General features: G+C 52.7%; 51 protein-coding genes, 1 tRNA gene and 4 pseudogenes (2 of these 56 only partly in view). 23 read left to right on the top strand and 33 right to left on the bottom strand.

Features of this window, described 5'->3' with window-relative positions:
- A protein-coding gene (locus GFB57_RS12455; protein ID WP_003027442.1) for an anaerobic C4-dicarboxylate transporter crosses the window boundary here: on the top strand, positions 1-1,198 show its 3' portion. It extends 101 nt beyond the left edge of the window; only the last 1,198 of its 1,299 coding nucleotides appear in the window; the start codon falls outside the window, past its left edge; its stop codon occupies positions 1,196-1,198.
- 85 nt (positions 1,199-1,283) lie between these two features.
- Here GFB57_RS12455 and fruA read toward each other — a convergent pair whose 3' ends face one another.
- The 3 genes from fruA to fruB are packed head-to-tail and all read right to left on the bottom strand — an operon-like array spanning position 1,284 to position 5,057.
- Entirely contained in the window at positions 1,284-2,972 is a 1,689-nt protein-coding gene (fruA, locus tag GFB57_RS12450) for a PTS fructose transporter subunit IIBC (protein ID WP_003840084.1), read from the bottom strand.
- A gap of 16 nt (positions 2,973-2,988) precedes the next feature.
- The gene (gene fruK, locus GFB57_RS12445; protein WP_003027446.1) at positions 2,989-3,927 is read right to left on the bottom strand and encodes a 1-phosphofructokinase; all 939 of its coding nucleotides are present in this window, start codon (positions 3,925-3,927) and stop codon (positions 2,989-2,991) included.
- Complete coding sequence (gene fruB / locus GFB57_RS12440; protein WP_003027448.1) at positions 3,927-5,057, bottom strand: fused PTS fructose transporter subunit IIA/HPr protein; 1,131 nt, start codon at positions 5,055-5,057, stop codon at positions 3,927-3,929. The genes fruK and fruB overlap by 1 nt, the downstream gene beginning before the upstream one ends.
- 367 nt (positions 5,058-5,424) lie before the next feature.
- On the opposite strand from fruB, the gene setB reads away from it, so the two are divergent.
- Entirely contained in the window at positions 5,425-6,606 is a 1,182-nt protein-coding gene (setB, locus tag GFB57_RS12435) for a sugar efflux transporter SetB (RefSeq protein WP_003027450.1), read from the top strand.
- Here the strand turns inward: setB and GFB57_RS12430 are convergent.
- Positions 6,603-6,857 carry a YkgJ family cysteine cluster protein gene (locus GFB57_RS12430; protein WP_003027451.1) on the bottom strand — a complete coding sequence of 85 codons (255 nt, stop codon included), beginning with the start codon at positions 6,855-6,857 and terminating at the stop codon, positions 6,603-6,605. The two genes, setB and GFB57_RS12430, sit on opposite strands and share 4 nt — an antisense overlap.
- 157 nt (positions 6,858-7,014) lie before the next feature.
- Here GFB57_RS12430 and yeiP point away from each other — a divergent pair, with 157 nt between their 5' ends.
- Complete coding sequence (gene yeiP, locus GFB57_RS12425; RefSeq protein ID WP_003027452.1) at positions 7,015-7,587, top strand: elongation factor P-like protein YeiP; 573 nt, start codon at positions 7,015-7,017, stop codon at positions 7,585-7,587.
- A gap of 715 nt (positions 7,588-8,302) precedes the next feature.
- Here the strand turns inward: yeiP and torD are convergent.
- Genes torD through torC form a run of 3 tightly spaced genes read right to left on the bottom strand, consistent with a single transcriptional unit; the run spans position 8,303 to position 12,566 of the window.
- The gene (gene torD / locus GFB57_RS12420; RefSeq protein WP_003027453.1) at positions 8,303-8,935 is read right to left on the bottom strand and encodes a molecular chaperone TorD; all 633 of its coding nucleotides are present in this window, start codon (positions 8,933-8,935) and stop codon (positions 8,303-8,305) included.
- Complete coding sequence (gene torA / locus GFB57_RS12415) at positions 8,925-11,423, bottom strand: trimethylamine-N-oxide reductase TorA (protein WP_003027454.1); 2,499 nt, start codon at positions 11,421-11,423, stop codon at positions 8,925-8,927. The genes torD and torA overlap by 11 nt, the downstream gene beginning before the upstream one ends.
- Before the next feature lie 9 nt (positions 11,424-11,432).
- Complete coding sequence (gene torC / locus GFB57_RS12410; protein WP_008323439.1) at positions 11,433-12,566, bottom strand: pentaheme c-type cytochrome TorC; 1,134 nt, start codon at positions 12,564-12,566, stop codon at positions 11,433-11,435.
- Positions 12,567-12,730: 164 nt separating this feature from the next.
- On the opposite strand from torC, the gene GFB57_RS12405 reads away from it, so the two are divergent.
- Positions 12,731-14,203: a PLP-dependent aminotransferase family protein gene (locus GFB57_RS12405; RefSeq protein WP_003027458.1), complete on the top strand. Its 1,473-nt coding sequence runs from the start codon at positions 12,731-12,733 to the stop codon at positions 14,201-14,203.
- A gap of 45 nt (positions 14,204-14,248) precedes the next feature.
- Here GFB57_RS12405 and uxuA read toward each other — a convergent pair whose 3' ends face one another.
- A complete protein-coding gene (gene uxuA, locus GFB57_RS12400) occupies positions 14,249-15,439 on the bottom strand; it encodes a mannonate dehydratase (RefSeq protein WP_003027459.1) in 1,191 nt (396 codons plus the stop codon).
- A 202-nt stretch (positions 15,440-15,641) separates the two neighbouring features.
- On the opposite strand from uxuA, the gene GFB57_RS12395 reads away from it, so the two are divergent.
- The 9 genes from GFB57_RS12395 to yejF all read left to right on the top strand — a co-directional run bounded on the left by GFB57_RS12395 (position 15,642) and on the right by yejF (position 27,303).
- Positions 15,642-17,108, top strand: coding sequence for a fructuronate reductase (locus GFB57_RS12395; protein ID WP_003027462.1), 1,467 nt, complete (start codon positions 15,642-15,644; stop codon positions 17,106-17,108).
- Positions 17,109-17,227: 119 nt separating this feature from the next.
- Positions 17,228-18,214 (top strand): GTP-binding protein, encoded by a 987-nt coding sequence (locus GFB57_RS12390; protein WP_003027465.1) that lies wholly within the window; start codon positions 17,228-17,230, stop codon positions 18,212-18,214.
- Positions 18,215-18,248: 34 nt separating this feature from the next.
- Positions 18,249-18,962: a phosphatase PAP2 family protein gene (locus GFB57_RS12385; protein WP_003027471.1), complete on the top strand. Its 714-nt coding sequence runs from the start codon at positions 18,249-18,251 to the stop codon at positions 18,960-18,962.
- Positions 18,963-19,375: 413 nt separating this feature from the next.
- Positions 19,376-19,945: a bifunctional murein DD-endopeptidase/murein LD-carboxypeptidase gene (gene mepS / locus GFB57_RS12380; protein WP_003027474.1), complete on the top strand. Its 570-nt coding sequence runs from the start codon at positions 19,376-19,378 to the stop codon at positions 19,943-19,945.
- A 172-nt stretch (positions 19,946-20,117) separates the two neighbouring features.
- A complete protein-coding gene (locus GFB57_RS12375; RefSeq protein ID WP_003027477.1) occupies positions 20,118-21,677 on the top strand; it encodes a cyclic di-GMP phosphodiesterase in 1,560 nt (519 codons plus the stop codon).
- A gap of 100 nt (positions 21,678-21,777) precedes the next feature.
- Positions 21,778-23,592: an extracellular solute-binding protein gene (locus tag GFB57_RS12370; protein WP_003027480.1), complete on the top strand. Its 1,815-nt coding sequence runs from the start codon at positions 21,778-21,780 to the stop codon at positions 23,590-23,592.
- On the top strand, positions 23,593-24,687 hold the full coding sequence (locus GFB57_RS12365) for a microcin C ABC transporter permease YejB (protein WP_003027484.1): 1,095 nt from the start codon (positions 23,593-23,595) through the stop codon (positions 24,685-24,687).
- Positions 24,687-25,712, top strand: coding sequence for an ABC transporter permease (locus GFB57_RS12360; protein ID WP_003840055.1), 1,026 nt, complete (start codon positions 24,687-24,689; stop codon positions 25,710-25,712). Before GFB57_RS12365 ends, GFB57_RS12360 begins: the two co-directional genes overlap by 1 nt.
- Position 25,713: 1 nt before the next feature.
- The gene (gene yejF / locus GFB57_RS12355) at positions 25,714-27,303 is read left to right on the top strand and encodes a microcin C ABC transporter ATP-binding protein YejF (RefSeq protein WP_003027489.1); all 1,590 of its coding nucleotides are present in this window, start codon (positions 25,714-25,716) and stop codon (positions 27,301-27,303) included.
- A 3-nt stretch (positions 27,304-27,306) separates the two neighbouring features.
- Here the strand turns inward: yejF and GFB57_RS12350 are convergent, their stop codons facing one another.
- From GFB57_RS12350 to rsuA, 3 genes are all read right to left on the bottom strand, one after another.
- Complete coding sequence (locus tag GFB57_RS12350) at positions 27,307-27,651, bottom strand: YejG family protein (protein WP_085951589.1); 345 nt, start codon at positions 27,649-27,651, stop codon at positions 27,307-27,309.
- Positions 27,652-27,984: 333 nt separating this feature from the next.
- Positions 27,985-29,175, bottom strand: a complete 1,191-nt coding sequence (locus tag GFB57_RS12345; RefSeq protein ID WP_003027494.1) for a Bcr/CflA family multidrug efflux MFS transporter — start codon at positions 29,173-29,175, stop codon at positions 27,985-27,987.
- A gap of 15 nt (positions 29,176-29,190) precedes the next feature.
- Positions 29,191-29,898, bottom strand: coding sequence for a 16S rRNA pseudouridine(516) synthase RsuA (rsuA, locus tag GFB57_RS12340; RefSeq protein WP_003027496.1), 708 nt, complete (start codon positions 29,896-29,898; stop codon positions 29,191-29,193).
- A gap of 150 nt (positions 29,899-30,048) precedes the next feature.
- Between rsuA and GFB57_RS12335 the strand changes: the two genes are divergently transcribed.
- Both GFB57_RS12335 and rplY read left to right on the top strand, forming a co-directional pair.
- Positions 30,049-31,809, top strand: coding sequence for a DEAD/DEAH box helicase (locus GFB57_RS12335; RefSeq protein ID WP_003027498.1), 1,761 nt, complete (start codon positions 30,049-30,051; stop codon positions 31,807-31,809).
- Positions 31,810-31,933: 124 nt separating this feature from the next.
- On the top strand, positions 31,934-32,218 hold the full coding sequence (rplY, locus tag GFB57_RS12330; protein ID WP_003027502.1) for a 50S ribosomal protein L25: 285 nt from the start codon (positions 31,934-31,936) through the stop codon (positions 32,216-32,218).
- Positions 32,219-32,338: 120 nt separating this feature from the next.
- Here rplY and yejK read toward each other — a convergent pair whose 3' ends face one another.
- Positions 32,339-33,346: a nucleoid-associated protein YejK gene (gene yejK, locus GFB57_RS12325; RefSeq protein WP_003027504.1), complete on the bottom strand. Its 1,008-nt coding sequence runs from the start codon at positions 33,344-33,346 to the stop codon at positions 32,339-32,341.
- Positions 33,347-33,480: 134 nt separating this feature from the next.
- Here yejK and GFB57_RS12320 point away from each other — a divergent pair, with 134 nt between their 5' ends.
- The 3 genes from GFB57_RS12320 to GFB57_RS12310 all read left to right on the top strand — a co-directional run bounded on the left by GFB57_RS12320 (position 33,481) and on the right by GFB57_RS12310 (position 35,651).
- A complete protein-coding gene (locus tag GFB57_RS12320) occupies positions 33,481-33,708 on the top strand; it encodes a YejL family protein (RefSeq protein ID WP_003027506.1) in 228 nt (75 codons plus the stop codon).
- A gap of 31 nt (positions 33,709-33,739) precedes the next feature.
- Positions 33,740-35,500 carry an LPS biosynthesis-modulating metalloenzyme YejM gene (yejM, locus tag GFB57_RS12315; RefSeq protein WP_003027509.1) on the top strand — a complete coding sequence of 587 codons (1,761 nt, stop codon included), beginning with the start codon at positions 33,740-33,742 and terminating at the stop codon, positions 35,498-35,500.
- A gap of 74 nt (positions 35,501-35,574) precedes the next feature.
- Positions 35,575-35,651: transfer RNA gene (locus GFB57_RS12310), tRNA-Pro, on the top strand.
- 376 nt (positions 35,652-36,027) lie between these two features.
- On the opposite strand, the pseudogene GFB57_RS12305 reads toward GFB57_RS12310, so the two are convergent.
- A pseudogene (locus GFB57_RS12305) lies at positions 36,028-36,181 on the bottom strand (LexA family transcriptional regulator); the annotation flags it as partial.
- A gap of 34 nt (positions 36,182-36,215) precedes the next feature.
- Here GFB57_RS12305 and GFB57_RS12300 point away from each other — a divergent pair.
- Together GFB57_RS12300 and GFB57_RS12295 are read left to right on the top strand one after the other, a co-directional pair.
- A pseudogene (locus tag GFB57_RS12300) lies at positions 36,216-36,296 on the top strand (DinI family protein); the annotation flags it as partial.
- Positions 36,297-36,388: 92 nt separating this feature from the next.
- A complete protein-coding gene (locus tag GFB57_RS12295; RefSeq protein WP_003027513.1) occupies positions 36,389-36,631 on the top strand; it encodes a DinI family protein in 243 nt (80 codons plus the stop codon).
- Between the two features lie 322 nt (positions 36,632-36,953).
- Here the strand turns inward: GFB57_RS12295 and GFB57_RS12290 are convergent.
- Positions 36,954-37,076: pseudogene (locus GFB57_RS12290) on the bottom strand (transposase); the annotation flags it as partial.
- A 208-nt stretch (positions 37,077-37,284) separates the two neighbouring features.
- Between GFB57_RS12290 and narP the strand changes: the two are divergent.
- Complete coding sequence (gene narP, locus GFB57_RS12285) at positions 37,285-37,932, top strand: nitrate/nitrite response regulator protein NarP (RefSeq protein WP_003027518.1); 648 nt, start codon at positions 37,285-37,287, stop codon at positions 37,930-37,932.
- A 101-nt stretch (positions 37,933-38,033) separates the two neighbouring features.
- Here the strand turns inward: narP and GFB57_RS12280 are convergent, their stop codons facing one another.
- From GFB57_RS12280 to napF, 15 genes are all read right to left on the bottom strand, one after another.
- Positions 38,034-39,083, bottom strand: coding sequence for a cytochrome c-type biogenesis protein CcmH (locus GFB57_RS12280; protein WP_003027521.1), 1,050 nt, complete (start codon positions 39,081-39,083; stop codon positions 38,034-38,036).
- Positions 39,080-39,637 carry a thiol:disulfide interchange protein DsbE gene (gene dsbE / locus GFB57_RS12275; protein ID WP_003027524.1) on the bottom strand — a complete coding sequence of 186 codons (558 nt, stop codon included), beginning with the start codon at positions 39,635-39,637 and terminating at the stop codon, positions 39,080-39,082. Before dsbE ends, GFB57_RS12280 begins: the two co-directional genes overlap by 4 nt.
- Positions 39,634-41,589: a heme lyase CcmF/NrfE family subunit gene (locus tag GFB57_RS12270; RefSeq protein ID WP_003027529.1), complete on the bottom strand. Its 1,956-nt coding sequence runs from the start codon at positions 41,587-41,589 to the stop codon at positions 39,634-39,636. The genes dsbE and GFB57_RS12270 overlap by 4 nt, the downstream gene beginning before the upstream one ends.
- The gene (ccmE, locus tag GFB57_RS12265) at positions 41,586-42,065 is read right to left on the bottom strand and encodes a cytochrome c maturation protein CcmE (RefSeq protein WP_003027533.1); all 480 of its coding nucleotides are present in this window, start codon (positions 42,063-42,065) and stop codon (positions 41,586-41,588) included. Before ccmE ends, GFB57_RS12270 begins: the two co-directional genes overlap by 4 nt.
- Positions 42,062-42,274 (bottom strand): heme exporter protein CcmD, encoded by a 213-nt coding sequence (ccmD, locus tag GFB57_RS12260; RefSeq protein ID WP_003027536.1) that lies wholly within the window; start codon positions 42,272-42,274, stop codon positions 42,062-42,064. The genes ccmE and ccmD overlap by 4 nt, the downstream gene beginning before the upstream one ends.
- Positions 42,271-43,008: a heme ABC transporter permease gene (locus tag GFB57_RS12255; protein WP_003027538.1), complete on the bottom strand. Its 738-nt coding sequence runs from the start codon at positions 43,006-43,008 to the stop codon at positions 42,271-42,273. The genes ccmD and GFB57_RS12255 overlap by 4 nt, the downstream gene beginning before the upstream one ends.
- Positions 43,009-43,084: 76 nt before the next feature.
- Positions 43,085-43,744 carry a heme exporter protein CcmB gene (gene ccmB / locus GFB57_RS12250; protein WP_003027542.1) on the bottom strand — a complete coding sequence of 220 codons (660 nt, stop codon included), beginning with the start codon at positions 43,742-43,744 and terminating at the stop codon, positions 43,085-43,087.
- Entirely contained in the window at positions 43,741-44,361 is a 621-nt protein-coding gene (ccmA, locus tag GFB57_RS12245) for a cytochrome c biogenesis heme-transporting ATPase CcmA (RefSeq protein ID WP_003027545.1), read from the bottom strand. The genes ccmB and ccmA overlap by 4 nt, the downstream gene beginning before the upstream one ends.
- A 20-nt stretch (positions 44,362-44,381) precedes the next feature.
- Entirely contained in the window at positions 44,382-44,984 is a 603-nt protein-coding gene (gene napC, locus GFB57_RS12240) for a cytochrome c-type protein NapC (protein WP_290366799.1), read from the bottom strand.
- Between the two features lie 9 nt (positions 44,985-44,993).
- Positions 44,994-45,443, bottom strand: a complete 450-nt coding sequence (gene napB, locus GFB57_RS12235) for a nitrate reductase cytochrome c-type subunit (protein ID WP_003027550.1) — start codon at positions 45,441-45,443, stop codon at positions 44,994-44,996.
- Positions 45,440-46,303, bottom strand: a complete 864-nt coding sequence (napH, locus tag GFB57_RS12230) for a quinol dehydrogenase ferredoxin subunit NapH (protein WP_003027552.1) — start codon at positions 46,301-46,303, stop codon at positions 45,440-45,442. Before napH ends, napB begins: the two co-directional genes overlap by 4 nt.
- Positions 46,290-46,985: a ferredoxin-type protein NapG gene (gene napG / locus GFB57_RS12225; protein WP_290366798.1), complete on the bottom strand. Its 696-nt coding sequence runs from the start codon at positions 46,983-46,985 to the stop codon at positions 46,290-46,292. The genes napH and napG overlap by 14 nt, the downstream gene beginning before the upstream one ends.
- Before the next feature lie 6 nt (positions 46,986-46,991).
- Positions 46,992-49,478: a nitrate reductase catalytic subunit NapA gene (napA, locus tag GFB57_RS12220; protein WP_003027558.1), complete on the bottom strand. Its 2,487-nt coding sequence runs from the start codon at positions 49,476-49,478 to the stop codon at positions 46,992-46,994.
- Positions 49,475-49,738, bottom strand: coding sequence for a chaperone NapD (gene napD / locus GFB57_RS12215; protein WP_003027560.1), 264 nt, complete (start codon positions 49,736-49,738; stop codon positions 49,475-49,477). Before napD ends, napA begins: the two co-directional genes overlap by 4 nt.
- Positions 49,728-50,219, bottom strand: coding sequence for a ferredoxin-type protein NapF (napF, locus tag GFB57_RS12210; protein ID WP_003027564.1), 492 nt, complete (start codon positions 50,217-50,219; stop codon positions 49,728-49,730). The genes napD and napF overlap by 11 nt, the downstream gene beginning before the upstream one ends.
- A gap of 412 nt (positions 50,220-50,631) precedes the next feature.
- Here napF and eco point away from each other — a divergent pair, with 412 nt between their 5' ends.
- A complete protein-coding gene (gene eco / locus GFB57_RS12205; protein ID WP_003027568.1) occupies positions 50,632-51,129 on the top strand; it encodes a serine protease inhibitor ecotin in 498 nt (165 codons plus the stop codon).
- Between the two features lie 92 nt (positions 51,130-51,221).
- On the opposite strand, the gene mqo is transcribed toward eco, so the two are convergent.
- Positions 51,222-52,883 carry a malate dehydrogenase (quinone) gene (mqo, locus tag GFB57_RS12200; RefSeq protein WP_003027571.1) on the bottom strand — a complete coding sequence of 554 codons (1,662 nt, stop codon included), beginning with the start codon at positions 52,881-52,883 and terminating at the stop codon, positions 51,222-51,224.
- A 278-nt stretch (positions 52,884-53,161) separates the two neighbouring features.
- Here mqo and GFB57_RS12195 point away from each other — a divergent pair, with 278 nt between their 5' ends.
- Complete coding sequence (locus tag GFB57_RS12195; RefSeq protein ID WP_003027573.1) at positions 53,162-54,409, top strand: SulP family inorganic anion transporter; 1,248 nt, start codon at positions 53,162-53,164, stop codon at positions 54,407-54,409.
- Here the strand turns inward: GFB57_RS12195 and mgtE are convergent.
- From mgtE to alkB, 3 genes and pseudogenes are all read right to left on the bottom strand, one after another.
- Positions 54,372-55,808 (bottom strand): magnesium transporter, encoded by a 1,437-nt coding sequence (gene mgtE, locus GFB57_RS12190; RefSeq protein WP_290366797.1) that lies wholly within the window; start codon positions 55,806-55,808, stop codon positions 54,372-54,374. The two genes, GFB57_RS12195 and mgtE, sit on opposite strands and share 38 nt — an antisense overlap.
- Positions 55,809-55,913: 105 nt before the next feature.
- Positions 55,914-57,557, bottom strand: a complete 1,644-nt coding sequence (locus GFB57_RS12185) for a multidrug ABC transporter permease/ATP-binding protein (protein ID WP_003027580.1) — start codon at positions 57,555-57,557, stop codon at positions 55,914-55,916.
- 35 nt (positions 57,558-57,592) lie between these two features.
- Positions 57,593-57,671, bottom strand: a pseudogene (gene alkB, locus GFB57_RS12180) (DNA oxidative demethylase AlkB); it runs 612 nt beyond the window's last position.

Raw genomic sequence — 57,671 nt, 5'->3', positions numbered from 1 at the left:
TTTAACATTGGGATTTGATCTACAAATTGGTTCGCCCCCCGTTGACGTTATTCTCATTATTATGACAGTTGTCGTGGCAGCATCGGCGCTACAGGCCGCCGGAGGTATGGATTATCTGGTTCGCGTAGCCGGTAATTTCATGCGGCGTAATCCTAAATATATCAATATTATTGCACCGATTATCACCTGGTCGATGACCATTATGGCCGGAACAGGGTTCATTGTATTTTCTACCCTACCGGTGATTGCCGAAGTCGCCAAAGAGTCCGGTATCCGCCCTTCTCGTACGCTCGCCGGCTCCGTGGTCGCCTCTCAGGTGGCGATATCCGGTTCGCCGATCAGTGCCGCAATGGCGGCGATGCTGACCATTATGGAAGGCAACGGTGTCACCTTTATCCAGGTTATGGCGGTATGTCTGCCAGCTTCGTTTGTTGCCGCGATGGCCGCCGCTTTTATCGCCTCACGTCAGGGATGCGAGCTACAAGATGATGAAGTCTATCTTGAACGCCTGCAAAAAGGGTTGGTGCGTAAATATGAAGGGCAAAACAGCACTGTACCGGGTGCCAAACTCTCAGTCGCCCTGTTCATGTTGGCAACGGTCGTCATCGTTATTCTTGCCGCCTGCCCACAGCTACGCCCCGGATTTGATGCCGGCAACCCAATGAATACCCGGGATATCATCATTATTTGTATGCTATCTGCCGCTTGCCTGATGGTGATGTTATGCAAAACATCAACCGATGCTATTGTCCTGACCTCCACATTTCGAGCAGGGATGAGTTCACTGGCCGTCATTCTCGGGATTGTTACATTGGGAACGACCTTCATTGATGCCCACTTAGCGGAGATTAAGGATATCGCAGGCGATATTCTACAGGCTTATCCGATGCTGTTGGCGCTGGTGCTGTTTGGTACCTGCGCGCTTCTCTACTCGCAAGGCGCCACAACACCGCTGATTATCCCTCTGGCCGTTGCACTCGACGTACCTACATGGGCGATTCTGGCCTCCTATGTGGCGGTAACCGGGGTGTTTGTTCTACCAACATACCCGACTTCGCTGGCGGCAATGGAGTTCGACACCACAGGGACAACACGCGTGGGCAAGTATGTCTTAAACCATCCGTTTATGCTGCCAGGACTGGGTGGGATCATTGCTGGCGTTGCCTTTGGTTTTATCATAGCGCCAATGATTGCCTGAACCGTTTTACATATCTATCTTCAGGCAGCAGTTAATCGATAAAAAAAGGGGCAGAGAAATCTCTGCCCCTGATGTCAGCATTAAATCATGCCGCTTTTGCCACAACCTCATCTTCCGGGCGCTTCAGCACCGCGTAGGAGAGACCGGCTACCAGCGTACCGGCAATAATGGCCAGCAGGTATCCCAGTACCGGCGTAATTGCACCTGGAATTAACAGGACGAAAAGCCCGCCGTGTGGCGCCATCAGCTTCGCACCCACTGCCATTGAGATAGCACCGGTAATCGCACCACCAACGATACAGCAAGGCAGAACGCGCATCGGGTCACGGGCTGCGAATGGAATAGCCCCTTCGGTGATAAAGCACAGGCCCAGTACCAGCGCTGCTTTGCCGCCTTCCTGCTGAGCTTTGTCGAACTTACGGCGCGCAACCAGCGTTGCTAAACCCAGAGCCAGCGGGGGAACCATACCTGCCGCCATGATGGCCGCCATCGGCGCATAAGTTTGCGTACTCAGCAGACCCACACCGAAAGCATACGCCGCCTTGTTAACCGGACCACCCATATCGGTACACATCATGCCGCCAAGAATCGCTCCAAGCAGCACCGCATTCGCCGTACCCATGGTTTGCAGCCAGTGGGTCAGACCTTCCAGAATGCCAGCCACCGGTTTGCCGATCAGGTAAATCATGGCCAGACCAACCACCAGGCTTGAGAACAGCGGAATGATCAGGATCGGTTTCAGCGCTTCCATACTCTGCGGGAGTTTCAACTTCGTGCTGATAAGCTTCGCCACATAACCGGCAAGGAAACCAGCAATAATCCCGCCAATAAAGCCGGAACCGGTGCTCACCGCCAGCATACCGCCGATAAGACCCGGCGTCAGACCAGGACGGTCAGCGATGGAAAACGCGATATAACCTGCCAGAACCGGCACCATCAGCGCAAAAGCTGAACCACCGCCAATCTGCATCAGCGCCGCCGCCAGCGTACCCTGCTCTTTAAACGCTTCGATACCAAAAGCGAACGAGAGTGCAATACACAGACCGCCAGCAACCACCATCGGCAGCATGTAAGAGACGCCCGTCAGCAGGTGACGATATGCCCCCGCGCTCTCTTTCTTACTTTCGGTTGCTGAAGTCTGCGCTTTACCGGTTGGCTGGTACGGGGTTGCTTCTTCCAGCGCTTTGTCCAGCTCCTGCTTGGTTTTCTTCAACGCAAGACCCGTAGAGGTGCGGTACATCGGTTTGCCGGCAAACTTCGCCAGATCAACTTCAATATCAGCTGCCACAATCACCAGATCCGCCTGAGCCACTTCTTCCGGCGTAATGGCATTGCCTGCGCCAACAGAACCTCGAGTTTCGACCTTCACCCACCAGCCACGTTTTTTCGCTTCTGTTTCAATCGCTTCAGCAGCCATAAACGTATGAGCAACGCCGGTCGGACACGCCGTCACTGCCACCACGCGTTTTGGACCACTGCTGGCGACAGGTGCTGTTGCAACCGGGGCACTGTAAGGTTTTGCATGGCCCTTCGCTTCGCTGAGGAACAGTTCAGGGTGCGCAACCGCACGACCAATGTCGCCCAGCCAGACTTTTTTGCCGTTCAGCGAACTGTCGGCAGGAAGCGTATCGCCCAGAACAATTGCCAGTTCGGCATCATTCGGATTATCAATAATTTCCAGATGTGCTTTCTGTGCCGCCGCTCCAAGCAGGGTTTTCGCCATGTAAGCGCGAGCCTGGCCGAGATTAGCGTCAATAATCAGCAGCGTTTTCATTATGCCTCTCCTGCTGTCAGTTAAACGGTTTTAAGTCGACACGCGCCATCATTGCGGCCAACTGAGGACGATCGGTAATGCCTACATTACTTTGGCTTACTGCCAGGGCGGCAACAGCCGTCGCCAGACGCAGGGTATGTTCACTGGACTCACGCATCAGCAGGCCGTAAATCAGACCGCCAACCATTGAATCACCCGCGCCGACGGTGCTGACCACCTCAACTGACGGCGGTTTAGCAATCCATTCACCTGAAGCGTTAACCCACAGCGCACCTTCCGCGCCGAGTGAAATCACCACGTGAGCAATACCCTGCTCGCGCAGCGCATGCGCCGCATCAATCACATCTTTCATTTCCGGCAGTTTGCGGCCTGCCCAGATTTCCAGCTCACGACGGTTTGGTTTCACCAGCCACGGTGCCGCTTTCAGACCCGCCACCAACGCTTCACGACTACTATCAAAGATAATGCAAGGACACTGACTGCGCAGGCGCGTCATCCAGTCGGTGAAGGCTTCCGGGCTCACGCCGGTCGGCAAACTGCCGCTGACGCACACCATGTCGAACTGGCCCAGCCAGCTCAGCGAGTCATTCACAAAGCGTTCCCAGTCAGCCGGGGTGACTTCAAAGCCGGAGAAATTAAAGTCAGATACTTCACCGTCTTTTTCGGTCAGTTTGACGTTGATACGGGTACGCCCTTGTACAACCTGAAAACGGTTGGCAATACCCAGCTCGCTGAACAACTGCTGAAAACCATCCTGGTTGTCTTTACCCAAGAAGCCGCCCACAGTGACATCGATACCTAAATCCTTCAAAACCTTAGCGACGTTAATTCCTTTCCCTGCCGCGTGCAGACCGGTAGTTTTCACCAGGTTCACTTCACCGCGTTCAATTTCCGGGCAAAAACCCACCAGGTCGTAAGCCGGGTTAAGGGTTATAGTCGCAACACGTCTGCTCATTACGCGCCCTCCCCCAGACCTGCCGCGATGGCTTCGCCAATCGCCTTCAGCGCCTGTTCAGCATCTTCACCCTGGGCGGTAAAGCGCAGGTGATGTCCTTTTTTCACACCTAATGCCACAACTTTCATCAGACTGCGTCCATTCGCCGGTTTGCCGGTTCCATCAAGATTTGTCACGGTAATTTCACTGTTAAATTGTTTAATCGTATTCACCAGCATGGTGCCCGGGCGGGCATGTAAACCATGCTCATTGCGCACAATAAATTCGGCGCTCAGTACATCATCAGTTAAGGCTTCATCGCTGGTCAGCAGCGCCAGCACCGTTGCCGCATCGGCTTTCAACAAACGGTCAGCTTTATTATTCAGCAGCAGATCGCCAAGGCGCTTCAGCACGGCAACCGGTTGATCGTCATTCATGGCGACGGTCACCAGCAGGGCTGCCGCTTCACCTTCTACATCGAATGTTGTTGCTGCACGGCTGACCGCAACAGCGCTACGCACGTTGCCTTCAGCACAGTCATTCAGCCAGATCCCCTGACCGAGATTCATCGGCTGCTCATTGATTGCTCTGGCCACAAAGGTGGCGTCAACCGCACCGACTTCTTTCAGTCGTGCCGCGTTGAGTGCCTGCAGCGTCACCAGCGAGTTGGCCACGACATCCAGCGACAGCGTTTCGTTATCAAGCTTCAGCTGTTCGCTTTGCTTTTCGCCCATCAGCAGCGCACGCAGTTCTTCCGCCGTGGTCGCAGATTTCAGCTGTTCAGCGACGGAGTCATCGCTCAGCACGTGTGTCAGCTGACGCAGTAAACCGAGATGTTCATCAGAGCTTGCGGCGATGCCGATTGCCACATAAGCAACCTGCCCTTCGCCCCAGGTCACGCCCTGCGGAAACTGAAAAACCTGCACACCGGTTTTCAGCACCTGATCGCGCGTGTCCGTCGTACCGTGAGGAATCGCAATACCGTTGCCGAGGAACGTGGACGTCTGTTGTTCGCGCGCCAGCATGCCATCGACGTAGCCTTCCGCGACGTTACCCGCCTGCACTAAGGCAGCGGCAACCTGGCGAATAGCCTCTTCTTTATTCCCGGCCTGTTCGCCCGGGTGAATATCCTGAACAGATAACTGGAACATGGTTCTCCTCTCCCGCTGATTTGAAACGATTCAGCTAACATGAGAAAAAGGCGTCATCTGACTCCATCAGTTATGGCGAGATGACGCTGAAACGTTTCAAGAAGTCTTGCTCTTTTTTCTTCAGCACACAAGTAAAGTTGACAAATTACTTGCTGAATTTAGAGATAACGCACATTTTCTCTGCGAGGGAGAAAAAACTGCTGACGGAAAAACGGCGTCAGCTTGTCAGATTCAGCAACGTCAGCAAACAGCATTCTTTGACTGAAATGCTATTTTGATTTTTGATGCCGATTTTGATTTGGCTCCCTGTTTATTTTCTGACAAGCGGCGTAAACTCCGCGTCTCTTCACATCATTGATATCAAAACATGCATAACACCCCCGTAGCCGCCACACCCAAGGCGTTTGATTTAACGTCTTCGGCGTTCCTGCTTGTCGCATTTCTGACGGGTATCGCCGGTGCGTTGCAGACGCCAACGCTTAGCCTTTTTCTGACGGATGAAGTCCATGCCCGTCCCGGCATGGTCGGGTTCTTTTTTACCGGCAGCGCCGTGATCGGCATTTTGGTGAGTCAGTTTCTGGCCGGGCGCTCGGATAAAAAAGGCGATCGCAAAAACCTGATTGTGTTTTGCTGCGTGCTGGGGATGCTGGCCTGCGTGCTGTTCGCCTGGAACCGTAACTATTTTATTCTGCTGTTTATCGGGGTATTCCTCAGCAGCTTTGGATCGACTGCCAACCCGCAAATGTTCGCTCTCGCCCGTGAACACGCCGACCGCACAGGTCGGGAAGCCGTCATGTTCAGCTCAATATTACGTGCGCAGGTTTCGCTGGCCTGGGTAATTGGCCCACCGCTGGCCTACGCGCTGGCCATGGGGTTCAGCTTTACGGTGATGTATCTCAGCGCAGCGGTGGCGTTTGTTGTCTGCGGCGTAATGGTCTGGTTATTTTTACCTTCGATGAGTAAAAACGTGCCGCTCGCAACAGGCGCAGTTGAGGCCCCACGCCGCAATCGACGCGACACGCTGCTGCTGTTTGTTATCTGCACATTAATGTGGGGCACTAATAGTCTCTATATCATTAATATGCCGCTGTTTATCATCAACGAACTGCATCTGCCGGAAAAACTGGCTGGCATCATGATGGGTACCGCAGCCGGACTGGAAATCCCGACCATGTTGATTGCTGGCTATTTTGCAAAGCGTCTGGGCAAACGTCTGTTGATGAGAATTGCTGTCGTCGCCGGGTTCTTCTTTTATGCCGGTATGCTGCTGGCTCACTCTCCGGCGATATTACTTGGCTTACAGCTGCTGAACGCGATTTACATCGGCATCCTCGGCGGAATTGGCATGCTCTATTTCCAGGATCTGATGCCAGGACAGGCAGGCTCAGCAACGACCCTGTATACGAATACCATTCGCGTGGGCTGGATTATTGCCGGATCGCTGGCGGGGATTGCCGCTGAAATCTGGAACTATCACGCGGTGTTCTGGTTTGCGCTGGTGATGATCGTCGCCACCGTTGTGTGCCTGGCGCGCATCAAGGACGCTTAAGGCGCGGTCAGCGCTTCAAGCTCGATGAGATAAACCATGGCCTGGTGCGTCGTCTGTCCGCACATTTCCGCACTGGGCTGTAAACCGCCGCACACTTTTGGTCGTAGCGGCGAAGCAAAAATTTTGCAACGCAGGGATTCATCCAGCTGAACGCATGGCGTATTAGCAGGTTTGCCATCAGGCATGCCAGGGATGGGACTGGAGATTGAAGGCGCGGTGCAGCATGCACCACAATCCGGACGGCATTCCATACAGTACTCTCTTTATCGTAAACCATCGGATTGTGCGGGAAGCGCACAGTACCACCTTTTTGGCACCAGCAAAAGCATGAATTCCGCTTGCCTGAATGCCCCGGCGCGAGTAGTTTTACGCGATATTTTAAACACTCCTCACTACAGGATTTTTTCGATGCCAAGAGCGAACGAAATTAAAAAAGGTATGGTACTGAACTACAACGGCAAGCTGCTGATTGTAAAAGATATCGATATTCAATCACCGTCTGCACGTGGTGCAGCTACGCTGTACAAAATGCGTTTTTCTGATGTGCGTACCGGTCTGAAAGTTGAAGAGCGCTTCAAAGGCGACGATATCGTGGATACCGTCACCCTGAGCCGCCGCGGGGTTGATTTCTCCTACGTCGATGGCAACGAATATATCTTTATGGATAAAGAAGACTATACCCCGTATACCTTCACCAAAGACCAGATTGAAGAAGAGCTGCTGTTCATGCCGGAAGGCGGTATGCCGGATATGCAGGTACTGACCTGGGACGGCCAACTGCTGGCGCTTGAACTGCCGCAGACCGTAGACCTGGAAATCGTTGAAACCTCACCGGGTATTAAAGGTGCTTCAGCGAGTGCGCGCAACAAGCCAGCAACCCTGAGCACCGGTCTGGTGATCCAGGTTCCTGAGTATCTTAGTGCGGGTGAAAAAATCCGTATTCATATCGAAGAGCGTCGCTATATGGGCCGTGCAGATTAATCTCCTGTCGTTACAGGTGAACCAAAGATAATGGCATGTTATCTCTGGCAAAATGTTCCGTTCACTTTAGTGGTATCACTTCTCTGAAACCATACTGCCTGTGAACGTGTTAAGGGTACTATCGCCGTACCCTTAACAATCCCGGCTCCCGGCGGGAAAATTGCCACTTCGTGGTTCCCTCCGCTTATTCCTCCAGGCTACCGGGCCGGGCGCGAGGTAGCGTCCCTGCAAAACGCGCCCTGAACCCGCATCCATGCGGGTTCTCCCGGCCTTACGGAAACACGTCGGCAATTTTCAGCCGGACCAGCCCACACCTGACCACCTGCGTTTTTTGTTTAAACAGCAAAACAGATTTAACTGGAAGCCAGAGCGTTAAAGCGATGACCCCGGTCCGGCTGAAAATCGATGAGGCGTTGACGGCTGACCGGGGCTGCCCGCAGGGATGCGGGCAGAGGGGACGGCCTGCAAGGATGCAGGCTCGGCACCGACCCGACAGGCAGACGGCATAAGACGAATAACTCGCGCAGCGACGATTTTCCCGCCGGGAGCCTGGGATGCAAGGGAGGCGGCGGTGAGCCTCCCTTGCACGTTCACGGGTAACGGCGTTTCAGAGAAATGACTCCACTGAGGTGAACGGAACCCTATGCCGCAATCAAATATTCTCCATAATGCTTTACTGACTGGCATTACAGCGCAGGCTGTCCCTTTGTCATTTTTAGCGCTGACTGCTGAAATAAAAATCATCCATCAGCAGCGACTCCAGATACTGTTCATCCTCTTGCATAAAACGCACTATCAGATTAACCGCCTGAGGATAAAACCCCTCGTTATCCCGCACCAGACAAGCGTCGCGAAATAACGGTGCCCAGCACAGAATATGATGATGCAAAAAGTAATACTGCGCGGAGAATTTCTCCTCTTTAGCAACCATCCTCGCCATTAATGCCAACTGTACGGCAATATGATCGGAGGGTTCATTCTCCCGAGCCGCCAGCCCTTGCTCAACCAGCAGCACATTCATTTGCAGACGTTCTTCTGCCGCCGTCGTGTGTGGATAGTGCCCCGCATAGGGAGAAACACTAGCCGGCGGGGCCAGCAGAAACAACGAGGCAAAATCTGCGGCCAGCTCCAGCTGTCGGGAGTCGCGCCGCAGAACCCGGCCCAGGGTACGCTCAAAACGTTTAACATTGGCAGATAATCCGGGGATCGCCTCGAGTGAGGCAATCCATGCCTGGCTATTGCCATTTTCCAGACTGGCGAGCTGTTTTTCATCCAGCTCACGAAATAACAGTTGCGAAAACCACTGGTACACAGCCGCCCGCTGCTGATGAATTTGATTATGCTGCACTGGTCCCCTCCTCTTTCACAATCTGCGGACCACCGAAAGCCGTCACCTGCGGGGCTTTCTGCTGATAACGCTCGACCTCCACCAGCACGGTATGTGCTGAAGGCCCCTGGGCCAGCTGTGAAGTACCGATATCCGCACTCAGCACGTTCGGGTCGCCATAGGTGCATAGTGTCCCGGCTTTCCCCCCTTCCTGCGGGGAGTACCACGCGCCTTCATGAATACGGACCACGCCAGGGGTAAAATCCGGACTGATTACCACGCCAGCCAGTACCTGACCACGAGCGTTAAAAACGCGGGCGATATCACCGGCTTTTAAGCCACGAGTGGTGGCATCCTGTTCGCTGATATAAAGCGGCTCTCTTCCGGCAACTGCATAGGTGTTGCGAAACGCCTCGCTTGAGCACAACTGGGAATGTAGACGTTTATCCGGATGGCAGGATTGCAAATGCAGCGGGTATTTATCTTTTTTGCCGCTATGGGTACGCTCAAAGGGTTCCATCCACACCGGATGCCCCGGACAATCCTCATAGGCAAAGCCCGCGATGGTTTTGCTGTAGATTTCAATAAGACCTGACGGCGTTCCCAGCGGATTCAGGTCTGGCTGCTCACGAAACTCACCGTGACGTACCCACGGCTGACCCGGCGGATATTCAATATATCCGTCACCCTGCCAGAACGTTGTAAAGTCCGGTAAGGTAACACCGAGCGACGCCCCCATCTTCACACCTTCGTCATAAAGCGCCTGTATCCACTGCATTTCATTCCGGTTTTCACGGTACACCGCTTCCTTATCAAATCGCTTACACAGCCCGGCAAAGATGTCAAAATCATGCCGCGCTTCGTATTGCGGTTTAACAATCTGATGCAGCGCCATCAGCCCTTTATTCGAATGCGTGCCAAACTGCTCAATATCGTTACGTTCAAAACGGGTAGTCACAGGCAGAACGATATCGGCAAAACGGCACGACGCGGTCCATTGGTGATCTAACACCACCACGGTTTCCAGCTTCTTCCATGCCTCAATCATACGGTTCCTGTCCTGCTGGGCGTGGAATGGATTGGCCGCACTGTAGATCGCCATTTTGATGTCAGGATACGTTAACGTCTCACCGTTGAAGGCAATCTTGTTGCCTGCCGCAAGCAGGCAGTCAACGATACGCGAAGTGGGGATATGCTCCGATGCGCCGCGAAAATCCGCTTTGTACTTCGCCTGCGGGGGATTAGTAATACTCCCCAGCCCGGAGAGCACTGGCCCGGTCGATGTTACCGTCCCACCGCCGTTATAGTGCCAGCCAAATCCGACCCCGCCGCCGGGCAAACCAATTTGACCGACCATGCTGGCCAGTACCACCAGCATCCACGGATACTGCTCACCGTGGTGCATGCGTTGTACGCACCAACCGCCCATAAACTGTGTCCGGCCTTTCACCAACAGGCGGGCGAAGTCTCGGATCTGCTCTGCTGTCAGCCCGCAGATTTCTGCCGCCCATTCGGCATTTTTCGGCTGTTTATCACTCTCGCCCAGCAGGTACGGTAAAAACTGTTCAAAGCCGACGGTGTAATCGGTAATAAACGCCGTGTCATACAGTTTTTCTTCGTACAGGGTATGCGCCAGTGCCAGCATTAACGCGACATCGGTTTGTGGCCGCAACGCCAATTGCTCGCAGCCAAGATAGTTTTGAGATTTGCTACGCACTGGATCAACGCTGATAACGCGCATCTTATTCTGCGCTACCGCCTCTTTAATCTGCTGCCAGTAGCCAAACGCATCGTGATCGGGAACCAAAAACTCGATCTGCAAGTTCTTGATCGGATCGCAACCCCACAACACGATGGTATTGCTGTTTTGAATCACCAGCGGGAGTGACGTCTGCTGCTCATAAACTTCCAGTGAACCAATCACATGCGGTAAAATGACCTGGGCCGCTGCCGCAGAATAGTCGCCGACAGTTGTCACATAGCTACCATGCAGGCCAAGTCCCCGGTCCATCGCCCCGCCCGCTTTATGGTATTTGCCTACCATTTGCCAGTCAGCAAGCCCGGTAAATACGCCTGATGAACCATAGGTTTTTTGCACCCGCTCCAGCTCTTCGTAAAACAAATCCAGCGCCTGATCCCAACTGACCCGTACAAAACGGTTATCTCCGCGCTGGCTGCGATCCGACTTCTCACGTTTAAGCAGCCAGTCCAGACGCACCATCGGGTAGCGCACCCGCGACGGGTTGTAGACCACTTCACGCACCGCGTTCAGCATATCGCAGGGATATTTGTCATGTTTGAACGGACGGGTTTCGGTCCACTCACCGTTGACCACTTTGGCTTCAAAAGCGCCATAGTGCGAACCTGATTGAATCCACTGTTCGGGATTTTCCCCCGCCGCCCACACTTTTGATATCAGCGGATTAGGCGCCAGTGCGCTGGCAGCACCCACCGCCAACATACCGCTGAGAAAACGGCGGCGGGACGGATTAAAGTCATGAATATCCATACATTATCCTTACTTTTTGTTGGTGTCAGACACATCGCTGGCGTGGGTCTGGAGGTATTTCAACAACGTACGTTCCTCCACCGGATTAAGCCGGTAATAGGTCGACATGGCTTTCAATCCAGCGATCCAGCCATTAGCGGTATATCGGGTCGTAGGAGGAGTGCTATGACAGGCGCTACAGGTGGATTGCAGCATTTGATCTGAGTACTCCCAGATTGGCGCAAGTGTGCTGATAAAGTCCTGATCGGTGGTCCAGGCGGTGACGCTCACCTGCTGCCATTCCTGATGTGAATCAGGATCGACCTGTGTTTGTAGCACTTTTACGTTCGCCATCAGGGGCTCATCGAGCACGGCGGAGAAAACGCGTTTCCCCATATACTGGGTGATCACCCGTCCACGCCCTTTGCTTTCACGCCAGCCCGTAATTTCGAGCTGGACGTTACTGCCTTCTTTTTTCAGCACCTTGGCCTCGGTGGCGGGAAATAACAGCGCCTTCCCTGCCGGATTTTCTGCCGTTGCCGCCAATGATTTTTCGCTTAATGAGAACAGTGTGGACGCATCCGTTGGCGTATCTCCCTGACGCTGTAGCTGCTTAAAGCGATCGCGAAAACCGCTGCTCATATCGGGTTTGTGATGGGCTATTCCTTTGTGGCAATCGATACAGTTACTGTCTTTTGCTGCCGCCGCGGTCATTTGCGCCGCCGCATTTGCCGATTGCTTGCCATGATCCATTGCCTCATAGCTATGGCAGGATTTACACGCCGCTGAATTATTCGCGCTCATGCGCGCCCACTCCCGTTGGGCCAGCTCCGAGCGTTTGGCAGCAAACTTTTCCGGAGTGTCGATAGAAGGAGAAATAAAGGTGTGATAGAGATCGTTTAAGGCTTCAGTTTTACGAATAAGCGTTGGCACAACGCCCGGTGGAATATGACAATCCTTACACTCAGCCCGCACGCCAGACGCGTTGCGAAAATGCACGCTGGTTTTATATTCCTCTCCAGCCGTGCGCATCGAGTGACACGATAAACAAAATTCGGTGGTACTGGTGTAATGAACGCCTTGCCACGTTCCCCAAATAGCCAAGGCCATTACTAACGCCCCGACGAATGCGCACCACAATGCGTTCTTTCTTATCCACGACATGCTTGCCTCCATTTTTTAATAGCGACACGCTAAGGGATAATAAAAATCTAAAATAGAGACAGCGAAAGCAGATTATAGGAACAGCAGCCACTCTATGAGGTGAGTCAAATAGTAAAGATCAGAAATTCGTAATATAGTGACCATCTGTAAATAAGGAATTTCTTATGCTAACACTGACGCTCAATAGAGAAAGCCGTACTCCGCTGCAACTGCAGATATTTCAATTTTATTTCCAGGCAATTCAGCAGGGTGATTTGCTTTGTGGAGACAAACTCCCCTCTATTCGCGAGCAGGCTCAGGTATTGCACGTTGCTAAAATAACGGTAGTGATGGCCTATGATAAGCTGATGGCGGCTGGGTTAATCAAGAGCCGACACGGCATTGGTTATGAAGTGATATTCACCACGCCTGTACGTATGACCCCAACTCATGTGCCCGTGACCCAAGGCTCTCCACCGGTAAAACCTAAAGCTGCCGGGGTATCTACCGATGTTTACGCCGAGCCTGGACGAGAGTGCTACTGCCGGATGGGCGTCCCCGACCCCAACGCTTTTCCCTGGTCAAGCTGGCGGAAATGGAATAATGCTCCAAGCATACTTAAAGAACAATTATTTACCCGGTATCATTCACCAAATGGATTATTTTCACTACGTGAGCAACTGGTCAGATACCTTAATTTATCCCGCGGAATTAATACCCGAGCAGAGAACATCATCATTACCAACGGGATTCAGGAAGGATTATCACTGCTCAGCCAAATATTTATTATTCATCATGCTGTCAGTCAGCAAAAAAAGTGCCATATTGTGACCGAATCCCCTTGTTATTCTGGCGCATGGCATCTCTTTAATTATTACGGTGCAGACATTACGTCAATTGCCGTAGATAACCACGGGCTGCAAACAGATAATTTACCCGAATATGAAACCCAGCTTTGTTATGTTACTCCAGCTCATCAGTATCCGATGGGAAGTGTGCTTTCGCTGGAGCGCCGTCAGTCATTATTAACGTGGGCGCAACGCGTCGGCGCTTACATCATTGAAGACGATTACGATGCCGTTTTTACCTATGGGGACAATCCCCTTCCCGCGCTGAAAGCCATGGATTATCACAACCGGGTTATCTATATGGGGACATTTTCTAAAACGCTGGGGCCAGGCGCACGGCTTGGCTATCTTATTTGCCCTGATGAACTGCTTCCGGCGGTACAGAATATGAAAGCGCTCAATAACAACGGCAGTCAGTGGTTGTTGCAGCAATTTTTAGCCGAACTGATGCAAAATCAGGTTTTTTATACGCATATCAGCAAGCTGGCCTGCAGCTATGCGACGCGCCTCACTCTGTTACGCGATGGCCTGTCCACTCTGTTTCCCGAAGGGAAAATCGCTGGCGCAACGGCAGGTCTGCACCTCTCGTTACGCATTGCCAGACATACCGAATTCATCGCCAGGTTGCAACAAAGCTGCCTGTTGGCTGGGATCCGTTTCGACACTCTGCCGGATATAGAAAATGGATCAGAAGCCGCTTGGCGCAAAGAAAACAGCGATGCTGTTATGTTTTTTGGATTTGGTGGATTGCAGATACAGCAGATCAATAAAGTGCTGACAGTGCTGGAGCAGGCGCTCGCGCAGCCTTGATGAATAACAGGGATTGCACCTGTAGCGCAATCCCTGTTGTTAGACTTACAGCAGGTCGCGGAACTGCGTTTTTTTCAGCGCCAGCTCAACGCCGCGGACTTCTGCCAGTCCTTTCAGGCGACCAATTGCCGAGTAGCCCGGATTGGTTTTCTTGTGCAGATCGTCAAGCATCTGGTGTCCATGATCCGGACGCATCGGGATAGGACGCAGGTCGCCCGCCTTTTTACGCCGCTGCTCTTCGCTCAAAATGGCAGCCACCACCGATACCATATCCACATCACCCTGCAGGTGCGCACCTTCGTGGAACGTTTTCGGGTTATCTTCACGACAGGTCGAGCGCAGGTGCGTGAAGTGGATACGATCGCCAAAGGTTTCGATCATTTTCACCAGATCGTTATCAGCGCGCACGCCGTAAGAACCGGTACACATGGTGAAACCATTATTAATACTGTCGACGGTTTCTTTCAGCCACTGCATATCTTCGATAGTCGAAACGATACGCGGCAGACCGAGGATCGGGCGCGGCGGATCGTCAGGATGCACGGCCAGACGCACGCCGACTTCTTCTGCCACTGGCACAATCGCCCGCAGGAATACCGCCATATTTTCGCGCAGATCGTCTTTACTGATGCCGTCATATTCAGCAAGGCGCGCACGAAACTGATCCAGCGTATAGCCCTCTTCTGCACCAGGCAGGCCAGCAATGATATTGCGTGTCAGCTTTTCAATTTCTGCATCGCTCATAGCATTGAAGTAGTCCAGCGCCTGGCGTTGTTCTTCGTCGGTATAATCCGCTTCAGCTCCCGGGCGTTGCAGAATGTGCAGCTCGAAAGCTGCAAAGGCAATCTGGTCAAAACGCAGCGCTTTGGAACCATCCGGCAGCTGATATTCGAGGTCGGTACGCGTCCAGTCGAGGATCGGCATGAAGTTATAGCACACGGTATCGATGCCGCAGGTCGCAAGATTACGGATACTCTGCTGATAGTTGGCAATCCACGTTTGATATTGACCTGAACGCGTTTTGATATCTTCGTGGACAGGGATACTTTCCACCACCGACCAGGTCAGCCCTTTTTCAGCCAGAATGGCCTGACGCTGTTGAATTTCTTCCACCGGCCACACTTCACCGTTAGGAATATGGTGCAAGGCGGTTACAACACCCGTTGCGCCAGCCTGACGCACATCATCAAGCGATACCGGATCGTTAGGTCCGTACCAACGCCAGGTTTGTTCCATTGTTTTACCCCACAAGTTGTTATACCAAATTAAATCACCTTAATGACGACTACCATACAGGCATCCGTTAGATGATCAACACATTGCCGATGATTGGTTGATCAAGCTCACATTCCCCGGATAAATGAGGCACACCAATTCAATTTGCTGTCATATAACTTTATACTGCCATTGTTAATTAATGGTTAATCAGGTGTATTTAATGAAAACTATTGCCTCAGCGCCACTGGCGGAAAATGTCATGATGCCGCAGTACGACCGCCAGCAATTAAAAACGCGGATTGTACATTTTGGTTTCGGTGCTTTTCACCGCGCCCATCAGGCGTTACTCACCGACAGGGTGCTGAATGCGCAGGGTGGAGACTGGGGTATTTGTGAGATCAGTCTGTTCAGCGGCGATCGACTGATGAGCCAACTGCGCGAACAGGATCATTTATTTACCGTGCTGGAGAAAGGGGCCAACGGCAACCAACCGATTGTTATCGGCTCCGTCAACGAATGTCTCAACGCCAGGCTGGATTCACTGGCGGCTATTATTGAAAAATTCTGCGAGCCTCAGGTGGCTATTGTCTCGTTAACCATTACGGAAAAAGGCTACTGCATCGATCCGGCTACAGGCTCGTTAGACCTCAGTAATCCACGTATTGCTCACGATCTGCAAACACCGACTGAACCGCACTCTGCCCCCGGAATTATTGTTGAAGCGCTACACCGCCGGCGTGAACGCGGGCTACAGCCGTTTACCGTCCTCTCTTGCGATAATATCCCGGACAATGGTCATGTGGTAAAAAACGCCGTACTGGGAATGGCGGAAAAACGTTCACCAGAACTGGCAACCTGGATTCAGGAGCATGTCAGCTTCCCGGGTACCATGGTGGATCGCATTGTTCCTGCCGCTACCGAAGAGTCACTGGCTGAAATCGCACGCGAGCTGGGCGTTGCCGATCCTTGCGCAATCAGCTGCGAACCGTTTATCCAGTGGGTGATTGAAGATAATTTTGTGTGTGGCCGCCCACAATGGGAAACGGCGGGTGTTCAGATGGTCGAAAACGTCTTGCCGTGGGAACAAATGAAACTGCGGATGCTGAACGGCAGTCATTCGTTTCTGGCTTATCTCGGTTATCTGGCCGGGTTCCAGCACATCAGCGACTGCATGCAGGACAGCGCTTTTCGTGAAGCCGCCTACCGTCTGATGCTCAACGAACAGGCGCCTACGCTGCAAATTATCGACGTTGATTTAGACCAGTATGCCCTTAGCCTGTTGGAGCGTTTTGCCAACCCAGCGTTGAAACATAAAACCTGGCAAATTGCGATGGACGGTAGCCAGAAATTACCCCAGCGCATGTTGGAAGGGATCCGCGTACATTTAGCCCGCCAAAGTGAGTGGCCATTGCTGGCGCTCGGTGTCGCAGGCTGGATGCGTTATGTGAGCGGCGTGGATGACTCAGGCGCCGCAATTGATATTCGTGACCCACTAAGTGAGAAAATTGCCGATCTGGTTAAACAGAGTACTGAATCAGAACGTGTCAGCGCCCTGCTTTCGCTGCGCGAAATTTTCGCTACCGATCTCGTCCAGAATCCGCAGTTTGTCGCGGGCATTCAGCAGGCCTGGCAACGAATTGCCCAATACGGTGCGCATCAGGCTGTCATTGATACGTTAAAAAGTTAACGATTTCTGCCATTAAACAGGACGAAGCGCGTCTTCGTCCTCTCACCCCTTCTCTTTTTCACCGTTTTTCGCCAGGATTGTTAAATGCCATTACGGTAATTTATGATTCTGGAGTAAATGTGACTAAAACCAATCTCATCACCGGTTTTCTCGGCAGTGGCAAAACCACCTCTATTCTTCATTTATTGGCAAACAAAGATCCTGCTGAGAAGTGGGCCGTGCTGGTTAATGAGTTTGGCGAAGTTGGCATTGATGGCGCGCTACTGGCTAACAGCGGCGCACTGCTAAAAGAGATCCCCGGCGGCTGTATGTGCTGCGTTAACGGTCTGCCGATGCAGGTTGGTCTCAATACGCTGCTACGTCAGGGAAAACCTGACCGTCTGCTCATTGAACCCACCGGCCTCGGCCACCCTAAACAGATTCTGGATTTACTCACCGCACCGGTTTACGAACCGTGGATCGATCTGCGTGCGACCCTCTGTATTCTTGACCCGCGGCTGTTACTGGATGAAAAAAGCGTCGCCAATGACAATTTCCGCGATCAGCTGGCCGCCGCAGATATCATTGTTGCCAACAAAACCGACCGTGCCACGACGGAAAGCGAAAACGCCCTACAAAGCTGGTGGCAACACTATGGAGGTAATCGCCAGTTAGTTCATGCCGACCATGGACAAATTGACGGACAGCTACTGGATTTGCCCCGACTAAACCTGGCAGAGCTTCCTGCAAGCGCGGAGCACGCCCATAGTCATGCCGACAAAAAGGGGCTGGCAGCGTTGAGTCTACCCGCACAGCAGCGCTGGCGTCGTAGCCTGAACAGCGGACAGGGCCATCAGGCCTGCGGTTGGATTTTTGACGCCGATACGGTGTTCGATACTATCGGTCTACTGGAATGGTCGCGTCTCGCTCCTGTTGGACGTGTGAAGGGGGTAATGCGTATTAAAGAAGGACTGGTACGCATTAACCGCCAGGGAGACGACTGGCATATAGAGACGCAAAACGTCGCGCCACCAGATAGTCGTATTGAACTCATCGCCGATACCGAGACCGACTGGAATGCGCTACAGAGCGCATTGTTGAGACTTCGTTTAGGCGCTAGCGCGTAAGGTTGCCTTCGTTTTTTAGCAATGGTAAACGACGATGAAAACCCGATACCCTCTAATCCTCCTGCTTAATATTGTGGGCCTGGCACTGTTTCTGTCCTGGTATATTCCAGCCGGGCATGGGTTCTGGTCTTCACTGGATACGGGCGTTTTCCGCTTCTTTAACCATAAACTGGTGGAAAGCCCGCTGTTCTTATGGGTTGTTGCTATAACCAATAACCGGGCATTTGATGGCTGCTCATTGCTGGCAATGGGCGCATTGATGCTGCACTTTTGGCTCAAAGAGACATCGGAAGGTCGCCGACGCATTGTGGCTATCGGTTTGGTTATGCTGCTTACCGCAGTGATATTAAATCAGCTGGGCCAGGCGATTATTCCCGTTAAACGTGCCAGCCCAACCCTGATGCTGGATAATATTTATCGCGTCAGTGAACTGCTGCATATTCCGACCAAAGATGCGTCGAAAGACAGTTTTCCTGGCGATCACGGCATGATGTTGCTTATTTTTTCCGCATTCATGCTGCGTTATTTCGGAAAAGTCGCAGGAATAATCGGCCTTATTATCGCTGTGGTTTTTGCCTTCCCACGCGTAATGATTGGCGCCCACTGGCTCACCGATATCGTGGTTGGTTCCATGACGGTGGTCCTGATTGGCCTTCCCTGGTGGCTAATGACGCCAATAAGCGACCGCTTAGTCACTCTGTTCGTGAATTATCTACCCGGCAAAAACAAACAATTTTTAAACAAATAACGCAGAGTAATTAACATCATCAGGGATACTTCTGATTCCCTGATGATGCCTGTCAATATTTCATCATTCTGATTGTCATTCTCCTGTCATCTTATTCATGTTTAAAATGAGTAAGTTGCGTATTTTTCACCCTGATTGTTCTTAATTTAGACAATGCCGTTTATTCACTTTCTGTATCAATTTTTCTTATAAGAAATCACGTAAAATCACTCGCATTGACCGGAACGATCGGGTAATCTCGAACACGTTTTGCCTCGCAGGATAATTATTCCCTTTCAGAATAAATTTGTGCGTTCTGCCACAGATTTGACCTTAAGGAATTGTCTCATCGTGCGATGGTAATTAGTCTCGTCACGTTTGGCATTTTTTATAACGATATTTATCGTTAAGGACTTCAAGGGAAAACAAACAAAATGGTCAAATCTCAACCGATTTTGAGATATATCTTGCGGGGCATACCCGCGATAGCAGTTGCGGTTCTGCTTTCTGCATGTAGCACAACGAACACCGCCAGGAATATGCATTCTGAGACGCATGCTGTGGGCAATGGAGATAACTCTTCACTGCAAGCCTCTCAGGATGAATTTGAAAATATGGTACGTAATATCGATGTTAAATCACGTATTATGGACCAATATGCTGACTGGAAAGGCGTGCGTTACCGCCTTGGCGGCAGCACCAAAAAAGGTATTGATTGTTCAAGCTTCGTACAACGTACGTTTCGTGAGCAATTTGGTTTAGAGCTTCCTCGCTCAACCTATGAACAACAGGAAACGGGTAAATCCGTTTCGCGCACTAATCTGCGTACAGGCGATCTGGTTCTGTTCCGTGCTGGCTCTACTGGCCGACACGTCGGTATTTATATCGGCAACAACCAGTTCGTACATGCCTCGACCAGCAGTGGCGTTATCATTTCCAGCATGAACGAGCCTTACTGGAAAAAACGTTACAACGAAGCTCGCCGGGTTCTGAGCCGCAGTTAATTTCGTTTGGCAGCTATCCCTTGGCTATCCTGATGAGACATATAAAAAAGCACTGCTACGGCGGTGCTTTTTTTTGCTTTGCCCTTGTGACTAAGAAAAATCTCACAACATGAGTCATTTCAGGTTATATTCATACAGGATAAGTGGTTACTTCAGGTAAACATAAGGAACTATGTTAAGGCGCTCCTCTTCTTCCGATCGGAAACTCCTGCTCACCTGCGTTATAACGGGGATAGTCGTCGCGTTACTCGTCAGCTCACTGCAGTTTTTTATGTCATGGCATCAACGAAACGCAAAGTACGACACGCTAACGTCTAACATACAAAACTATATTGAAAGTTTCTTCGCTGACCTTGAAACCACCACCAACACACTACAACCTCTGGTAAAAGACACCTGCTCGCAAGCTTCAGCTCAACTCACTTCCAGCGCCGCGTTTAGCCTGAATGTGCGGGCCTTTTTGCTGGTAAAAGACGGTATCGCTTTCTGCTCTTCAGCAACCGGTTCAATGAATACGCCTCTTCAGCAATTGGTTCCCGTGCTGGACATGACGAAAGATATCGATATGGATCTCCAGCCCGGTACGCCAATGATGCCGAATAAACCGGCAATACTCATTTGGTATCGCAATCATTCATTACAGAACAGCGGCGTTTTTGCCACCCTGAATGTTAACCTGGCACCCTATCTTCTCTATAACGCCCGGCAAGATGATTTCAACGGTGTGGCACTCATCGTCGGGAAGACGGCTATCACCACGTTTTCCAAACAATTAATCCCCGTGTCTGAACTCCCTGCTCTCCCATCATATAATGCAGCCTTGTCTACATTCCCGTTGGAGGTGCGTTTTTACGCGGATCGGTGGACATATAAAGATGTGGGATACGCCATCATGCTCGGATGCATGGCCGGGATCATGACCGCCCTCCTTCTCTGGTACTACATCTACAGCATCCGTTTACGCCCAGGCAAAGATATCCTCAACGCCATCAAACATAATCAGTTTTATGTGGTGTACCAGCCAGTCGTAGAGATGCAAACGCTCGAGGTGAAAGGCGTCGAGGTCCTGTTACGTTGGAATCACCCAACAACGGGTGAGATCCCACCGGATGCCTTTATTCATTACGCTGAATCACAGAAAATGATTGTGCCGCTAACTCAGCACCTCTTCAAGCTGATAGCCCAGGAGGCGCCGGCGCTGCAAAAAGTGTTACCCGTTGGCGCAAAATTGGGGATCAATATCGCGCCAACGCACTTACACGGCGAGACGTTTAAGGACGACATTCGGCACCTGCACGCTTCGCTTCCCGCAAACTATTTTCAGATAGTACTGGAAATCACTGAACGAGATATGCTCAATCAGCACGAGGCTACAAAGCTATTTGAATGGCTGCATTCCGCAGGTTTTGAGATTGCCATTGATGATTTTGGCACCGGTCATAGTGCGCTTATTTATCTGGAACGCTTTACCGTTGACTACCTGAAAATCGATCGCGGCTTTATTAACGCCATTGGGACGGAAACCCTGACCTCTCCGGTTCTGGACGCCGTGTTGACACTCTCTAAACGTCTTAATATGCTGACGGTGGCTGAAGGGGTAGAAACACCTGAGCAAGCCCATTGGCTGCGCGATCGTGGGGTGCATTTTTTCCAGGGGTACTGGATTAGCCGACCATTAAAGCTTGCTGATTTCGTGCGTTGGATGGCACAGCCCAATAAGCCGACGTGGTGATCGCAGTATGCGATTCATATACTCTCACTCGCCGCTACATCCCTTATCTTTCAGGCATGATGCCCGTCGGGTTGTGGCAGGAAAAGGAAATCGCTTTTACATGATCCCTCGCGTATTGCTGCTGTTTATCGCCCTCATCGGGTTTAGCGCCGAGGCGCAGTCCATCAAAGAAAGCTATGCTTTTGCCGTGCTGGGTGAACCGAAGTACGCGTTTAACTTTAATCACTTCGATTATGTTAATCCCGCAGCCCCTAAAGGTGGTCAAATCACCCTCTCCGCCATTGGCACATTTGACAACTTTAACCGCTATGCAATGCGAGGTAATCCCGGCGCACGTACCGAAACGCTTTACGATACGCTGTTTACGACCTCTGACGATGAACCTGGTAGCTATTACCCGCTCATTGCCGACAGCGCACGCTATGCTGACGACTATTCCTGGGTAGAAATTGCCATTAATCCACGAGCGCGTTTTCACGATGGATCACCCATTACCGCCCGCGACGTCGCATTCACCTTCCACAAATTTATGACTGAAGGCGTGCCGCAGTTTCGTCTGGTCTACAAGGGAACAACGGTAAAAGCCATCGCGCCATTAACCGTACGCATTGAATTAGCCAAACCGGGTAAAGAGGACATGCTCAGCCTGTTTTCATTACCCGTGATGCCAGAGAAGTACTGGAAAGATCATAAGCTCAGCGATCCCTTATCCTCGCCACCGCTCGCCAGCGGCCCTTATCGCATTACCAAATGGAAGATGGGCCAGTATATTGTCTATTCGCGCGTCAAAGATTATTGGGCCGCTAATCTCCCCGTCAATCGTGGACGCTGGAACTTCGATACCATCCGCTACGACTATTATCTGGATGATAACGTCGCCTTTGAAGCGTTTAAGGCCGGTGCGTTTGATCTGCGTCTTGAAAATGATGCCAAAAACTGGGCGACGCGTTATACCGGGAAAAATTTTGCGAATCATTACATCATCAAAGATGAACAAAAAAATGAATCCGCCCAGGATACGCGCTGGCTGGCCTTTAATATTCAGCGTCCGGTGTTCAGTGACCGACGGGTGCGGGAAGCCATCACGCTGGCCTTTGATTTTGAATGGATGAATAAAGCCCTGTTCTATAACGCCTGGAGCCGGACCAACAGCTATTTTCAGAATACCGAATATGCTGCGACAAAATACCCCGATGCAGATGAACTGGTGATTCTCGCGCCCTTGAAAAAAGATCTCCCTCCTGAGGTCTTCAGCCAAATCTATCAGCCGCCAAAATCAAAAGGCGATGGCTACGATCGTGAGAACTTGCTGAAAGCCGATACCTTACTGGAACAAGCCGGATGGGTACTCAAGGGGCAGCAGCGCGTAAACAGCGTCAGCGGTAAACCTCTGAGCTTTGAACTATTGCTCCCGGCGGGCAGCAACAGTCAGTGGGTGTTGCCGTTCCAGCACAACCTGCAACGCTTAGGCATTACCATGAACATCCGCCAGGTTGATAACTCACAAATCACCAACCGCTTACGCAGTCGCGACTATGACATGATGCCAAGGTTGTATCGCGCAATGCCGTGGCCGAGTTCAGACCTGCAAATTCTGTGGGCTTCTCAATATATTGACTCCAGCTATAACGCCCCCGGTGTGCAAAGCCCTGTTATCGATAAGCTGATCGGTCAAATCATTGCCGCGCAAGGTGATAAAGCCAAACTGATCCCACTCGGCCGGGCACTGGACAGAGTTTTAACCTGGAATTACTACATGTTGCCGATGTGGTTTATGGCCGAGGATCGTATCGCCTGGTGGGACAAATTTTCGCATCCGGCTATTCGCCCAATTTATACCATTGGCCTCGACAACTGGTGGTATGACGTCAACAAAGCGGCGAAACTGCCCGCAGCCAGACGGCAGGGAGAATAGATGGGCGCTTATCTGATTCGACGTCTGCTGCTGGTGATCCCAACGCTTTGGGCCATCATCACCATCAACTTTTTTATCGTGCAAATTGCCCCCGGCGGTCCGGTTGAACAGGCCGTCGCCGCCATTGAGTTCGGGCAAAGCGGGGCATTACCTGGCGCGGGTAGCGAAGGCGTTCGCGCCAGCCATGCGCAAACCGGCGTTGGTAACATCAGCGACAGTAATTATCGCGGCGGCCGGGGTCTGGACCCGGAAGTTATCGCGGAAATCACTCGGCGCTACGGGTTCGATAAGCCCATTCATGAGCGTTATTTCAAAATGCTTTGGGACTATATTCGTTTCGATTTCGGCGACAGCCTGTTTCGTAGCACCTCTGTGCTGACGCTTATCAAAGACAGCCTGCCGGTTTCCGTTACGCTGGGCCTATGGAGTACGCTCATCATCTATCTGGTGTCGATACCGCTTGGGATCCGCAAAGCGGTTCACAATGGCAGCCGGTTTGATGTCTGGAGTAGCGCATTTATTATTATTGGCTATGCCATTCCGGCCTTTCTGTTTGCCATTTTGCTGATCGTCTTTTTTGCCGGGGGCAGCTACTACGACCTGTTCCCGCTGCGCGGGCTGGTTTCCGCCAATTTTGACTCCCTGCCCTGGTATCAGAAAGTGACCGACTACCTTTGGCACATTACCCTGCCGGTGCTGGCGACGGTAGTTGGTGGGTTTGCCGCGCTGACTATGCTGACCAAGAACTCATTTCTGGATGAGGTGCGCAAACAGTATGTCGTCACCGCACGCGCTAAAGGGGTCAGCGAGAAAAATATTCTGTGGAAACATGTGTTTCGCAATGCCATGTTGCTGGTGATCGCCGGCTTCCCGGCGACGTTTATCAGCATGTTTTTTACCGGTTCGCTGCTGATTGAAGTGATGTTCTCGCTTAACGGTCTGGGACTACTGGGGTATGAATCCACCGTATCACGCGACTACCCGGTAATGTTTGGCACACTCTATATCTTCACCCTGATCGGTCTGCTGCTGAATATCCTCAGCGACATCAGCTATACGCTGGTCGATCCCCGTATTGATTTTGAGGGACGCTAATGTCGCGATTAAGCCCCGTCAATCAGGCCCGCTGGGCGCGCTTTCGCCACAACCGTCGCGGCTACTGGTCGCTGTGGATTTTTCTGGTGCTGTTCGGTCTTAGTCTGTGTTCAGAGCTGATTGCCAATGATAAGCCGTTACTGGTGCGCTACGACAATAGCTGGTATTTCCCCCTGTTCAAAAACTACAGTGAAAGCGACTTCGGCGGACCGCTGGCGACCCGGGCTGATTATCAGGATCCGTGGCTACAGCAGCGCCTGGAAAACCAGGGCTGGATCCTGTGGGCACCAATACGCTTTGGGGCCACCAGCATTAACTTTGCCACCGATAAGCCCTTCCCTTCCCCGCCTTCTGCACAAAACTGGCTGGGAACAGACGCCAACGGCGGTGATGTACTGGCACGGATCCTCTACGGCACACGTATTTCGGTCTTATTTGGCTTAATGCTCACCCTGTGTTCGAGCGTGATGGGCATTATGGCTGGCGCAATACAGGGCTATTATGGCGGCAAGGTGGACCTGTGGGGGCAACGATTCATTGAAGTTTGGTCCGGTATGCCAACGCTGTTTCTCATCATTCTACTGTCGAGCGTTGTCCAGCCTAACTTCTGGTGGCTGCTGGGTATTACGGTGTTGTTTGGCTGGATGAGCCTGGTTGGCGTGGTGCGCGCGGAGTTTTTACGTACCCGAAACTTTGATTATATTCGTGCCGCTCAGGCGCTAGGCGTGAGCGATAGCAGTATTATTCTGCGCCATATGCTACCCAATGCGATGGTTGCCGCTCTGACCTTTTTACCGTTTATTTTGTGCGCCTCGATAACCACTCTAACCTCGCTGGATTTTCTTGGGTTTGGCTTACCGCTTGGCTCGCCATCGCTCGGAGAACTTCTGTTACAGGGTAAAAACAACCTGCAGGCACCGTGGCTTGGCATTACCGCGTTCATCTCCGTTGCCCTGCTCTTATCGCTTCTGATCTTTATTGGTGAAGCGGTACGCGACGCGTTCGATCCCAACAAGGCGATTTAAGATGACACAACCTCTGTTAGCTATTGACAATTTATCGGTAGGTTTTCGTCAACAAGAGACCGTGCGCATCGTGGTCAACAGTCTGTCACTGCGCGTTGATGCCGGACAAACGCTGGCACTGGTGGGTGAGTCCGGCTCAGGTAAAAGCGTGACCGCGCTATCTATTTTACGGTTATTGCCCTCCCCTCCGGTCGTCTACCTTTCCGGCGACATCCGTTTTCATGGTGAATCATTACTTCACGCCGATGAGCAAACGCTTCGCGGCGTGCGGGGGAATAAAATCGCCATGATTTTCCAGGAACCAATGGTGTCACTGAACCCGCTCCACAATCTGGAAAAACAGCTTTATGAAGTGCTGTCGCTGCATAGGGGAATGCGTCGGGAGGCCGCGCGAGCAGAAATCCTGACCTGTCTGGATCGCGTCGGCATCCGTCAGGCGGCCAAACGTCTCGCAGACTACCCGCACCAACTGTCCGGCGGGGAACGCCAGCGCGTGATGATTGCCATGGCATTGCTAACACGACCGGAGCTGCTGATTGCCGATGAACCGACTACCGCGCTGGACGTTTCCGTTCAGGCACAGATCCTGCAACTGCTGAGGGAACTACAGCGCGAGCTGAACATGGGATTACTGTTCATCACCCACAACCTCAGCATTGTGAAAAAGCTGGCCGATACCGTGGCAGTCATGCAAAACGGTCAGTGCGTTGAGCAAAATAAAGCAGCACAGTTGCTCACTGCGCCCACGCATCCCTACACGCAGAAGTTGCTAAACAGTGAACCTTCCGGCGACCCGGTACCTTTACCGGCCGGACAAGCCCCGCTGCTGGAAGTGGAAAAACTGCACGTCGCCTTCCCCATCCGCAAAGGTATCCTGAAGCGTGTGGTGGACCACAACGTCGTGGTTAACAATATCAGTTTCTCTCTGCGGCCCGGTGAAACGCTGGGGTTGGTCGGTGAGTCTGGGTCGGGGAAAAGCACTACCGGACTGGCGCTCCTGAGGTTAATCACCTCACAGGGAAGTATTGTGTTCGATGGTCAGGCGCTGCATACCTTAAATCGTCGCCAGCTGTTGCCGGTCCGTCACCGTATTCAGGTGGTATTTCAGGATCCCAACTCCTCGCTTAACCCACGCCTGAGCGTGCTACAGATTATCGAGGAGGGGTTACGCGTTCATCAGCCAACCCTGTCAGCCGAACAACGCGAGGCGCAGGTGAAAGCGGTGATGACGGAAGTGGGACTGGATAGCGAAACGCGGCATCGTTACCCGGCTGAGTTTTCCGGCGGTCAGCGTCAACGTATTGCCATCGCCAGAGCATTGATTCTCAAACCTTCCTTGATTATCCTGGATGAGCCAACATCATCGCTAGACAGAACCGTACAGGCGCAAATCCTGACGTTGTTAAAGTCCTTACAGGAAAAGCATCGGCTGGCTTATATTTTTATCAGCCATGATTTGCACGTAGTACGCGCGTTATGCCATCAGGTTATTGTGCTACGTCAGGGAGAGGTTGTGGAGCAAGGGCAATGCGAGCACGTATTTAACGCGCCACAGCAAGCCTATACGCGTCAGCTGCTTGCGCTAAGCTGACGCTCAAAACGGATTGTTATTTGAAAACGGCTCTGCGATGGCCACGCCGAAGTTTTTCAGTCTGCAGGTCGCGGCAAATTCATCCTGGCGATTCACAAACAGGCACGGCTCCCCTTCGCATTCCAGTACGGAACAAGGAACCTCAATGTCGCTGAGGGCCTGGCTGAGCTTATGCATGACTGACCATGCGCTGTCACCATCAGGGCTGAGCAATTTGAGCGCCACCAGGCTGTTCTCATTGCTCTGACCGTTTTGCGGAATCGGTTCAACCTTTGAACCTGCGAAACCCACCGACCAACGATAGCTCTGCGGCAGACGATGAACGATTGAGAGTTGTAATGTCATCACTTTCTTTCCCTGGAAGCACAATCACTTCACAATTACTTTACATCAATATTAACACATCATTGACAATACGTCTTCAGACAGTTGGTAAACGTTTACACCCTGTCTTTATGCCGCTTTCCGAACCAGGTAATTAAAATTATTCAATGGTTCTGGCATATTTCCGGGCTATATGTACTCGTTTCTGCGATCTAACTCAACCTTTTTAACTACAATGATGTGACTTTTTACATAAATTGATTTTACATAAAATAAACATAACCGGGGGAAATGATAGATTTGCGGTTGATGTATATCAACTCTGGAGGCCTTAAGGCCCCCAGGATGTGTAATAGATCACCGTTTTTGGGCGCGACTGGCGTAAAGACAGAAGAGAATTGAACAGGTAGCGCAAAATGCGATCGACCATATCATTGGCCAGGCCGAGTTAAAGGTCGCCAGAGACAACAGCGCCCCAACGATGGCGCCAATGCCGAAGCGGAATGTCCCTGCCAGCGATGACGCCGTTCCTGCCATATGTGGAAATTCATCCAGAATAACCGCCATGGCGTTAGATGACACCATCGACACACAGCCAACAAACGCCGCAACGCCCACAACCAGGGCCCAGAACCCCAACCCAAACAGTGTGCTAAAGACCATCCAGCCAGCCATCACGAACTGGATCCACAGACCGGTACGGAACATATTCAATGCCCCAACCCGACGCACAAAGCGGCTGTTGATGATAGTCATCACGAACAGGAATACGATGTTCAGTGCGAAGTAATAACCGAAATGTTGCGGTGAAACGTGGTTGATCTCAATGTAGACAAAGGGTCCGGCGCTCAGAAACGAGAACATCCCGGCAAAACTGAATCCGCTGGCCAGCATATAGCTCAGCACACGTTTATGACGAAACAGCGAGGCAAAGTTGCCAATAGTAGTACGCAGGCGAAACGGCTGGCGACGCTCTACCGGCAGAGTCTCTTTGATCAGTGTAAGGATCATCACCGACGCCAGAATAGCTGCCATGGCGAGGATCCAAAAGATATAGTGCCAGCTCAGCCATACCAGCACCCAGCCACCGATAATCGGTGCCATTAATGGCGCAATTGTCGTGACCAGCATAACGAATGACATCATGCGCGAAAACTCTTCTTTCGGATAGATATCACGCATCAGGGCGTTGATAACCACGCTCGCCGCCGCCGCAGCCAGGCCGTGGAAGAAACGCATCACGATCAGTTGATCGATGGTTTGCGCCAGTGCGCAGGCCACTGCCGCCGCCGCAAACACCAGCGTCCCGCCCAGGATCACTGGCTTGCGTCCAAGGCTGTCTGCCATTGGACCATAGAACAGTTGCCCCACTGCGAACCCCAGAATATAGGTACTGAGGGTCATCTGCGCGCTACCTGCTGGCACACCAAACTGTTCAGAGATAACAGGCAGCGCCGGAAGATACATATCAATCGACAACGGCATCAACATGGCTAACAAGCCAAGGATAAAGACAATGGCAATTGACGAGTTCTGCCGGGTGGTCACATTTAGCTCCTGAAATTAACGCGGGGTTAAGTTAACGCTGGCGATTTCTTCTTCAGTCAAAGGACGGTATTCACCTGGCGCCAGATCCTCATCAAGCCTGATGTCACCAATCCGTTCACGGTGCAGTTCCACAACGTGGTTACCCACCGCGGCAAACATACGTTTAACCTGATGATAGCGCCCTTCGCTGATGGTCAAGCGCACCTGAGTTGGCGTAATCACTTCCAGCACGGCCGGTTTGGTCAGGTCTTTCTCATTGTGCAACTGTACGCCATGGGCAAACTGTTCGGCGGTATCATCTGCCACTGGCGACTCCAGCGTCACCAGATAGGTTTTCTCACAATGGTGACGAGGAGAGGTGATGCGATGCGACCACTGTCCGTCATCGGTCATCAGTACCAGTCCAGTGGTGTCGATATCCAGACGCCCTGCCGCATGCAGTTTGTAGGCAACCGGTTCATCAAGGAAATAGAGAACCGTCGGGTGATCGGGATCATCCGTTGAGCAAACATAACCCTGAGGCTTATTCAGCATAAAATAGCGCGGGCCATTTTGTTGAACCAGGGAATTACCGTCATATTCTACGTCGTGTTCTGGCAGCAGCTTAAAAGCGCTATTTCTGACGATTTCACCGTCGACGGTAACGCGGTTAGCACGGATCTCACGCCCGGCAATAGCGCGGCTGACGCCGAGTTGCTGAGCGATAAATTTATCAAGTCGCATGTGTGTGATTTTGCCTGTAAAAATACGAGAATCGGGTTTACGCCCGAAAAGTGGGACCGTTATCCGCCCAGTATAGCGGCGTTACACCATCCCTCAAGAGAAATGATTCATGGCATACTACTCCTTGTTATTGTTTATCATAGTGAGCCCATGATTTTTACTCTTCGCCCGTACCAAAAAGAAGCCGTGGACGCCACGCTCAACCATTTTCGCCACCACCGCACCCCGGCGGTTATCGTCCTGCCAACCGGCGCGGGCAAAAGTCTGGTGATTGCCGAGCTGGCCCGCGTAGCGCGTGGTCGCGTACTGGTGCTGGCGCACGTCAAAGAACTGGTCGCACAAAACCATGCGAAATATTGTGCGCTGGGGCTGGAAGCCGATATTTTTGCCGCAGGCCTGAAGCGTAAAGAGAGCCACGGAAAAGTGGTATTTGGCAGCGTACAGTCGGTAGCGCGTAATCTGGACGCCTTTCAGGGAGAATTCTCCCTGCTTATCGTCGATGAATGCCATCGCATTGGCGATGATGAAGAGAGTCAGTATCAGCAAATCCTCACTCACCTGACCAAAGTAAATCCTCACTTACGCCTGCTCGGACTTACCGCCACACCTTTTCGTTTGGGCAAAGGCTGGATTTATCATTTTCATTATCACGGAATGGTGCGCGGCGATGAAAAAGCACTGTTTCGCGACTGCATTTATGAATTACCGCTGCGCTACATGATTAAACACGGCTACCTGACGCCGCCAGAACGCCTCGACATGCCGGTAGTGCAATATGACTTCAGCCGCCTGCAGGCGCAAAGTAACGGCCTGTTTAGCGAAGCGGACCTGAATCAGGAGCTGAAAAAACAGCAGCGAATAACGCCGCATATCATCAGCCAGATTGTCGAGTTTGCCCAGACGCGTAAAGGGGTGATGATTTTCGCCGCCACAGTTGAACACGCCAAAGAAATTCTGGGTCTGCTGCCTGCTGACGACGCCGCACTTATCACCGGAGACACGCCTGGCGCCGAACGCGACGTGCTGATTGAAGAGTTCAAAGCACAACGTTTTCGCTATCTGGTGAATGTGTCGGTCCTGACCACTGGCTTCGATGCCCCGCACGTCGACCTTATCGCCATTCTGCGCCCGACCGAGTCAGTTAGCCTTTACCAACAAATTGTCGGTCGTGGGCTGCGCCTGGCGCCGGGTAAAACCGACTGTCTGATCCTCGATTACGCTGGCAATCCGCACGACCTGTACGCGCCAGAAGTCGGCGCACCGAAAGGGAAAAGCGACAACGTTCCGGTACAGGTGTTCTGCCCAGCCTGCGGGTTTGCCAATACCTTCTGGGGCAAAACAACGTCCGACGGCACGCTGATTGAGCACTTTGGCCGCCGCTGTCAGGGGTGGTTTGAAGATGATGACGGCCATCGCGAACAGTGCGATTTTCGTTTCCGTTTTAAAAACTGCCCGCAGTGCAACGCGGAAAATGACATCGCCGCCCGCCGTTGTCGGGAGTGCGACACGGTACTGGTTGACCCGGATGACATGCTGAAAGCTGCACTCAGGCTTAAAGATGCGCTGGTTCTGCGCTGCAGCGGGATGGCGCTACAAAATGGGCAGGATGAAAAAGGCGAATGGCTGAAAATTACCTATTACGATGAAGATGGCGCCGACGTCAGCGAACGCTTTCGCCTGCATACTCCCGCGCAGCGAACGGCCTTCGAGCAACTGTTTATTCGCCCGCACACCCGAACGCCCGGCATTCCCTTACGCTGGATAACCGCTGCCGATATCCTCGCCCAGCAGGCGCTGTTACGTCATCCTGATTTCGTGGTCGCGCGCATGAAAGGTCAGTACTGGCAGGTCCGTGAAAAGGTCTTCGATTATGAAGGACGCTTTCGTCGGGCACATGAATTACGCGGTTAATCGTACTTTTGATTGATGTACCAGCCGTTTGAGTATAGAATCTCGCCCGCTTTTGCATACGCAAAGCAGATCACTTACCTGTTGCTGGGTCGCCTGTAGCAGGAATTATTAAAGAGAGATTTAAATGTTTACTATCAACGCTGAAGTACGTAAAGAGCAGGGTAAGGGTGCGAGCCGCCGCCTGCGTGCCGCTAACAAGTTCCCGGCAATCATCTACGGTGGCGCAGAAGCCCCGATTGCTATCGAACTGGATCACGATGCAGTTATGAACATGCAAGCTAAAGCTGAATTCTACAGCGAAGTTCTGACCATCGTTGTTGACGGTAAAGAAGTTAAAGTTAAAGCTCAGGCTGTACAGCGTCACCCGTTCAAGCCGAAGCTGTCTCACATCGACTTCGTTCGCGCGTAATCGCAAACAAGTTGAAGAAAAACCCCGCCAAGGCGGGGTTTTTTTATGGGATTTTGTAATCGATACTGATGGTTCTCGTCGACCGGATAAGGCGTTTACGCTCTCACCCGGCAAACGGTTTTATTTCCCGCCCGACGTGCGACGCTGCAGCTGGTCGCGCAGGTTCGGCGGCGTACCTTTGATGGTCAAGGTGTCCGTCGCCGGATCCCAGAAAATACGTTCACCCAGTAGCATGGCGTCGAAGTTGATGGTTAACCCACCGCCGCTTCCGGCAAATTTGGTTAACTGACGCAGCGTACTGCGATCCGCCGGGAAACTCTCTTCCAGCTCGTAGCCTTTATCAGCGGTAAATTCGCTGAAGCTAACTTCACTAACGCCGGAAAGCTCTTTGGACAGCGACTCCAGCTCGATCTCTTCACCGGCTTGTAGCTGTTCGTTGCAGTAGCTGTACACCTGCTGACGCACGTTCTGGCGTTCAGCTTTATCGAGCTGCGCCTCGGCAGTAAAGTCATCGACCGCCTGCAGTAGGCCACGGTTTTGCGCTTTGGCGTTCAGACCTTCGCTGGCACCGAGGAAATCCATAAAGAAATCGGCGACTTTGCGCCCTACCCGCCCTTTCAGGAACGTCAGATAGCGCGTGGACTCCGGATTGGTTTCCCATTCGGTTAAATCAATACGCGCCACGATATCCGCATGATTGATGTCCAGATAGTGCGTCGGATTGATATCCAGATTTTCATTGACGCGCATGCTGCTTAAATTGTTCAGCACGGCGACCAACAGATACTCTACCGCCAGATAGCGGTAATGGCAGAACAGGACAATGCCGCCGTCGGCAAAAGGATATTTCGCCAGCTCGTCCCGCAAGCGTCCGGTCGCGGCACGACTAAATGCCAGAAAATCCTCTTCGCCCTGACGCTGTAAACGCAGCGTTTGTGCCAGTTCACTCTCTTCGCTAAACAGGCCATAAGCTTTATTCTTGGCGCTATATACCCGATGCAGCTCAGCCATCATATCGACAACCGTCGCTGTCGGTTCCAGTAATGAATCGCGCAAGACCAGCTCAAGGTTCTGCTCGTCACGTTTGATAAGCTGGTGCAGGGCAATCTGGTTGATATCCAGACTCATGATAAACTCTCCTTTTAGACCGGGCGGTATTCAACCACCTGCCGGGCAGTGACGCAATAGAAGATAAAAAAGCAGAAAAAAAACTGTCTGTACGGTAATATGTTGCCCTTTCATGAACAGACTGATTTCGATTTATGCCACAAATTTCCCGCTATAGTGACGAACACGTTGAACAACTGCTGAATGAGATGCTCAACGTACTGGAAAAACATAAGGCGCCGACCGACCTTTCCCTGATGGTACTGGGAAATATGGTGACTAACCTTATCAATACAAGCATCGCACCGGCCCAGCGCCAGGCGATTGCCAACTCTTTTGCCCGCGCATTACAGTCTTCGGTAAACGACGACCAAGCGCATTAAGAGCCTGCTCCGGGGAAACGAACAACAGTTTATGGTAACTCATCGTCAGCGCTACCGTGAGAAAGTCTCCCAGATGGTTAGCTGGGGGCACTGGTTTGCCTTGTTCAACATTCTGTTGGCCGTGGTACTCGGTAGCCGTTACCTGTTTGTCGCCGACTGGCCGACAACGCTTGCAGGTCGTATTTATTCCTATGTAAGCCTGGTCGGACATTTTAGTTTTCTGGTGTTTGCCACCTATCTGCTAATCCTGTTTCCCCTGACGTTTATCGTCATGTCCCAGAGGCTGATGCGATTCTTATCAGCTATTCTGGCGACGGTGGGCATGACGCTGTTGCTAATCGACAGCGAAGTTTTCACCCGCTTCCATTTGCACCTCAACCCGATCGTCTGGGAACTGGTCATCAATCCTGACCAGAATGAAGCGGCGCGTGACTGGCAACTGATGTTTATCAGCGTGCCAGTGATTTTGTTAATTGAAATGCTGTTTGCGACCTGGAGCTGGCAAAAGCTGCGTAGCCTGACGCGTCGTCGCCACTTCGCCAAACCATTAGCCGCATTCTTCTTCATTTGCTTTATCGCCTCGCACGTGGTGTATATCTGGGCGGATGCCAATTTCTATCGCCCGATTACCATGCAGCGCGCGAACCTGCCGCTCTCCTACCCGATGACGGCGCGTAAGTTCCTGGAAAAACATGGTCTGCTGGATGCGCAAGAGTATCAGCGTCGCCTGATCGAGCAGGGGAATCCGGAAGCAGTTTCCGTGCAGTACCCGCTGAGCGAACTGCGCTATCGCGATATGGGCACCGGCCAGAACGTCCTGCTAATCACCGTCGACGGCCTGAACTATTCACGCTTTGAAAAGCAGATGCCTGCGCTGGCTGAATTCGCCGGGCAGAATATCTCCTTTACGCGTCACATGAGCACCGGTAACACCACAGATAACGGGATTTTTGGCCTGTTCTACGGCGTCTCACCAAGCTACATGGATGGGATTTTATCGACCCGAACGCCTGCGGCGTTGATTTCCGCGCTGAACCAGCAGGGCTATCAGTTAGGGCTATTCTCCTCGGATGGCTTTACCAGCCCGCTTTATCGCCAGGCGCTGCTATCAGATTTCTCCATGCCAAGCGTGCAAACGCAATCTGACGAGCAAACTGCAAGCCAGTGGATTAACTGGCTGGGACGCTACGCGCAGGAAGATAACCGCTGGTTCTCGTGGGTCTCCTTTAACGGGACCAACCTTGATGAGAGTAACCAGAAGAATTTTGCCAAACGCTATGCCAGCGCCGCTCAGGATGTGGATGCCAACATCAACCGCGTTATTAGCGCCCTGCGCGACTCCGGCAAACTGAACAACACGGTGGTGATTATTACCGCTGGTCGGGGCGTGCCGCTGACTCAGGAAGAGAACAACTTTGCCTGGTCGCGAGGCCATCTGCAGGTTCCTCTGGTTATTCACTGGCCGGGAACGCCTGCACAGCGCATCAATAGTCTTACCGATCATACGGACCTGATGACAACGCTGATGCAGCGCCTGCTGCACGTCAGTACACCTGCTAACGAATACTCGCAGGGGCAGGATCTGTTCAATGCAACTCGCCGCCATTACTGGGTTACTGCCGCTGACGGCAGCACGATGGCCGTTACCACACCCGAGATGACGCTGGTGCTGAACAACAACGGTAATTATCAGACCTATAATTTGCGCGGCGAGAAAATAAAAGATCAGAAACCGCAGCTAAGTCTGCTGTTACAGGTTCTGACGGATGAGAAGCGATTTATTGCTAACTGATTAATTATAAATCAGTTAGCGAGACATGCTCTTGCATTCGTAGCGGAAAGCAGTAGTATTAGCAGCCATAGCGTCGGCACGTAGCGCAGCCTGGTAGCGCACCGTCATGGGGTGTCGGGGGTCGGAGGTTCAAATCCTCTCGTGCCGACCAAAAATCCTCTAAGAACCAGCCCGTTACGGCTGGTTTTTTTATGCCTGTTTTCTAAGTGGGGAAGCTCTGGGGAATGAATGGGGAGAAACACCGCTCAAATATAGAATTTGCCAGGCATGGTAGCTGCTGTGTGTAGTCGATGATGAAAAACCGGGTGCCTGCTGACATCCACAGACACCCGTAATCACACAGCAGTGCATATTGGATACGCTATATCCGTAGCGAGTGGGTAGATTTATAGTCATTTCAAAGGCAATTGTCATTAAATCTTTGTGATTGATATCTAATATTTTTAACTAAAATATTACCAATTTCATGAGCGGTTAATTAGCCATCAAACAAGCATAATTATCCTTTCCCATTGGTGTGTTTCTATCTACATAATCGGGCAGTCATCAAACTCCGCGTTCCTGGCATCATTAATGATGTACGTGATAACTCCAAATATTGCGTGTGAGGAATTGTAGCCATCACCATCTTCTGGCAGCGCTCCCGTTCTCCAGATTTATCAGGTGGGGCTGAAGGTGGCTTCATTGTCCAGTTCCAGCTGACCTTGCTCAGTTCCTGGACAAACCGCTATGTGGTGACGGTCTTCCGGCCACTAGGTTCTTTCTGTATCGAAGCATGCCAGGCCATTTCAATATCGCTGCGTCGTGACATCAATTAACCCCTCTTGAATACCGGATAAAAACACAGTATAAATACTGTATATACATCCAGCAAAAAGGCTACAAGCAATGTTCGTGGAACTCGTTTATGACAAAAGGAATTTTGATGGTTTGCCCGGAGCAAAAGATATCATTCTGGGAGAATTGACTAAGAGGGTTCAGCGGCTCTTCCCCGATGCTGATGTTCGGGTTAAACCGATGATGACACTACCGGCGATCAATACTGACGCCAGTAAGCATGAGAAGGAGCAGATAAGCCGTACTGTTCAGGAAATGTTTGAAGAGGCTGATATGTGGCTGGTTTCAGATTAAACGCCTTGAACCGTCATATTGCTTAAGTACAATCCGCCGTGACTGGCAATCATTCAATACTCGCACTATCGAACGTTCGCCAGTCGGCCGCAATCATGCTCTTGCATACGGTGTGGTTGCGGCAACTTTCGTCACGACTCACCATCAATTGGCCAGCCAGGTCATCTTTAATGATTTCCGTTATTACGCCAAATATCGGCAAAGGAACACTGCTTGATATGATTCAGCAACCTATGGTTATCATATATTAGGACAAAGCGACAATTTCAATAAAAATAATACCAATGAAAATTATTCACCATTGAACAATCCTTTGCAACAACCAGTTATAGTAGGTGGCTTCAGAAATACCGGCCTCCCGGCAGACATCTTTAACGGTTCGTCCGGATTCAACCGATTTAATTACGGCAATGATCTGATGCTCAGTAAAACGGGCTTTACGCATAGTGATCTCCTTTGTTGGCAGATTGATTATGCCGGAGGATCTCTAAATATGAATGGCACGATTATGCGGGATACTTACATCTGTACAGGTTTTACTACTTACCCATGCACAAATTGGGGTAAAATTTATCCTCTCATCAGCGTGATGAATCTGGACGATTGATGCGCTGAAAACAATAATGATACTAATAAAAACTCAGGAGAATAGTATGCCTGAAGCAACGCCTTTTCGGGTGCTGATTGTTGACGACCACCCACTGATGCGGCGAGGAATTAGTCAATTATTGCAACTTGATCCCGCCTTTAACGTAGTCGCGGAAGCGGGTGATGGCGCCAGCGCTATCGACCTGGCAAACCGCCTGGACCTTGATGTGATCCTACTGGATCTCAATATGAAAGGGATGAGCGGACTGGATACCCTGAATGCGCTGCGTCGGGACGGCGTCACCGCGCAAATTATTATTCTTACCGTATCGGATGCCGCCAACGATGTGTATGCTCTAATTGATGCCGGCGCGGATGGTTATTTGCTTAAAGACAGCGATCCTGAAGTCCTGCTGGAGGCTATTCGCAGTGGTGCCAAAGGTGGTAAAGCCTTTAGTACCCGCGTCAGCGAATATTTGCGCGAGCGCGACCTGTTTGGCGCTCAGGAAGACCCATTCAGCGTTCTCACCGAACGCGAACTGGATGTGTTACATGAACTTGCTCAGGGGCTGTCGAACAAACAGATTGCATCAGTGCTGAATATTTCTGAACAGACGGTGAAGGTGCATATTCGCAATCTGCTGCGCAAACTCAACGTGCGTTCTCGTGTAGCTGCCACCATTCTATTTTTACAAACACGCGGCATGCAGTAATCAGATATTGCCCGATGGCGCTACGCTTATCGGGCCTACAAGTCACGTGCATCAGTAGGCCGGATAAGACGCTTTGCGTCGCCATCCGGCATCTTCCACTCTTACTTCTCCTGCGGCGTTAGCTGCTCCATCGCCTGCTTAATGCTGCGTTCTATCACCGCCCGACGGGTATCATTGGCCGGTAATAATTTCAGCATCATCTCCCATGCCGCAACCGCCTCGCCAAAGCGCTGCTGTTCAAAAGCGTTAAACGCATACATGCTGAGAACCCGCACGTTGGCATGTTCGCCACGTACCAACTGGCGTAGCAGCTCCCCTCCCCGACGGTTATCATCAGGATCGGAAGAACGGGTCAGCGCTTCCGCATAGCCCAGCGCAGCATCGCTGTTTTTCGGATCCAGTCGATAAGCATTGGCATAGGCTTCAGTGGCCGTACTGGCGTTACCAAGTACCATGCCAATGCGCCCAAGCATGATCCAACCTTCAACGTTGGTAGGATCGGCTTGTAAGCGAGTGCGCAGACCCAACGCCAGACGCGTCATATCTTCTTCATTGAGCGGATCAGCTTTTGGATCCAACGCCCGCTCCAGCAGCGCCGGAGCCTGAGCGGTGGCCTGTTGCCAGACCTGAACCTGCTTATAGTTGCCGGTTTCATAATAGCTCACCGCACCCACGACCAGCGCCACCACGATGCCGGGCACAAACAACCCGAATCCACCGCGCTTGCCATCCGGGATAACGTCATCAGGAAACTCTTCCTGTTTCACCCGGACACGTCGGCGAGTACGGGCGAAAATAATCCAGCCACCCAGACCAATCGCGACCACCGGCATCACCCACAAAAGCACAGTAAGCGGCGTCAACGGCGGATCGTAAGTGACGAAGTTGCCGTAGCGCGCCACCATGTAGTCGACAATCTCTTTCTGACTTTTTCCTTCCTGCATCAGTTCGTACACTTTCTGACGCAGGTCGGTGGCAATCATCGAGTTAGAATCGGCAATACTGTTGTTCTGACATTTAGGACAGCGCAACTGTTCGGTAAGCTGACGGAACTGCTGCTCCTGCGCTTCATCCTTAAACTGCATCACATCGATGGTCGCAAGCGCGGATCCCGAGATAACCAGCATCAGCAGGCCCAGTAAAAATCTCATTGCGCAGCCTCCTTACTGTACTTATCCCACAACGGTTTGATCTCGCTCTCCCACACCCTGGCATTCAAATCACCGGCGTGGCGATAGCGAATAATACCGTTACCGTCGATCAGGAACGTCTCCGGCGCGCCGTACACGCCAAGATCCAGACCAAGCATACCGTCGCCGTCAAACAGGCTTAATGAGTAAGGATTGCCCAGCTCCTTCAACCAGACAATGGCTTTCTGACGATCGTCTTTATAGTTCAGACCCACTACCCGCACGCCCTGCGCAGACAGCTGATTCAGGTACTGATGTTCGGCGCGACAGGTCGGACACCAAGTCGCCCAGACGTTCAGCAGTACCGGTTTGCCCTGGGTCAGCACATCGGCCTGATAATGCTGACCCGGATTTTCCAGCGACTCCAGGCGGAATGTCGGAACGGGTTTGCCGATCAGCGCCGACTCCAGATTAGTGGGATCGTCCCCCTGAGCGTTACGCGCCAGCTGCCACAGCAGCGCCGCCGCAATGATCAGAAAAATAATAAACGGAATTAACAGTGCGTTGCGCTTCATACAGCCTCCGACGCATTTTTTTGCACCGCGGCGCGAGGACGCGTGCGCTGACGATAGCGTGGATCAAACAGGCAGAACAATCCGCCCAGCGCCATCAGCAATCCTCCGGCCCAAATCCAGCGAATAAACGGTTTGTAGTACAAACGCACAGCCCATGCGCCGTTATCCAGTTCTTCACCCAGCGCAGCGTACAGATCGCGTGTGAATCCGCCGTCAATTGCCGCTTCGGTCATCATCGAACTGGTGCTGTTATAGAAGCGTTTTTCCGCATGCAGCGTGGCTTCTGGTTTACCATCTCGGGTAACGCCAATAATGGCGACACCGCCCCGGTAGTTAGGTCCGGTAATATCTTTCACTTCGCGGAACGTGAACTGATAGTTATGGATACTGACGCTATCACCTGCCTTCATGCGCACATCGCGTTCAACACTGTAGTTCTGGCTAAAGGCAATACCGACAATAGTAATCGCCAGCCCAACGTGGCCCGACACCATGCCCCAATAGCTTGGTGTTAACTTCGTTCCGCGGGAAACACGCAGGAACGCTTCGGACACCGCCAGCACAAATATCCAGCATGCCATCGCCAGACCCACCACCGTCATAGCGGCAATGCGATCCTCAAACAGCCACGGCAGCAGCAGCGACATAACAAGCGTGGTGACAAACGCGACAAGCAATAGTGTTTTCAGCTTACGCGGTCGGTCACGGCCCCAACGCACTAATGGCCCTATTCCCAGCAACAGCGCGAACGGTGCCATCAGCCAGGTAAACATGGTGTTGAAGAACGGCTCGCCAATCGAAATGCTACCCAGCCCCAGCTGTTTGTGCACCAGCGGCAGCAGCGTACCCAATAGCACCACCAGCATGGCGGCAATCAGCAGAACGTTGTTGCCTAACAGCAGAGATTCACGCGACCACAGCGCGTTGTTTACCCGTGAGCGGACCTTGTGACCGCGAACCGCAAACAGCAGCAAGGAGCCACCAATCACTAATACCATAAAGGCCAGAATAAACATCCCGCGCGACGGATCGGAGGCAAAAGCATGCACCGACACCAGCACGCCGGAGCGCACCAGGAAAGTCCCCAACAGGCAAAGCGAGAAGGCGCAGATTGACAGCAGCAGCGTCCAGGCTTTAAAGCTGGCACGCTGTTCGGTGACCGACAACGAGTGCATCAGCGCCGTTCCCACCAGCCATGGCATAAACGAGGCGTTTTCAACTGGATCCCAGAACCACCAGCCGCCCCAGCCCAGCTCGTAATAGGCCCAGGCGGAACCGAGCACAATACCCAGCGTCAGGAACACCCACGCCGCCAGCGTCCACGGACGCGAAAAACGGGCGAAGGTACTGTCCAGTCGGCCACTCATCAACGCGGCAATCGCAAACGCAAAGGCCACGGAGAAACCGACATACCCCATGTACAGCAACGGCGGATGGAAAATCAGCCCAGGATCCTGCAACAGCGGGTTCAGGTCGCGCCCTTCAATAGGGAAGTTGGGCAACGTACGGGCAAATGGATTGGAGGTAAACAGAATAAACAGCAGAAAGCCAACGCTGACCATCCCCATCACCGCCAGCACGCGGGCGACGATGTCCAGCGGCATACGCTGGCTGAATGCCGCAACGGCGAACGTCCAGCCGCTCATCAGCAGCACCCACAGCAGCAGAGAGCCTTCATGCGCGCCCCAGGTTGCTGCCACCCGATACCAGACCGGAAGCTGGGTATTGGAATTACTGGCGACGTAGGTGACGGTAAAGTCATTAACCACGAAGGCGTTGACCAGAATCAGGAACGCCCCCATCACGCAGATAAACAAAACCCAGGCAAAGGGCCGCGCGGAAGCCATCATCCGCACATCGCCGCGCGCTACGCCCCACAGCGGATAGACCGACAGCAGTAACGCCACGCCTAGCGCAAGGCACAACAGCGCATTGCCAATTTCAGGCATCATGACGTTTTATCCTTATACACGCTTTCCGGACGACGATGGTTTTCCTGCATCGCTTTTTCAACTTCCGGCGGGGTGTAATTTTCATCATGTTTGGCCAGAACCTCTTTGGCCAGTACATGATTTCCCTCGTCCAGTTCGCCCTGAACAACAACACCCTGCCCTTCGCGGAACAGATCCGGCAGAATACCTTCATAGGTTACATCCACTACACCTTCGGCGTCATAGATGCTGAAATTCACCTTCAACGACTGCGGATCGCGCTTTACGCTACCGGGCATCACCATACCGCCCACGCGCAGGCGCTGACCGACTTCAGGCATCTGCTGCGTTTCGCGCTTACCGTAGAGTATCTCTCCCGGCGTATAGAACAGGTCAATATTGGAACGCAGCGCATAAAGCACCAGCGTAATGGTCAAAGCCAGACCCGCCAGTACCGCACAGGCTATCCATAACCGATTTTTACGTCGAATATTCACGCCGCCTCCCGTTGCACTTGCGCCGCACGCATACGTGCTTCTCTCGCCCGCTGCTGCGCTACACCGCGTAAAATTGCGCGATGCTGTAACGTGGAATGCACTACCAGCACCACCAGCGGGATAACACTCATCGCTACGGCAAGCCAGACATACAAGGCGTAGCCGCCCATCGCGAAAAAATCACTCCATGATGCAAATGCAGGGGTCATTGGCGGCCTCTTTTTAAGATCAGTTCGCTCACCCACGGGCGGCGTTTTTCCATCATCAAAATCAGGTTACGCATGCGCATCAGCGCCAGCGTGACAAACAGTAACAGGTAGCCGACGATCGCCAGACGCAGCGGCGTACGCATTGCCGGATCGATGCTTTGCTGCATGCGGGTAGAACCCTGATGCAGCGTATTCCACCACTCAACCGAGTAGTGGATAATCGGTAAGTTGACCACGCCAATCAGCACCAGAATACCGGCGGCACGACCTGCCAGACGGCGGTCGTCAAAGGCATGCCACAGCGCAATGGCGCCAACGTAGAGAAACAGCAGCACCAGTTCAGAGGTGAGTCGGGCATCCCAAACCCACCAGGTTCCCCACATCGGCTTGCCCCATGCGGAACCTGTCACCAGCGCAATAAAGGTAAACACTGCACCAATCGGCGCCATCGCAGCCAGCGCCAGATTGGCCATTTTCATCTGCCAGACCAGGCCGATAAACGCGGCAACGGCCATCGAGGCGTAAATGCCCATCGACCAGATTGCCGCCGGAACGTGCAGATAAATAATGCGATAGCTCTGCCCCTGCTGATAGTCTGCAGGGGCAAAACCAAAGCCCCAAACCCATCCCGTTATCAGTACCACCGCGCTGGCAATCGCCAGCCACGGGATAAACCAGCCACAGATCTGATAGAGCCGAGGGGGCATCGCCAATTGATGAAGTGTTTTCCACATAGTTCAGTCACCAGACTCCATAAATTAAAATCCGTTGTGCCGGAGCGCCTTGCCCGGCCTGCACATCTAATTCTCGTTACTGCACGCTTATCCGTAACGCCGCGGCTGTGGCAAACGGGCTTAACGTGGCGCTGCCGACCAGCAACGCCCCCAGAATCGCCATGTACCCTTCAACCGGTAAGTGCATAGAGGCCGCATCCATCGCGGCGGTCGCAAAAATCAGTAAGGGTATGGTGAGCGGGAGTACCAGCACGCTTAACAGCACGCCGCCGCGCTTTAAGCCCACCGTCAACCCCACGCCCGGCGCGCCGAGAAAACCCAGCGTCGGCGTTCCGAGTAACAAGGTCAGCGCCATAATTTTCCAGCCGTACATATCCATGCCCAGCAACAGCGCCACCAGCGGCGAGAGGATCAGCAGCGGCAGACCTGTCACGACCCAGTGCGCCATCACTTTCGCCAGCACCACGGCCGGTAGCGGTAACGGCAGCAGCATCAGTTGCTCAAGGCTGCCATCCTGTAAGTCATCACGAAATAGCCGTTCCAGCGCCAGCAATGACGCCAGTAGCGCCGCAACCCAGATGATGCCCGGCGCTATGCGCGCCAGCAGCTGTGGCTCCGGCCCAATACTCAGGGGGAACAGCGTAATAACAATCAGGAAGAACCATAAAGGATTAGCAATTTCCGCACTATGACGAAACGCAACTCGCAGTTCTAAACGAAAGATTCGCCACATCATTGCGTTGCCCTCTCACTGGTCAGCGCAATACGTCGCACTTTATCGGTTTCAACATTGAGCGGTTGGTGGGTGGTGAGAATAACAATACCGCCCTGCTCCGTATGCTGCGCCATACGCTGAGTCAGTCGCTCAACACCGTTCACATCAATGGCGGTAAAGGGTTCATCGAGGATCCACAGTCGGGCGCGGGTCAGCCACAAACGGGCCAGCGCCACGCGCCGCTGTTGTCCGGCGGAAAGTTGGTTCACTGGGATATCTTCATATCCGGCAAGTCCCGCCTGCGCCAGCGCAGCCAGACACTGCGCGATGTCGCCGTCATGATGGAAGAAACGCAGGTTCTCCAACGCCGAAAGCCGGGTTTTTATCCCCGGCTGATGTCCAATCCACAGTAGTTGCTGATGGTAGCTGTCCCGCACGTGATGCAGCGGTTGCTCTTGCCAGCAAACCTCCCCTGCGTCGGGACGCGCCAGCCCGGTAAGCAACCGCAGCAGAGTGGTTTTCCCTGCGCCGTTGCTGCCGGTAATTTGTACCCATTCCCCTGCGTTGACGCGAAATGACAACTCGCTGAACAGTATTCTGTCATCCCGCTCGCAAAGTAATTCTCTGGCTTCAAGCATACCTGGTTATCTACATCCTGTTAAAAGCCCGGTTTGACTTCACGCATATCAGGCAGTTTGTGCGCTATCCCTTTATGGCAGTCAATACAGGTTTGCCCGTCTTTCACGGCCTGGTCGTGCATTTTGGCCGCGACGCCTTTCTGGGCGGTTAAATCCATAAACTCGAAGTTGTGACAGTTTCGACACTCTTGCGAATTGTTATCTTTCATACGCCGCCACTCATTTTGCCCCATCGTTAAACGATGATCTTCAAATTTCTGCGGTGTATCTATTAACCCCAGTGCTTTCGCGTACAGCTCTTTACTGGCCTTGATCTTACGGATCATTTTCGGGCCCCACTCGTGTGGGACGTGGCAATCAGGGCAAGTCGCTCGCACACCACTGCGGTTGTTGTAGTGTACGGTTTCCATGTATTCCTGGTACACCGTATTGCGCATTTCGTGACAGCTAATGCAGAACTCTTCTGTATTGGCCTTTTCCATACCGGTATTAAAGCCGCCCCAGAAAATAATGCCGCCCACAAAGCCGATTAACAACAGCGTGCCGAGCGCCAGACGGCTGGGGCGACGCCACCATTGCCAGACGCGCTTAATCCAGCCTGGTTTACGGTTAGAATTTTCCATAATGACCTCTTATTTCCCGTAACCTTTCGAGGGGGTGAAGGTATTTTCAACAATCGGCGCGGCGTCAGCCTGTGGAACGTGACATTGCAGGCAGAAATAACGACGCGGCGCAACCTCAGCCAATACCTTGCCGTCGCTGTCCATAAAGTGCGTCGGGCTGATGCGCGGCGCACCGGTGGTGCGATAGCTTTCCACACCGTGGCATTGCAGGCAGCGGTTAGTGTTCGTCGTCACCTGATACCCTTCAACGCTATGCGGAACCATCGGCGGCTGATTCACATAGTTCAGCGGCATGCGCTCTTGCTCTTTCGGCATGCGAATCGCCCCTTCCTGTGTTCCTGAGACTTCCGGTGACTGGCTCAGATCCACTCCGTTTGCAGCCCAAACTGCCCCACTGACTAGCAAGGCCAGCGCGGCCATCCATTGACTCAGCGCTTTAATCAGGTCATGGCTTTTCATGATTTCGCTCCCGAACTCCATCGTGTTGTTATTGTAAAAACATCCTCAGAACAGACATCCACACAGCGACCGCAGGCCATGCAATCGCGACTGGTTACCTGCACCGGACTTTGCTCATCCAGCACCGGCGCACGTAGCACATGCGGTTCCGGGCAAACATGAAAACAATCCATACAGCGGTTACATCTGTTACGTTCTTTTGCCGAAACGGTTAATGCACCTTTGCTTCCCACCACGCTATACAGCGCACCCAGTGGGCAGAGATGCCCGCACCAGCCATGCTCAACGACCAGTAAATCAAATAAAAACAGCGCGAGGATCAGCAACGCTCCGCTACCGAATCCCATTACCAGGCTACGTCCCAGCAAAGAAACCGGGTTTATCCACTCCCACAGCAGCGTACCAGTCAGCGCTGAACCGACCAGAATGACCACCAGCAGGACGTACCGTATATGGCGCGGCAGGGTCGCAGACTGATTCAGGTCAAACCTTCTGCGCAGCCAGCTGGCTAAATCGGTGACCGGGTTCATGGGACAAACCCAACTGCAAAACAGTCGCTTACCGGCCAGGGCATACAGCACCGTAATGATGGCTGCCCCCGTTAACGCCACCGTCGCCGGCAGATGCCCGCTGGCAAGGCTTTGCAGAGTAATCAGCGGATCGGTGAATGGGATAGCGTCCAGCAACAGGCTGCTACTGTAGTTGCCATGCAGGATCCAAACACCAAGCCACGGGCCGCTAAGGAACATCGCCAGTATCAGAAACTGACTCAGACGACGCAGCAGCAGCCAACGATGACTCTTCCACCATCCTTTTTTTGCCTGCGCTTCACGCCCGGCATCACGTTTACGATTTGCCATTGTTCCCCTCCAGCCAACCGAAGCGGTAATGGTGTCCTAACTCCCCTTTCGCCAGCGACAACGGCAGCACTTTTATTGCTGGCTGCTCCAGTACGCAGACTTTTTCGCATTTCCCGCAGCCGGTACAGGCATCGCTGTGCAAGGTAGGAATAAACCGCGCATGTTTGCCGGTACGCATGTTACGGTCCAGCTCCAGGGTGATCGCCTCATCGATTTTCGGGCACTCGCGATAGCAAACGTCACAGCGTAATCCCTGATAGTTGAGGCAGTTTTCGTGATCCAGCAGTACCGCCAGCCCCATACGCGAATCGTCAATGGATTCAATTTCTCTGTCCAACGCGCCGCTGGGGCAGACTTTGGCGCACGGAATGTCCTCACACATTTCGCAGGGAATATCACGGGCGATGAAATATGGCGTACCAGCCGCCAGCCCGGAGGCCAGCGTCGCCAGCTTCAGCGTGTCATACGGACATGCCTGAACGCACTGACCGCAACGTACGCAAGCGCTGGCAAATGCCTCCTCGCTCAGTGCACCTGGCGGGCGCAACCGCACGCCGGTTGCGCGTGCGGTTTGTTGTTGCAACCCCAGCGCCACGCCAACGACGGCCAGCCCGCCCGCTGCGCGAACCATATCGCGCAGAAAGCGGCGGCGGCCATTTTGGGGTTTTGCTGACCGGGACATAACGCGTTACACCTTCGCCAGTTTCACGGCGCACTTCTTGAAATCCGTCTCTTTGGAGAGCGGATCCGTCGCATCCAGCGTCAGGTTGTTAACCAGCTGTGCGGCGTCGAAGAACGGCATGTACACCAGCCCCTGCGGCGGACGGTTACGACCGCGTGTTTCAACAATCGAAATCACTTCGCCACGACGGGAAATCACTTTGACCTTATCGCCACGACGCAGATCGCGTGCTTTTGCATCCAGCGGGTGGATAAACAGCACGGCTTCCGGGAAAGCGCGGTGCAGTTCAGGCACACGACGCGTCATACTGCCGGTATGCCAGTGTTCCAGAACACGTCCGGTGGATAGCCACAGGTCATATTCTTTATCCGGCGCTTCAGCAGCAGGCTCAAACGGCAGCGCGAAGATAACCGCTTTACCGTCCGGTTTACCGTAGAACTTGTAGCTTTCACCTGCTTTCACGTAAGGGTCGTTGCCTTCGCTGTAGCGCCACTGGGTCTCTTTGCCTTCGACGACCGGCCAGCGTAAACCGCGGGCTTTGTGGTAATCGTCAAATGGCGCAAGGTCATGCCCGTGACCGCGACCAAACCAGGCGTACTCTTCGAACAACCCTTTTTGCAGATAGAAGCCCAGCTCGCGGGATTCATCATTCAGTTGATCTTCAGCCAGTTCAGTCACCGGGAATTTTGTCACTGCTGGCGTGGCAAACAGCACGTCATACAGCGTTTTGCCACGCAGCTCCGGTTTTTGTGCCAACAGCTCTTCGGGCCACACTTCTTCTGTTTTGAAGCGACGAGAGAACTGCACCAGTTGCCACAGATCCGACTTCGATTCGCCCGGTGCTTTAATCTGCTGACGCCAGAACTGTGTACGGCGTTCAGCGTTACCGTAGGCACCTTCTTTCTCTACCCACATCGCAGTCGGCAGGATTAGGTCAGCAGACAAGGCGCTGACCGTCGGGTACGGATCGGAGACGATGATGAAGTTGCGCGGATCGCGCCAGCCCGGCATACGCTCCTCATTGATGTTCGGACCAGCCTGCATGTTGTTGGTACACATCGCCCAGTAGACATTGAGCTTGCCATCTTTCAGCGCGCGGTCTTGTGCCACGGCGTGCAGACCGATTTTTGCCGGAATGGTCCCTGACGGAATATTCCAGTGCTTCTCGCAGATATCGCGGTGTTTTTCGTTTGTCACCACCATGTCCGCAGGCAGACGATGGGAGAATGTACCGACTTCACGCGCGGTGCCGCATGCGGAAGGCTGGCCGGTCAGAGAGAACGGGCCGCAGCCTGGCTGGGAGATTTTGCCAGTCAGCAAGTGCAGGTTATAGACCAGGTTGTTAGCCCATACGCCGCGGGTGTGCTGGTTAAAGCCCATCGTCCAGTAGGAGATGACTTTTTTCTTCGGATCGGCATACAGCTGTGCCAGCTGTTCCAACTGATCTTTTGGTACGCCGGTCATTTCGGCGGTTTTATCCAGCGTGTACTCAGCAACGAAGGCTTTGTAATCCTCAAAGCTCATCGGTTCAGAGGCATCGGATCCCGGGTTTTTCGCCGCTTTTTCCAGCGGATGGGTCGGACGCAAACCGTAGCCGATGTCCGTCACGCCTTTACGCAGGTTGACGTGCTTGCTAAAGAAATCCTGGTTAATCGCATTGTTTTGAATGATGTAGTTCGCGATGTAGTTGAGGATCACCAGATCGGTTTGCGGCGTGAAGACCATACCGTTATCCGCCAGCTCAAAGCTGCGGTGCTGGAAAGTGGAGAGAACTGCGACGTTGACGTTAGGATCGGACAGACGACGGTTGGTGATGCGCGACCACAGGATCGGGTGCATCTCTGCCATATTCGCGCCCCACAGGACGAAGGCGTCTGCATGTTCGATATCGTCATAGCAGCCCATCGGTTCATCCATACCGAAGGTACGCATGAAGCCGACTACCGCTGAGGCCATGCAGTGACGTGCGTTCGGGTCGATGTTATTGGAACGGAAACCCGCTTTAAACAATTTGGCAGCGGCATAACCTTCCCAAATCGTCCACTGGCCAGAGCCGAACATGCCGATAGATTCCGGGCCTTTCTCTTTCATCGACGTTTTGAATTTCTCTTCCATCACGTCAAAAGCCTGGTCCCAGCTAATCGGGGTGAACTCGCCTTCTTTGTGATATTTGCCGTCTTTCATGCGCAGCATCGGCTGCGTTAAACGGTCTTTCCCGTACATGATTTTCGGCAGGAAGTAACCTTTGATGCAGTTAAGCCCACGGTTAACCGGCGCATCCGGATCGCCCTGGCATGCCACAACACGCCCTTGCTGCGTTCCGACCAATACGCCGCAGCCCGTCCCGCAAAAACGGCACGGGGCTTTGTCCCATTTGATGGCTTCTTGCTGACCGACTACCGCGCGGGCAACGCCCGGCACGCTTAACCCGGCAGCCGCCGCAGCGGCCGCAACGGCGTTAGCTTTCATAAAGCTACGACGACTGAGTTTCATGGTGTTTCCTCACCTTGCTCATCCTGCTGGTGATAAACCAGCGACACCGCCAGCACGCCCGCAACGTTGCGCACTGACTCAATTGTTTTCATTAGCGTTTCACTTTGCTCAGCTTCCACCACCACAATCAACTGACCACTTTCCACATCGCTGAGGGCAACTTCGCAACCGGGAAAGGAACGCAACTGCGTGGCGATATCGTTGATATGCTGGCTTTTGGCCTGAACGACCAGGCTGCAGACCTGCCAGTTATTGTCCATGGTTGTACTCCGCGTTAATGGCTGATACCGGGCAGATAGCGACACAGGCGCCACATCCGTTACAGTCCTGATTGTCGAGCTGCGGCTGATAAATGCCGGACAGCGTGGGGCGAAAGGTTATTGCCATGGGCTCACAGCTATCCTGACAGCGGTGACATTCAACGGACTGATGTGCGAGACAGTTTTCCCCAATCGTAAAGTTCAGATCCCATGCCCTGGTGTGGCGCGGAAGAAAAAGTGATTCGGGACAGGCTTCTGCGCAGGCATAGCAAAAGCTGCACTCGCCGTGTTTGAAATTTACGCTCGGGTAACCACCCTGGCCTCGCTGCAGGATGTCGGTTTCGCACGCCTGGATGCAGGCGTCACAACGGAGGCAATGGGCCAGAAAGTGAGAGTCTTCCTTGCTCCACGGCGGACGGATCCCTGCGCTGGCGTTTCGCCAACTGCCTGTCAACATGCCTCGACGGGATAAATCAACCATGACATTGTCCTTCCATAATGACGCCCTCCCTCGGCGGGTTGAACGACATAAAAAACTGCACTATTTATGAGTAGTTATTTTTAGCCGTAAGATATTTCAGGATGTGTTAGAGGTGCATACCCCAATTGGGGTAAATGCTGTTGCCGGATCAAAGGAGTGTTGAGTTGGCGGGAAAAAATGCGCTTTTGCTCACATTTCAATGAGTTATATAGCCATGTATATAGCGATCAAATAGCAAGAGAATAATCTTACATTTAAGATGATTCTTAGAATATATCGCTACATTGAACGTAAATCATTGCTAGATACACTTAAAATATAAGTAAATACAGATTAATTGATGATGCGAATATGTTAACCTGCCCCAGACTCGTTCAAAAGACAGAAGAAAGGAAACACTGTGAACAATAAGATGAAGACAATTGTCCCTGCCGTACTTTTCGCCGCCTTTGCCAGCACCTCTGCATGGGCTGCCAGTAACGAAGCCGGCGCTCAACCGCTGGAAAAAGTCGCCCCTTATCCTAAGGCGGAAAAGGGTATGAAGCGCCAGGTTATCCAGCTTACCCCTGAGAAAGATGAATCTACTCTGAAAGTAGAACTGCTGATCGGACAAACGCTGGAAGTTGACTGCAACCAACACCGCCTTGGTGGCGAACTGGACAGCAAAACGCTGGAAGGTTGGGGATATGACTACTACGTCTTCGACAAAGTCACATCTCCGGTTTCAACCATGATGGCCTGCCCGGACGGTAAGAAAGAGAAGAAATTCATTACTGCGTATCTGGGTGATGACGGCATGCTCCGTTACAACAGCAAGCTGCCGATTGTGGTCTACACCCCGGAAAACGTGGACGTTAAATACCGTATCTGGAAAGCAGAAGATAAAATTCAGGACGCAGTCGCGCGCTAAGTCAGGATGTGCCGGATGGCGGCGTACCGCCTTATCCGGCCTACAGACGCATAAAACAGGCCGGATAAGCGCAGCGCCATCCGGCATTGTATTTACAGTGCGATATCCGCGACGGCTTTCTGTTCAGGCTGCGGTTGTGCCTGAGGTTTCAGCTGTGGTTTCGGTGCTTCATCAGCAACCTGCGGCTTGTCATATTTCAGACCCAGAACCTCACTGGTGTACTGCAACTCTTGTTCCGTAGCCTCAACGTTACCGTTCAGCTTAGTACCATAAGACGGAATGATGGTTTTCAGCTTCGCCTGCCACTCGGGGCTGGCCACTTTATCTTTAAACACTTTTTCCATCAGATGCAGCATGATCGGTGCCGCGGTTGATGCGCCCGGAGAAGCTCCCAGCAGCGCAGCAATCGTGCCTTCTTTATCGCTGACGACTTCAGTACCCAGACGCAACACGCCGCCCTTCTCCGCATCGCTTTTGATGATCTGCACACGCTGGCCCGCCTGCCATAAACGCCAGTCTTCTTTTTTCGCCTGCGGATAGTACTCTTGCAGCGCAGCAAAACGGTCGTCGTCGCTGAGCATCACCTGGCTCACCAGATATTTCACCAGATCGAAGTTATCCAGACCCACGTTGACCATCGGCATAAAGTTCGACGTGGTGGTCGAGCTGAGCAGATCCCACAATGAACCGTTTTTCAGGAACTTGGTGGAGAATGTCGCGAATGGCCCAAACAGCACAACGCGCTTGCCATCAAGGATACGCGTGTCGATGTGCGGTACGGACATCGGCGGCGCGCCAACGGAGGCCTGACCGTACACTTTCGCCAGGTGGCGGTTGACTACGTCCGGATTGTCCGCAACCAGGAACTGCCCGCCCACCGGGAATCCGGCATAGCCTTTCGCTTCCGGAATGTCGGTTTCCTGCAACAGCTTCAGCGCAGCGCCACCGGCACCGATAAAGACAAACTTCGCCTTGATATCATGTTCCGCTTCGTTATTTTTCAGATCGGCAACCGTGACCGTCCAGCTATTGTCGGCATTACGCTTAAAACCGCGCACTTCGGTGCTCAACTGCAGCGCAAAGTTGGGCTTTTTCTGCAATGAGGTAATCAACTGGCGCGTGATTTCGCCGTAGTTCACGTCAGTACCAATCTCGGTACGCGTTGCTGCGACTTTCTGTTTTGGATCACGACCTTCCATGACCAGCGGCGCCCACTCTTTAATCTGCGCGTGATCTTCAGAATAACGCATACCGCGGAATAACGTGCTCTGTTGCAATGCGGCGTAACGGGCACGCAGGAAGTTGACGTTCTCGTCACCCCAGACAAAACTCATGTGCGGAACGGTAGTGATAAACGAGCGTGGTTCATGCATCACGCCATTATTAACCTGATATGCCCAAAACTGGCGGGAAATCTGGAAGGCTTCGTTAATTTCGACTGCCTTTTCAATGCTGATGCTACCGTCGGCCTTTTTAGGCGTGTAGTTCAGCTCCATCAGTGCGGAGTGTCCCGTTCCGGCGTTATTCCAGCCATTTGAGCTTTCCTGCGCTACACCATCCAGTCGCTCAACCATGGTCATTGACCATTGCGGCTCCAGCTCCTGTAAATAGGTTCCCAGCGTGGCGCTCATGATGCCGCCGCCAATCAACAGTACATCCGTTTCCTGCTCTTCCGCCGCTTTCGCTTTTGCCGCCATCGAGACAACATTCAGCCCTACAGCCATGGTGAAGAGCATGGCAGTCACTTTTTTCATAATGTTAATGCCTTACTTTTAGTATCGCTTTTTTGCTTTTAATGCAGGTGAAAATCGAGCGGCATCAACGGTAACACTTAAGTAAAAATAATTAAATATTGTTTATAAATTATATTTAATTTTTAAAGATGTTATAAATACGTTGATATTTTATAGGGTTATTGGCAATAATTTCTGGAAACCGGCCCGGCAGACGGGTACTATGCTGCGCTTTGCTATTCACCGCACGGATGCCTGTCGGTCTGCTGTATCAGGCCATTTTTGACCTGAGTGTAACTATGTCTGCAACTCAACATTCCTCTGTCGCAGTCGCGGAAAACGCGGCTCGAGCCGTGCTCCGCCAACCCCGTCTGCTGGTTCGCGAAACACTGGCCGGTGTGGTAACCGCCCTGGCGCTGATCCCGGAAGTGATCTCGTTTTCCGTTATCGCAGGCGTTGATCCTAAAGCCAGTCTGATCGCCTCCGTCGTACTGTGCCTGGCGATGTCCTTTTTAGGTGGTCGTCCCGCAATGGTTACCGCCGCTGCAGGATCGGTTGCGCTGGTGATTGGTCCGATGGTGCATCAACACGGCGTGCAATACATCCTGCCTGCAGTGGTGCTGGCCGGGATGATTCAAATCCTGTTTGGTGTATTGGGAATGGCACGTCTGATGCGATTCATCCCTACGGCCGTGATGACCGGATTTGTCAACGCACTAGGTATTTTGATTTTCTTTGCCCAGGTCCCTCATTTCTGGGGGAAAAGCCCGCTCATCTGGGAGCTGTTTGTCCTGACGCTGCTGATTGTGCTGTGGGTTCCGCGATTTATTAAAGCAATCCCCGCACCGCTTATCGCCATCGTGCTGCTGACCGTGTTCACTGTCACCAGTGGGCAACTGTTACCGACCGTCGGTGACGAAGGTTCGATGAGCGGCGGCCTGCCGGGTTTCACCCAGTTGTTGGTTCCGCTCAACCTGCAAACGCTGGCGATTATCTGGCCCTGCGCGCTGAGTATCGCTTTTGTTGGTTTGATGGAGTCGCTGTTAACCGCCCGTCTGGTGGATGACCTGACGGTGACGCCGTCGAATAAGAATCGCGAGAGTGCCGGGCTGGGGATAGCCAATATTCTGGCCGGATTTTATGGCGGCATCGCCGGGTGCGCGATGATTGGTCAAACCATCGTTAACGTCGAGATGGGCAAAGGACGCAGCCGCGTCTCGACGGTTGCCGCCGGACTGGTATTACTACTGTTAGTCACTGGGTTAAGCGAAGTGATGGCAGAAATACCCATGTCGGTGCTGGCGGGAATTATGGTGATTGTGGCGGTAAAAACCTTCAGTTGGCACAGCATCCAGCCCGCCACGCTGAGGAAACTCCCCATCACTGAAACGCTGGTGATGCTGATGACCGTCGCTGCCACGGTGTCCACCGGCAACCTGGCGATTGGCGTGGTTGCCGGGGTGATGGCAATGCTCATTCTGCCACGTATCGTCAGAGGCAAACGCGCGACTACATCAGAAACAGCGTTGCCAGACCGAGAAAAATAAAGAATCCCCCGGTATCGGTGATAGCCGTAATCATCACGCTCGAGCCGACCGCCGGGTCGCGCCCGAGCTTCACCATCGTCATCGGAATGATGACCCCCATTAATGCTGCCATCAACAAATTAAGCATCATCGCCAGGGTCATTACTCCGCCGAGCGCCATGTCATCGTACAGCCACCAGGTAATACCGCCCATAATTCCGCCCCATACGAGGCCATTAATCACTGCCACGCCCATTTCGCGCAGGATCAAAAACGTCAGGTTCCCCGGCTGAATATTTTGTAGCGCCAGCGCTCGAACGATCATGGTGATGGTTTGATTCCCGGTATTGCCGCCAATTCCCGCCACAATTGGCATCAGCGAGGCCAGCGCCACCAGTTGCGAAATCGTATGTTCAAAACCGTCGATCACCCGCGAGGCGATAAAGGCGGTACAGAGGTTAACGGCCAGCCACGCCCAACGGGTTTTTACCGCTTTGGTAACGGGCGCAAACACATCCTCTCCGGCGCTTAAGCCCCCCATTCGACGCAAATCGGTATCAGTTTCTTCATAAACCACATCGACGATCTCATCGATAGTTAAGCGGCCCATCAGCTTGCCTGAAGGGTCAACGACTGCAGCACTGACCAGGTCGTCACGTTCGAAGGTACGTGCAGCGTTTTCAGCGATATCGTCCGGAGAAAAGGTGAGCGGGTCATCTTCCATCACCTCGCTGACTTTGTGTTGCACATCATTGAGCAGAATACAGGTTAGCGTCAATTCGCCAACCAGCACTTTATTGCGATCGGTCACGAAGAGTTTATCGGTGTTCTCCGGCATTTTGCCCAACCGTCGCAGGTAGCGTTGCACCACTTCCAGCGTCACGTCCGGACGCACGGTGATGACTTCGAACTCCATAATCGCGCCGACGCGATTCTTCTCGTAATGCATTACCTGGCGGACACGCGCCCGCTCTTCGGCTGGTAACGTCGCCAGCAACCGTCCAGTGAGGTTACGCGGGAGATGCTGCACCAGATAAATCTGTTCATCGATATCGAGATATTGCAGCGCATCCAGTATTTCGCGGTCACTCATCTCATCGATCAGGTCGTCCCAGACGTTTTCAGACGCCTCAAGCAGGACGTTACCACGCTTTTCACTTTCGACCAGTCGCCACAGGGCGTGACGCTCTTCTGAAGGTAATGCTTCGAGGGTATCGGCTAAATCGGGAGGCGGCAGGTGGGCGACCAGCGCCCCTACCTCAGCAATATCGTCGGCTAACGTACCGACGTCATATTGCTCAGCCAGGGTAAGCTTGCCCAACAGTGTTGAAATAATGGCTTTATCAGTGGTCAGCAGCCAGATAAGGCGCGCACGCTCTTCATCACGCAGCCTGGCGCTGTTTTTGTTTATTACGGACATTAATCATAAATCCATGATATGAAATATCATTAATCATGATGCCGATTTATGTAAATAACAATAAACAGTGCCGCCGGGTGGCTAAAAAACCGGCGGCACGTGGGATCAGGCTGTGCGAGCCACCGCGTCACGCGAGGCGGCTTCACGTTCATCGCCCAGCAGTTCACTCAACTGTCCGTTACGCATTTCCAGCAGACGATCGGCGTGAATAAAATAGTGATCGTCGTGGCTAATGGCGAAAATGGTTTTGCCCATTTCCTGCATCAAAGGCAATAGCACCTGATAGAACTCCCGGCGGAAATGGGGATCCTGATCGGCAGCCCATTCGTCCAGCAGAATGATGTCGCGCTCCTCCGCCAGAGCCAGCAGCAGCGCCACGCGTTTCTTCTGCCCTTTCGACAGTTTCAGATTGAGGATACGGCCATCGCTCAGCTCCAGCTTGTGCCCCATCTTCAGATGTTCCAGCCACTTCGCAACCAACTGCGGATTAGCCTCTTTACCTTCCGGCCCCAGCAGTTTGTCGAACAGCCAGACGTCAGTAAACACGGCGGAGAATAGCTTGCGGTAGTCTTCCGGTTTTTCAACGGCAACGGCCTTACCATCAAGCAATATTTCGCCTGACTGCGGCTGGTATAGACCGGTCAGTAACATCGCCAGCGTAGATTTCCCGCTACCGTTACCGCCAATCAGAAAGATCAGTTCACCGCGATGAATCGTCAGATTCACTGGTCCAACGGAGAAGGCGTTATCCTGATAGTGGAATACCACGTTACGTAACTCCAGCGTCTGCCAGTTCGGAAACGCATTTGGACGCGGGAATTCGGCCTTAAAGGGCGCAAGGGCAAACCTGTTCAGCTTGTTGAAGGCCACCTGCGCGGTGAGCAGCGTCGGTAGCGCGCCAACGGCAGAGAGCAGCGGCGTGCGCAGGAATAACAGCGTCAGCGAATAGGTCGCCGCTACGGCGGTATCGGCCCATCCCAGACTGTTAGCCATCCAGAACACCAGGCCAATGGCGCCCAGCATCATAATGTTCGACCAGTTGACCGCGCTCAGGTGGAAAGTATCGGCGCGAATAATATGGTGACGGTACTCTTTGGCATCCGGGACATACATCTGATTAAAGATATGCTCGGCACGCTCACGGTTGAGCGTCAGCTCTTTGCGCCCTTCCAGCACCGTTTGATAATCGTTGTACAACTTATCTTCAGTTTCGCGCAAGGTAGCCATGTGTTTATACACCCGCGCCACCAGCACAAATCCGCCCCAGATGGTGATTGCCATCCAGATTGCCGTCACCAGCAGCATTTTAGTCGACAGCATCGCCAGATACGCCGCCGATCCGACGGTCAGGATAATCCCCTGTACCAGCTCAGGCAGGCGGACAAAGGCGATGGTGATGTTGCGGATGTCGCTGGTTAAACCCGCCAGCAACGAGGCGCTGCCAAGCTGTTCGATACGCTCGACGTGGGTGTCCAGAATCCGTTTGATAAATTCGCTACGCAGTCGGTAGACAAAGTGGTGTCCCAGCGTGGTGAGCGCCAGTTGTGAACCGAGGGTGACGGCCATCAATAACAGCAGCAGGCCAAGAAACTCCGGTAGCACCATCAGCGTGGTGTCGACCGTTTCAATCAAACGCTGGTTGATAAACGCAATCAGCCCAATCCCCAACGCGGCGCTGGCGAGGCTGAGCGCCATCACGCTGATAAATGGCCAGCGATACTGCCGCCAGACAAGAAGTAAAAGTTCCATGCGAACAACCCGGGCAAGTAATAACAGCCCGCAGTTTAAACATCTCTTCGCTGACAGCAATAATAATTCTTATTTTTATTCTTTTTTACCTGCCTGACGAAACGTCAGATTGTA

The sequence above is a fragment of the Citrobacter sp. S39 genome, from assembly GCF_009495675.1.
Classification (GTDB): Bacteria; Pseudomonadota; Gammaproteobacteria; order Enterobacterales; family Enterobacteriaceae; genus Citrobacter; species Citrobacter freundii.
Note: the sequence above shows the minus strand (reverse complement) of the source record. Positions and strands in the feature narration are given on the sequence as shown.

Bases quoted from the DNA above. Each gene is read 5' to 3' on its own strand.
- GFB57_RS12395 (WP_003027462.1), top strand. From the start codon at position 15,642: ATGAAAACTATTGCCTCAGCGCCACTGGCGGAAAATGTCATGATGCCG.
- napB (WP_003027550.1), bottom strand. From the start codon at position 45,443: ATGAAAAGCCATGACCTGATTAAAGCGCTGAGTCAATGGATGGCCGCG.
- fruB (WP_003027448.1), bottom strand. From the start codon at position 5,057: ATGTTCCAGTTATCTGTTCAGGATATTCACCCGGGCGAACAGGCCGGG.
- GFB57_RS12195 (WP_003027573.1), top strand. From the start codon at position 53,162: ATGTCTGCAACTCAACATTCCTCTGTCGCAGTCGCGGAAAACGCGGCT.
- GFB57_RS12280 (WP_003027521.1), bottom strand. From the start codon at position 39,083: ATGAGATTTTTACTGGGCCTGCTGATGCTGGTTATCTCGGGATCCGCG.
- mqo (WP_003027571.1), bottom strand. From the start codon at position 52,883: ATGAAAAAAGTGACTGCCATGCTCTTCACCATGGCTGTAGGGCTGAAT.
- narP (WP_003027518.1), top strand. From the start codon at position 37,285: ATGCCTGAAGCAACGCCTTTTCGGGTGCTGATTGTTGACGACCACCCA.
- ccmA (WP_003027545.1), bottom strand. From the start codon at position 44,361: ATGCTTGAAGCCAGAGAATTACTTTGCGAGCGGGATGACAGAATACTG.
- torA (WP_003027454.1), bottom strand. From the start codon at position 11,423: ATGGATATTCATGACTTTAATCCGTCCCGCCGCCGTTTTCTCAGCGGT.
- ccmB (WP_003027542.1), bottom strand. From the start codon at position 43,744: ATGATGTGGCGAATCTTTCGTTTAGAACTGCGAGTTGCGTTTCGTCAT.
- napG (WP_290366798.1), bottom strand. From the start codon at position 46,985: ATGTCCCGGTCAGCAAAACCCCAAAATGGCCGCCGCCGCTTTCTGCGC.
- napC (WP_290366799.1), bottom strand. From the start codon at position 44,984: ATGGAAAATTCTAACCGTAAACCAGGCTGGATTAAGCGCGTCTGGCAA.
- yejF (WP_003027489.1), top strand. From the start codon at position 25,714: ATGACACAACCTCTGTTAGCTATTGACAATTTATCGGTAGGTTTTCGT.
- GFB57_RS12270 (WP_003027529.1), bottom strand. From the start codon at position 41,589: ATGATGCCTGAAATTGGCAATGCGCTGTTGTGCCTTGCGCTAGGCGTG.
- mgtE (WP_290366797.1), bottom strand. From the start codon at position 55,808: ATGTCCGTAATAAACAAAAACAGCGCCAGGCTGCGTGATGAAGAGCGT.
- mepS (WP_003027474.1), top strand. From the start codon at position 19,376: ATGGTCAAATCTCAACCGATTTTGAGATATATCTTGCGGGGCATACCC.
- GFB57_RS12365 (WP_003027484.1), top strand. From the start codon at position 23,593: ATGGGCGCTTATCTGATTCGACGTCTGCTGCTGGTGATCCCAACGCTT.
- GFB57_RS12335 (WP_003027498.1), top strand. From the start codon at position 30,049: ATGATTTTTACTCTTCGCCCGTACCAAAAAGAAGCCGTGGACGCCACG.
- GFB57_RS12405 (WP_003027458.1), top strand. From the start codon at position 12,731: ATGCTAACACTGACGCTCAATAGAGAAAGCCGTACTCCGCTGCAACTG.
- yeiP (WP_003027452.1), top strand. From the start codon at position 7,015: ATGCCAAGAGCGAACGAAATTAAAAAAGGTATGGTACTGAACTACAAC.
- GFB57_RS12295 (WP_003027513.1), top strand. From the start codon at position 36,389: ATGTTCGTGGAACTCGTTTATGACAAAAGGAATTTTGATGGTTTGCCC.
- yejM (WP_003027509.1), top strand. From the start codon at position 33,740: ATGGTAACTCATCGTCAGCGCTACCGTGAGAAAGTCTCCCAGATGGTT.
- GFB57_RS12375 (WP_003027477.1), top strand. From the start codon at position 20,118: ATGTTAAGGCGCTCCTCTTCTTCCGATCGGAAACTCCTGCTCACCTGC.
- GFB57_RS12360 (WP_003840055.1), top strand. From the start codon at position 24,687: ATGTCGCGATTAAGCCCCGTCAATCAGGCCCGCTGGGCGCGCTTTCGC.
- GFB57_RS12430 (WP_003027451.1), bottom strand. From the start codon at position 6,857: ATGGAATGCCGTCCGGATTGTGGTGCATGCTGCACCGCGCCTTCAATC.
- napF (WP_003027564.1), bottom strand. From the start codon at position 50,219: ATGGTTGATTTATCCCGTCGAGGCATGTTGACAGGCAGTTGGCGAAAC.
- dsbE (WP_003027524.1), bottom strand. From the start codon at position 39,637: ATGAAGCGCAACGCACTGTTAATTCCGTTTATTATTTTTCTGATCATT.
- uxuA (WP_003027459.1), bottom strand. From the start codon at position 15,439: ATGGAACAAACCTGGCGTTGGTACGGACCTAACGATCCGGTATCGCTT.
- napA (WP_003027558.1), bottom strand. From the start codon at position 49,478: ATGAAACTCAGTCGTCGTAGCTTTATGAAAGCTAACGCCGTTGCGGCC.
- GFB57_RS12370 (WP_003027480.1), top strand. From the start codon at position 21,778: ATGATCCCTCGCGTATTGCTGCTGTTTATCGCCCTCATCGGGTTTAGC.
- fruA (WP_003840084.1), bottom strand. From the start codon at position 2,972: ATGAAAACGCTGCTGATTATTGACGCTAATCTCGGCCAGGCTCGCGCT.
- torC (WP_008323439.1), bottom strand. From the start codon at position 12,566: ATGTCGTGGATAAGAAAGAACGCATTGTGGTGCGCATTCGTCGGGGCG.
- napD (WP_003027560.1), bottom strand. From the start codon at position 49,738: ATGGACAATAACTGGCAGGTCTGCAGCCTGGTCGTTCAGGCCAAAAGC.
- GFB57_RS12255 (WP_003027538.1), bottom strand. From the start codon at position 43,008: ATGTGGAAAACACTTCATCAATTGGCGATGCCCCCTCGGCTCTATCAG.
- GFB57_RS12185 (WP_003027580.1), bottom strand. From the start codon at position 57,557: ATGGAACTTTTACTTCTTGTCTGGCGGCAGTATCGCTGGCCATTTATC.
- GFB57_RS12320 (WP_003027506.1), top strand. From the start codon at position 33,481: ATGCCACAAATTTCCCGCTATAGTGACGAACACGTTGAACAACTGCTG.
- eco (WP_003027568.1), top strand. From the start codon at position 50,632: ATGAAGACAATTGTCCCTGCCGTACTTTTCGCCGCCTTTGCCAGCACC.
- rplY (WP_003027502.1), top strand. From the start codon at position 31,934: ATGTTTACTATCAACGCTGAAGTACGTAAAGAGCAGGGTAAGGGTGCG.
- rsuA (WP_003027496.1), bottom strand. From the start codon at position 29,898: ATGCGACTTGATAAATTTATCGCTCAGCAACTCGGCGTCAGCCGCGCT.
- fruK (WP_003027446.1), bottom strand. From the start codon at position 3,927: ATGAGCAGACGTGTTGCGACTATAACCCTTAACCCGGCTTACGACCTG.
- setB (WP_003027450.1), top strand. From the start codon at position 5,425: ATGCATAACACCCCCGTAGCCGCCACACCCAAGGCGTTTGATTTAACG.
- ccmD (WP_003027536.1), bottom strand. From the start codon at position 42,274: ATGACCCCTGCATTTGCATCATGGAGTGATTTTTTCGCGATGGGCGGC.
- napH (WP_003027552.1), bottom strand. From the start codon at position 46,303: ATGGCAAATCGTAAACGTGATGCCGGGCGTGAAGCGCAGGCAAAAAAA.
- GFB57_RS12385 (WP_003027471.1), top strand. From the start codon at position 18,249: ATGAAAACCCGATACCCTCTAATCCTCCTGCTTAATATTGTGGGCCTG.
- yejK (WP_003027504.1), bottom strand. From the start codon at position 33,346: ATGAGTCTGGATATCAACCAGATTGCCCTGCACCAGCTTATCAAACGT.